This window comes from Streptomyces sp. NPDC017676 (genome assembly GCF_044329325.1).
Classification (GTDB): Bacteria; Actinomycetota; Actinomycetes; order Streptomycetales; family Streptomycetaceae; genus Streptomyces.
In genome coordinates, this window is record NZ_JBIRJA010000028.1 from 1 (window position 1) to 47,260 (window position 47,260).

45 protein-coding genes are annotated in these 47,260 nt (G+C 72.6%); 18 read left to right on the forward strand and 27 right to left on the reverse strand.

Features of this window, described 5'->3' with window-relative positions; all coding sequences use genetic code 11:
• Window positions 1-305 precede the first annotated feature (305 nt).
• The 8 genes from ACH4LD_RS39345 to ACH4LD_RS39380 form a co-directional block, all read right to left on the reverse strand.
• The gene (locus ACH4LD_RS39345; RefSeq protein ID WP_398059116.1) at window positions 306-1,553 is read right to left on the reverse strand and encodes a hypothetical protein; all 1,248 of its coding nucleotides are present in this window, start codon (window positions 1,551-1,553) and stop codon (window positions 306-308) included.
• The gene (locus tag ACH4LD_RS39350; protein ID WP_132786728.1) at window positions 1,553-2,215 is read right to left on the reverse strand and encodes an RNA polymerase sigma factor; all 663 of its coding nucleotides are present in this window, start codon (window positions 2,213-2,215) and stop codon (window positions 1,553-1,555) included. The genes ACH4LD_RS39345 and ACH4LD_RS39350 overlap by 1 nt, the downstream gene beginning before the upstream one ends.
• Window positions 2,216-2,508: 293 nt before the next feature.
• Window positions 2,509-3,387 (reverse strand): hypothetical protein, encoded by an 879-nt coding sequence (locus tag ACH4LD_RS39355; protein WP_398059117.1) that lies wholly within the window; start codon window positions 3,385-3,387, stop codon window positions 2,509-2,511.
• A gap of 179 nt (window positions 3,388-3,566) precedes the next feature.
• A complete protein-coding gene (locus ACH4LD_RS39360) occupies window positions 3,567-4,184 on the reverse strand; it encodes an RNA polymerase sigma factor (protein WP_398059118.1) in 618 nt (205 codons plus the stop codon).
• A gap of 137 nt (window positions 4,185-4,321) precedes the next feature.
• Entirely contained in the window at window positions 4,322-4,735 is a 414-nt protein-coding gene (locus tag ACH4LD_RS39365; protein ID WP_398059119.1) for a hypothetical protein, read from the reverse strand.
• A 143-nt stretch (window positions 4,736-4,878) separates the two neighbouring features.
• Entirely contained in the window at window positions 4,879-5,448 is a 570-nt protein-coding gene (locus ACH4LD_RS39370; RefSeq protein WP_398059121.1) for a hypothetical protein, read from the reverse strand.
• Window positions 5,449-5,565: 117 nt separating this feature from the next.
• A complete protein-coding gene (locus tag ACH4LD_RS39375; RefSeq protein WP_398059123.1) occupies window positions 5,566-6,297 on the reverse strand; it encodes a DUF4328 domain-containing protein in 732 nt (243 codons plus the stop codon).
• A 150-nt stretch (window positions 6,298-6,447) separates the two neighbouring features.
• On the reverse strand, window positions 6,448-8,073 hold the full coding sequence (locus ACH4LD_RS39380; protein WP_398059124.1) for a glycoside hydrolase family 20 protein: 1,626 nt from the start codon (window positions 8,071-8,073) through the stop codon (window positions 6,448-6,450).
• Window positions 8,074-8,269: 196 nt separating this feature from the next.
• Between ACH4LD_RS39380 and ACH4LD_RS39385 the strand changes: the two genes are divergently transcribed.
• The 9 genes from ACH4LD_RS39385 (at window position 8,270) to ACH4LD_RS39425 (ending at window position 16,035) form a co-directional block, all read left to right on the forward strand.
• Window positions 8,270-8,845: a 2-oxo-4-hydroxy-4-carboxy-5-ureidoimidazoline decarboxylase gene (locus ACH4LD_RS39385; RefSeq protein WP_398059126.1), complete on the forward strand. Its 576-nt coding sequence runs from the start codon at window positions 8,270-8,272 to the stop codon at window positions 8,843-8,845.
• 191 nt (window positions 8,846-9,036) lie between these two features.
• A complete protein-coding gene (sdhC, locus tag ACH4LD_RS39390) occupies window positions 9,037-9,417 on the forward strand; it encodes a succinate dehydrogenase, cytochrome b556 subunit (protein ID WP_043195476.1) in 381 nt (126 codons plus the stop codon).
• Window positions 9,418-9,422: 5 nt separating this feature from the next.
• A complete protein-coding gene (locus ACH4LD_RS39395) occupies window positions 9,423-9,905 on the forward strand; it encodes a succinate dehydrogenase hydrophobic membrane anchor subunit (protein ID WP_103816282.1) in 483 nt (160 codons plus the stop codon).
• Window positions 9,906-9,924: 19 nt separating this feature from the next.
• On the forward strand, window positions 9,925-11,679 hold the full coding sequence (gene sdhA, locus ACH4LD_RS39400) for a succinate dehydrogenase flavoprotein subunit (RefSeq protein WP_132786734.1): 1,755 nt from the start codon (window positions 9,925-9,927) through the stop codon (window positions 11,677-11,679).
• Window positions 11,679-12,458 carry a succinate dehydrogenase iron-sulfur subunit gene (locus ACH4LD_RS39405; protein ID WP_030641455.1) on the forward strand — a complete coding sequence of 260 codons (780 nt, stop codon included), beginning with the start codon at window positions 11,679-11,681 and terminating at the stop codon, window positions 12,456-12,458. Before sdhA ends, ACH4LD_RS39405 begins: the two co-directional genes overlap by 1 nt.
• A 158-nt stretch (window positions 12,459-12,616) precedes the next feature.
• Window positions 12,617-13,984, forward strand: coding sequence for an FG-GAP and VCBS repeat-containing protein (locus ACH4LD_RS39410; protein WP_398059129.1), 1,368 nt, complete (start codon window positions 12,617-12,619; stop codon window positions 13,982-13,984).
• Between the two features lie 90 nt (window positions 13,985-14,074).
• The gene (locus ACH4LD_RS39415; protein WP_103816279.1) at window positions 14,075-14,485 is read left to right on the forward strand and encodes a VOC family protein; all 411 of its coding nucleotides are present in this window, start codon (window positions 14,075-14,077) and stop codon (window positions 14,483-14,485) included.
• Between the two features lie 95 nt (window positions 14,486-14,580).
• The gene (locus tag ACH4LD_RS39420; RefSeq protein WP_398059130.1) at window positions 14,581-15,327 is read left to right on the forward strand and encodes a TetR/AcrR family transcriptional regulator; all 747 of its coding nucleotides are present in this window, start codon (window positions 14,581-14,583) and stop codon (window positions 15,325-15,327) included.
• Window positions 15,328-15,417: 90 nt separating this feature from the next.
• Complete coding sequence (locus ACH4LD_RS39425; RefSeq protein ID WP_398059131.1) at window positions 15,418-16,035, forward strand: Uma2 family endonuclease; 618 nt, start codon at window positions 15,418-15,420, stop codon at window positions 16,033-16,035.
• Here ACH4LD_RS39425 and ACH4LD_RS39430 read toward each other — a convergent pair whose 3' ends face one another.
• The 3 genes from ACH4LD_RS39430 to ACH4LD_RS39440 form a co-directional block, all read right to left on the reverse strand.
• Window positions 16,036-17,580, reverse strand: coding sequence for an ABC transporter substrate-binding protein (locus ACH4LD_RS39430; protein ID WP_398059132.1), 1,545 nt, complete (start codon window positions 17,578-17,580; stop codon window positions 16,036-16,038).
• A 250-nt stretch (window positions 17,581-17,830) separates the two neighbouring features.
• Entirely contained in the window at window positions 17,831-19,216 is a 1,386-nt protein-coding gene (locus tag ACH4LD_RS39435; RefSeq protein ID WP_398059134.1) for a metallophosphoesterase, read from the reverse strand.
• Window positions 19,217-19,232: 16 nt separating this feature from the next.
• Window positions 19,233-19,472: an SCO4848 family membrane protein gene (locus ACH4LD_RS39440; protein WP_030641438.1), complete on the reverse strand. Its 240-nt coding sequence runs from the start codon at window positions 19,470-19,472 to the stop codon at window positions 19,233-19,235.
• A 91-nt stretch (window positions 19,473-19,563) separates the two neighbouring features.
• On the opposite strand from ACH4LD_RS39440, the gene ACH4LD_RS39445 reads away from it, so the two are divergent.
• On the forward strand, window positions 19,564-20,823 hold the full coding sequence (locus ACH4LD_RS39445; protein WP_398059135.1) for a D-alanyl-D-alanine carboxypeptidase family protein: 1,260 nt from the start codon (window positions 19,564-19,566) through the stop codon (window positions 20,821-20,823).
• Here ACH4LD_RS39445 and ACH4LD_RS39450 read toward each other — a convergent pair.
• Window positions 20,771-21,682 (reverse strand): YihY/virulence factor BrkB family protein, encoded by a 912-nt coding sequence (locus ACH4LD_RS39450; protein ID WP_132786745.1) that lies wholly within the window; start codon window positions 21,680-21,682, stop codon window positions 20,771-20,773. The genes ACH4LD_RS39445 and ACH4LD_RS39450 overlap by 53 nt on opposite strands.
• 85 nt (window positions 21,683-21,767) lie before the next feature.
• Between ACH4LD_RS39450 and ACH4LD_RS39455 the strand changes: the two genes are divergently transcribed.
• Complete coding sequence (locus ACH4LD_RS39455) at window positions 21,768-22,523, forward strand: decaprenylphospho-beta-D-erythro-pentofuranosid-2-ulose 2-reductase (protein WP_398059136.1); 756 nt, start codon at window positions 21,768-21,770, stop codon at window positions 22,521-22,523.
• Here the strand turns inward: ACH4LD_RS39455 and ACH4LD_RS39460 are convergent.
• The 3 genes from ACH4LD_RS39460 to ACH4LD_RS39470 all read right to left on the reverse strand — a co-directional run bounded on the left by ACH4LD_RS39460 (window position 22,520) and on the right by ACH4LD_RS39470 (window position 25,820).
• Window positions 22,520-23,104 carry a 2'-5' RNA ligase family protein gene (locus ACH4LD_RS39460; RefSeq protein WP_398059171.1) on the reverse strand — a complete coding sequence of 195 codons (585 nt, stop codon included), beginning with the start codon at window positions 23,102-23,104 and terminating at the stop codon, window positions 22,520-22,522. The genes ACH4LD_RS39455 and ACH4LD_RS39460 overlap by 4 nt on opposite strands.
• 149 nt (window positions 23,105-23,253) lie before the next feature.
• Complete coding sequence (trpS, locus tag ACH4LD_RS39465; RefSeq protein WP_398059137.1) at window positions 23,254-24,264, reverse strand: tryptophan--tRNA ligase; 1,011 nt, start codon at window positions 24,262-24,264, stop codon at window positions 23,254-23,256.
• Between the two features lie 101 nt (window positions 24,265-24,365).
• Window positions 24,366-25,820, reverse strand: coding sequence for a glycine hydroxymethyltransferase (locus tag ACH4LD_RS39470; RefSeq protein WP_398059138.1), 1,455 nt, complete (start codon window positions 25,818-25,820; stop codon window positions 24,366-24,368).
• Window positions 25,821-26,046: 226 nt separating this feature from the next.
• Here ACH4LD_RS39470 and rocD point away from each other — a divergent pair, with 226 nt between their 5' ends.
• Window positions 26,047-27,255 carry an ornithine--oxo-acid transaminase gene (gene rocD, locus ACH4LD_RS39475; RefSeq protein ID WP_398059139.1) on the forward strand — a complete coding sequence of 403 codons (1,209 nt, stop codon included), beginning with the start codon at window positions 26,047-26,049 and terminating at the stop codon, window positions 27,253-27,255.
• A gap of 17 nt (window positions 27,256-27,272) precedes the next feature.
• Here rocD and ACH4LD_RS39480 read toward each other — a convergent pair whose 3' ends face one another.
• Window positions 27,273-27,734, reverse strand: coding sequence for a nuclear transport factor 2 family protein (locus ACH4LD_RS39480; protein ID WP_189817759.1), 462 nt, complete (start codon window positions 27,732-27,734; stop codon window positions 27,273-27,275).
• A gap of 108 nt (window positions 27,735-27,842) precedes the next feature.
• On the opposite strand from ACH4LD_RS39480, the gene ACH4LD_RS39485 reads away from it, so the two are divergent.
• Window positions 27,843-28,445: a TetR/AcrR family transcriptional regulator gene (locus ACH4LD_RS39485; protein ID WP_398059140.1), complete on the forward strand. Its 603-nt coding sequence runs from the start codon at window positions 27,843-27,845 to the stop codon at window positions 28,443-28,445.
• Here the strand turns inward: ACH4LD_RS39485 and ACH4LD_RS39490 are convergent.
• Together ACH4LD_RS39490 and ACH4LD_RS39495 are read right to left on the reverse strand one after the other, a co-directional pair.
• Complete coding sequence (locus ACH4LD_RS39490) at window positions 28,442-29,626, reverse strand: glutathionylspermidine synthase family protein (RefSeq protein WP_398059141.1); 1,185 nt, start codon at window positions 29,624-29,626, stop codon at window positions 28,442-28,444. The two genes, ACH4LD_RS39485 and ACH4LD_RS39490, sit on opposite strands and share 4 nt — an antisense overlap.
• 13 nt (window positions 29,627-29,639) lie before the next feature.
• Window positions 29,640-30,047: a hypothetical protein gene (locus ACH4LD_RS39495; protein ID WP_398059142.1), complete on the reverse strand. Its 408-nt coding sequence runs from the start codon at window positions 30,045-30,047 to the stop codon at window positions 29,640-29,642.
• 124 nt (window positions 30,048-30,171) lie between these two features.
• Here ACH4LD_RS39495 and ACH4LD_RS39500 point away from each other — a divergent pair, with 124 nt between their 5' ends.
• Window positions 30,172-30,993 carry a hypothetical protein gene (locus ACH4LD_RS39500; protein ID WP_398059172.1) on the forward strand — a complete coding sequence of 274 codons (822 nt, stop codon included), beginning with the start codon at window positions 30,172-30,174 and terminating at the stop codon, window positions 30,991-30,993.
• Window positions 30,994-31,096: 103 nt separating this feature from the next.
• Here the strand turns inward: ACH4LD_RS39500 and ACH4LD_RS39505 are convergent, their stop codons facing one another.
• On the reverse strand, window positions 31,097-32,533 hold the full coding sequence (locus ACH4LD_RS39505) for a PLP-dependent aminotransferase family protein (protein ID WP_398059143.1): 1,437 nt from the start codon (window positions 32,531-32,533) through the stop codon (window positions 31,097-31,099).
• A gap of 46 nt (window positions 32,534-32,579) precedes the next feature.
• On the opposite strand from ACH4LD_RS39505, the gene ACH4LD_RS39510 reads away from it, so the two are divergent.
• Window positions 32,580-33,080, forward strand: a complete 501-nt coding sequence (locus tag ACH4LD_RS39510) for a carboxymuconolactone decarboxylase family protein (RefSeq protein ID WP_398059144.1) — start codon at window positions 32,580-32,582, stop codon at window positions 33,078-33,080.
• Window positions 33,077-33,817 (forward strand): isocitrate lyase/phosphoenolpyruvate mutase family protein, encoded by a 741-nt coding sequence (locus ACH4LD_RS39515; protein WP_398059145.1) that lies wholly within the window; start codon window positions 33,077-33,079, stop codon window positions 33,815-33,817. Before ACH4LD_RS39510 ends, ACH4LD_RS39515 begins: the two co-directional genes overlap by 4 nt.
• Window positions 33,818-33,823: 6 nt before the next feature.
• On the opposite strand, the gene ACH4LD_RS39520 is transcribed toward ACH4LD_RS39515, so the two are convergent.
• Genes ACH4LD_RS39520 through ACH4LD_RS39540 form a run of 5 tightly spaced genes read right to left on the reverse strand, consistent with a single transcriptional unit; the run spans window position 33,824 to window position 41,016 of the window.
• A complete protein-coding gene (locus ACH4LD_RS39520; protein ID WP_398059146.1) occupies window positions 33,824-34,777 on the reverse strand; it encodes an ABC transporter substrate-binding protein in 954 nt (317 codons plus the stop codon).
• 1 nt (window position 34,778) lies between these two features.
• Window positions 34,779-36,713, reverse strand: coding sequence for an ABC transporter permease (locus ACH4LD_RS39525; RefSeq protein WP_398059148.1), 1,935 nt, complete (start codon window positions 36,711-36,713; stop codon window positions 34,779-34,781).
• Complete coding sequence (locus tag ACH4LD_RS39530; protein WP_398059149.1) at window positions 36,713-37,924, reverse strand: glycine betaine/L-proline ABC transporter ATP-binding protein; 1,212 nt, start codon at window positions 37,922-37,924, stop codon at window positions 36,713-36,715. Before ACH4LD_RS39530 ends, ACH4LD_RS39525 begins: the two co-directional genes overlap by 1 nt.
• A complete protein-coding gene (locus ACH4LD_RS39535; RefSeq protein WP_398059150.1) occupies window positions 37,921-39,450 on the reverse strand; it encodes a GMC family oxidoreductase in 1,530 nt (509 codons plus the stop codon). Before ACH4LD_RS39535 ends, ACH4LD_RS39530 begins: the two co-directional genes overlap by 4 nt.
• A gap of 45 nt (window positions 39,451-39,495) precedes the next feature.
• Entirely contained in the window at window positions 39,496-41,016 is a 1,521-nt protein-coding gene (locus ACH4LD_RS39540; protein WP_398059151.1) for an aldehyde dehydrogenase family protein, read from the reverse strand.
• Between the two features lie 190 nt (window positions 41,017-41,206).
• Here ACH4LD_RS39540 and ACH4LD_RS39545 point away from each other — a divergent pair, with 190 nt between their 5' ends.
• The gene (locus ACH4LD_RS39545) at window positions 41,207-42,052 is read left to right on the forward strand and encodes a hypothetical protein (protein WP_398059152.1); all 846 of its coding nucleotides are present in this window, start codon (window positions 41,207-41,209) and stop codon (window positions 42,050-42,052) included.
• Here the strand turns inward: ACH4LD_RS39545 and ACH4LD_RS39550 are convergent.
• A complete protein-coding gene (locus ACH4LD_RS39550; RefSeq protein ID WP_398059153.1) occupies window positions 42,038-42,955 on the reverse strand; it encodes a LysR family transcriptional regulator in 918 nt (305 codons plus the stop codon). The genes ACH4LD_RS39545 and ACH4LD_RS39550 overlap by 15 nt on opposite strands.
• Window positions 42,956-43,055: 100 nt before the next feature.
• On the opposite strand from ACH4LD_RS39550, the gene ACH4LD_RS39555 reads away from it, so the two are divergent.
• Entirely contained in the window at window positions 43,056-44,471 is a 1,416-nt protein-coding gene (locus ACH4LD_RS39555; protein WP_398059154.1) for an MFS transporter, read from the forward strand.
• A gap of 222 nt (window positions 44,472-44,693) precedes the next feature.
• Here ACH4LD_RS39555 and ACH4LD_RS39560 read toward each other — a convergent pair whose 3' ends face one another.
• Together ACH4LD_RS39560 and ACH4LD_RS39565 are read right to left on the reverse strand one after the other, a co-directional pair.
• Complete coding sequence (locus ACH4LD_RS39560; RefSeq protein ID WP_398059155.1) at window positions 44,694-45,683, reverse strand: malate dehydrogenase; 990 nt, start codon at window positions 45,681-45,683, stop codon at window positions 44,694-44,696.
• Between the two features lie 369 nt (window positions 45,684-46,052).
• Entirely contained in the window at window positions 46,053-46,550 is a 498-nt protein-coding gene (locus tag ACH4LD_RS39565; protein ID WP_398059156.1) for a DUF2690 domain-containing protein, read from the reverse strand.
• Window positions 46,551-47,260: the final 710 nt, after the last annotated feature.

Genomic DNA, 47,260 nt, shown 5'->3' on the forward strand with positions numbered 1-47,260 from the left:
AACTCTTCTCCACGAGAGCTTCACAGTTGGAGCACAAAGGTTCCGCGGCCACTGCGAGGGGGGAGGCGGGGGGGGGGGGGGGGCGGCGGGGGGGGGGGGGGGGGGGGGGGGGGGGGGCGGGGGGGCGGCCCCCCCCCCCGCGCCAGGTGCACGAGCCGCGGGTACGGGGGGAACCCCGGCTCCGTGCGACGGCCGATGACCAGTCGGCTCACTCATTACTGCGTCACGGACTCCAGAAACGTCACACCTTGCGCCGAAAAAATTTCGGTGACCGCGAAATTGCAGGTCAGACGGGGTGGGGTCGATCAGAGTGCGGTGTAGGTCGGAGTCGGTGACGGGGTCGTGGAGCCGTTCCCGGGTGTACCGCGGTGCGCGGGGGCGAAGCCCGAGGGAGCGGAGTCGGCGCCGCCGTGGTGCCGGCCACCGCCCTTGCCGCCGTCCTTGTCTGCGCCCTGGCCGCTGTCCTTGTCCGCCTGGCCTCTGCCCTTGTTTCCGCCCTGGCCTCTGCCCTTGCCGCTGCCTTCGCCGCTGCCCTTGCCGCTGCCTTCGCCGCTGCCCTTGCCGCCGCCCTTGTTTCCGCCCTTGCCGTTGCCCTTGCCGCCGCCCGGGTCTGCGGGGGCGTCGTCGCCCTTGCCGTTGCCCTTGCCCCCGCCCTTGCCGTTGTCCGAGCCCTTGCCGGTGTCCGAGCCCTTGCCGGTGGTGTTCCCGCCGCCGCTGTCACCGCCGCCCGTGCGGCCGGAGGCGGAGTCACCGGCACCCAGCAGGACCTTGCAGTACGTGGTCACGCGGCCGGGGCCGCCCGCCAGGTGTTCCAGCGCGCGCCTGCGGCCGGTGTCCAGGTCCTTGCCGTCCCGCAGCGCACGACAGGCCGCGGTGGCGCCGAGCCACCCGGTGCCGGACGTCGCGGAGGGGGCGCCGGAGCCAGGGACGGGGGTCCGGCCGTCGTCCGTCCCCGCGGCCTCGTCGTCGGTGCCGCCACGGTGCCCGGGCGTACCGCCGTCCGGTGCGCCGGTGCCGGTCCCGCCGCCCGGTGCGGACGGCGAGGTGAGCGGCTGTCCGGTGGTCGTGCCGGGAGAGACGGAGGCGGCGGGGCCGGGGTGGTCGTCGCCGAACGGAGTGGGCAGCACTCCGCTGCCGGCGGCCACGGCGACGCCGCCGAGCGTGCCCGCGGCCACCGCCGCGGCGAGGGCCAGGCGCGCCGGGCGGGCCAAGCGGGGGCGCCGGGGGCGGATTCCGGTACGGGCCGGGGCGCCGATGCGGACCAGACCGGCGTCGGCGCCTCGTGCCGGGGTGCGGGGGGCGGTGGGAGCGTGGGCGGCGGCGGTGCGCTCCGCCTCGGCGGCCTCGCGGGCCTTGCGGAACGCGGCCAGGGCGGCCTGCTCGCCGGGGAGTTCACCGGGGGCGGGGGCCGCCTCCGCGGACAGCGCGCCGAGCGCGCGGGAGAGACGTTCTGCCTGGTCACGGGCGGAGGGGTCGACGGCTTCCGGTGACTCACCGCGCAGCAGGCGTTCCGCCGTCTCACGGTTCAGCCACTTGTACTGCTCGTCGGCCATCACATGTCCTTCTGCGTCCGCGCACGCGTATGCGTCACAGTTGCGGACGTCACCGCGCCCCGGCGCGGTTCTCTTTGCGGCGGGAGCGCGTCGAGTCCGCCCGCCGATTCCGGATCGTCGCCGATCAGCTCCGCGAGGCGCTTCAGACCGCGGTGCGCGGCGGTACGGACGGCGCCCGCGCGTTTGCCGAGGGTCTCGGCGGCGGTCTTGGCGTCCAGGCCCACGACCACGCGCAGGACGACCGCCTCGGCCTGGTCCTGCGGGAGCCGGGCGATCAGGGAGAGGGTGCTGTCCGTGGCCAGGGCCTCGATGGCCTCGCCGGCCGTGTCGGACTCGGCGGCGCGGCCGGTCAGCTCGGTCTCGTCGCCGCCTATGGCGGGGCGCCGGCCCCGCATGCGTATGTGGTCCAGGGCGCGGTTGCGGGCGATCCGGGCGGCCCAGCCGCGGAACCGGTCGGCGTCGCCGCTGAAACGGTCCAGGTCACGGGCGATCTGGAGCCATGCCTCGGACGCGACGTCCTCTGCGTCCGGGTCGCCGACCAGGGTCCGGACGTATCCGAGCAGGCGCGGGTGCACCGCGCGGTACACCGTACGGAACGCGGTCTCGTCTCCGTCCTGTGCCGCACGCACCGCGGTGGTCAGCTCCGCGTCGTCCCCCAGCACCGTACTCCCTTTACGCCTGTCTTCGGTCGGCGCGAAAGGCACGTTACGGCGTGAAACCGCTGCTCGTCCATGTCTGTAGAAGATGCAACTAACTCGTGACCGGGTTCGGATGTGCGCAGCGTGAGGTCGGGGCGGGGGCGGGATGTGGCCGCGCTGTGGCGAGGTGTGACAGAAACCGCACCGACGGCGCTGAAGGGAGTACGGGCCGCGCGCGGCCCGTCCACGCGACGGCCGGGGCCTCTCCTGTGGGGGGTGGCGGCCCCGGCCGTTGCCTTGGCGGGGCCGACGGACGCCTACGGCTTTCCACCGGAGGAGTCACGACCGGCCGCCTTGCCGCCGGTGGAATTCCCTTCGGTCGAGTTCCCTCCGGTCGAGTTCCCGGCGGCAGCGTTCCCCTGGCCGCCGCCACCCTTGCTCTCCCCGTTGCCGGTGTTGCCGTTGGCGCCTACGTCGCCTTTGTTGCCGGAGGAGCCGGAGGAGCCGGCGTTGTGCGCGTTGTTGGCGTCGTCGGCGTTGTTGTCTGAGTTCTTGCCCTGCTTCCACTCCGCCGCACGGGCTGCGCAGTAGGCGGCGACCTTCTCCGGTCCCCCCGCCGCACTGACGAGCCGCTGCCAGGCCGCCGACTCCAGGGCACCGCCGCGGTCCCCGGCCCGCGTGTAGGCACGGCAGTGGGCGAGGGTGTCCCGGGCGGTGACCGGCCGGCCGGGGTGATCCGCGGACGTGGTGGCCGGGGGCCCGGCTGCCGTGGCGTCGGCCGGGACGCGCGGAGTGCCCGGCACCGGCCGCGTGGTGTGTGGCGCTCGGCTCCGGTCGTCGTCGTGCGAGCCGGACCCGGCGGAGCCGATGGCCGCGACGGCGACTCCGCCCAGCGTGAGGCTCGCCAGGGCGACCGAGAGGGTGGTCCGCAGTGAGCGGCGGGCGGGTGCCGGCCGCCCGGGCCGCCAGTCGTCCCGGGTGCGGGTCCGCGCGCCGTGCGCTCCCGCGTCGCGCGCGGCCCGGAAGGCGGCGACGGCGCTGCGCTCGGCCTCGGCGTCGACGCGGTCGGCGCGCAGCGCGGCGGCCAACCGGGTCTCCAGCCCGGAGGCGTCGGCCGGGTCCGGCGTGGCGACGGCACCGCCGGGGTGCGCACGCCGACGACCGGTCAGCCCGCCGCCGCTGTGCCGTTCACCCATGCCCGTTCCCGCCCTCACCCGGTCCACCCGGAACTCCGTACGCCGACCCACCCGCACCCACTCGCCCGAACCCCGGACGCCCGCACCTACCGACCGTCACGCCCCGCACCCGGAAGCACCAGCCACCCCGAGACCGTGAGTCCCGCCCCCACGCATACGTCCCACACCCGCCGGCGCGTTCACCCCGGCTCACCCCGCGGCGGCGGCTCCGGGTCCGTCGTGCCGTCCGCGCCGAGTTGGCGGGCCAGGCGTCGCAGGCCCCGGTACGCGGCCGTGCGGACGGCGCCGGGGCGTTTACCGAGGACCCGGGCCGCGGCCGGGCCGTCGAGGCCGACGACCACCCGCAGCAGCACCGCCTCGGCCTGGTCCCGGGGCAGCGCGCGGACCAGTTCCAGCGCGCGTGCGGTGGAGAGCGACTCCAGCGCCTGCTCGTGGGTGCTGTGCCGGCCGGGCAGCTCCAGGGCGTCCTGCTCCAGCCGCGCCGCCCGGGGCCGTACCCGCTGCCGACGCAGATGGTCCAGCGCCCGGTGCCGGGCGATGGTCGCGGTCCAGCCGCGGAAGCCCGCGCCGTCGCCCCGGAACCGGCCGAGGTCGCGGGCGATCTCCAGCCAGGCCTCGGAGGCGACGTCCTCCGCGTCCTCGCCGACCAGCCCCCGCAGATAGCCCAGCAGACCGGGCTGCACGATCCGGTAGGCCGCCGCGAACGCGGTCTCGTCGCCGTCCTGGGCCCGCGCGACGGCCGCGCCCAGTTCCCCGTCCCGCGGCTGCGGGCGGCGGGGTTCCCCTCCCTGGCCCAAGACCGTCCTCGTTCGTGCCGAGTTCCTGGCCACTGCGTGGCGCTTGCCTCACGGTGCGACACGCTCCGGCCGTGTCCCCGCCCTCCACGATCATCAGCGTCGGCCCCGACGGAAGTGTCACAGCCAGGCCGGACCGGTCAGCCGGGGGCGGTCGCGTCCCGGCACAGCAGCCGCAGTGAGCCGTGGCCGCCGTAGCAGCGGCGGGCCTCCTCGATGGGGTCCCACAGCCGGCCGTCGGGGGTGCGCACCCAGTGCTCGCCACCGGTCGCCCACCACTCGGCGCCGGTCTGCCGGACGATCACCTCGCCGGCGTAGGCGCCGAAGCCGCGCAGCACGCTCTCGACGGCCGCGTACGGTGGCCCCTCCCGCCGTATCTCCTCGATCATCCGGTCCACCCGCCACAGGCTCTGGGCCGAGTAGTCGAGCCGTACCCGCGCGCCCTCGCGCATGGTCGCCACCGCGTCCGCCGCCCACCGCACGGGCTTGGCCGCGGCGCTCGGCCGGGTCTCCTGCTGTGCTGTCCGGGACGGGGCGGCCGCATGAGCTGTCACATGAGTCGTCACTTGGGCTGTCACATAGGGAAGAGCGAGCCGGGGCCGGGTTCCGTCACCGTCGTTCGAAACGTTTCTCCCGACGTTCGGCCAACCACCGCAGGACCACCCCACGTCCGCCGCACGAGGGTCACAGACTCCCCTCACGCCCCCGGTTCCGCGACGCTGCGCGCCCGGCGGGAGACCACCGCGCGCAGCACCCGGCGGCCCTCCACGGATATCTCCAGCGCCCGGCGCAGCCCCTGGGCACCGTGTCCCGCGAGGAGTTCCAGCACGGCGGCCTGGCGGCGCAGCTCGGCGGTGACGAGCGGCGGAAGGTCCGCCGGGGCGCCCGCGCGCCCCGCGTCGAGGGGCTCCGGGGCCGGGTCGCCGTCTGCCGCGGGGTCGAGCAGGCGGTGGACGCGCAGCGAGGCGACCGAGCAGGCGTCGGCCCAGGGCCGTACGGCGCCGGCGGTGCGTTCGGCCGGGGCCGAGTCCAGCATGCGCCGGGTGAGCCGGGCGGCCTCGTCGTCGGCGGGGTCCGCGGGGGCGAGCGCGGCGCGGGCCAGGGACAGGTCGGCGGACCAGTCGGAGCCGTCGGCGAGGCGGGCCCACAGCGGGCGAAGCAGCTCGTCGTCGCCTCCGAGCAGCGGCAGACACCGATCCAAACAAGCCAATCCGCTGGCGGCCAGTCCGCGTTCGTCGGCCTGTGCGATGAGTTCGACCAGGCTCATGAATGCCTCCCTCGCCAGGGCACCGACCGGTACGGAGCCCGCACTTCCCCTTTCTGCGTGCCACGGCGCGGGAGTGTCACAGCGGAGGTGTTTCAGCCAAAGGTGACAGCGGCGGGGTCAGCCGAGGACGGGGGCCGGCAGCTCGCCCGAGAACACCTTGCGCTCCTGCATACGGGTCAGCCGGACGACCACCACGATGGCGAAGGCGGCCGCCGCGATGTCGACCCCGTCGGAGAACAGCGTCACCCGGGCGGCGTCGCGCAGTTCGGCCGCCGTCTCGGCGTTCCGGGAGGCGGTGTACGCGTACCGGCCCGCGAGGAGGCTGATGATCCACAGCGACCACCAGGCGTTGACCGGCGTGTGCCCGGGCCGCGCGCCCCAGGGAGCGCTGGCGTCCCAGCTGTCGGCGACGATCCGGCGCGGGAACCAGAGGTTCACGACCGGGCAGAACCAGCCGCCGATCGTCCAGCCGCGCTTCATCCGGTGCCGGGAGGCGTCGAACACCTCGGCGTTCACCCGGACCCGCCACAGCCAGCACAGGTAGACGACCGTCGTGGCGACCAGCGCGACCATCTGGGAGACGCCGGCCATCGCGTAGAGCGCGTCCGCGCGGTCGGCCCGGTCGACGACGCCGGCCCCGCCGACGCCGTCGGCGATGTCGCCGGTGACGTCGAGTTCCAGCAGGTCCGCGCAGCAGGCGAACAGGTCGGTGGCGATGACGAGGCCGAGCAGTACGGCGGTGGCCCGGCCGAGCGCGGCCGGCGAGCGCAGCCAGGCGCCGGGCGGGGCGGGGTACGGCGGCGCGGGATGCGGCGTCGGATACGGCGGCGTGGGCATGGACGAGGTCATGGCGGAGTTCCCCCGGGACGATGAGAGCCGGGCCGGCGCGTCGGCTCTCCCCGAGGCGACGCGCGGCCACTGGTACGGACGCGCGCGTTCCGAGGACGTGCGCGAACACCGGAACATATGGTCGGACGCCGCCGTGCGTCCACTCGGTTCTCAGCCCAGCCGGTCCGCCAGCCCGCGGAAGTCGGCCCAGGACAGCGCGGGCGTGCCCGGGTCCCACAGCTTCTGCGCGGTGGCCCGCAGGGGCATCCGGATGCCGGCGGCGACCTGTGCCTCCGTCTGCGCGTTCGGGAAGTCGGACCAGACCGCGAAGGAGCCGCCGAGGATCTGCCCGTCGTAGCGCTCCGGCACGGCGGTCGTGCCCCGCAGGACGCGCGGGTTCCACTGCTCGTAGATCCGCTGTCCGGTCGGGTAGACGAAGGTCTGCGGCTGTCCGAGCACGTAGTAGAGGAACTCGTCGTTGTAGTTGAGCACCTTCCGCCCCGCACTCAGGTACTCCACGGGCTGCCGGGCGCCGATCTCCTTGCCGGTCCAGTAGGCGACCTGGATGTCCGGGTCGGGCCGCACGGAGGTGTCGCGGTAGAAGCCGTCGTTCCAGGCGCGGACGGTCCGGTCGTGGGCGCGGACGGTGGCGGCGCGGTCATTGAGCCAGCCGGTGGCGAGGTCGGCGACGGTCGCGCCGGCGCCGAAGGCCCGCCGGGCGGCGGCGGCCAGTTGCGGGTAGGAGGCCTGCGGGTCCCTGACGGTCAGCGCCTGGTACTCGTCCCCGCCCAGGTGCCACTGGCCGCCGGTGAAGAGCCCGGCGTACTCGTCGAGCAGGTCGTCGACGATCCGCGCGGCGGCGTCCTTCGAGATGTCGACGGCGCCCCGCGTCGGCACGCCGCTCGCGTTGCGCAGCTGGAGGTCCGGGTGGGCGGCGATGACGGCGCCCAGGTGCCCCGGCGAGTCGATCTCCGGCACGACGGTGATGTGCCGGCTGTCCGCCAGCGCCACGATCTTCCTGACCTGGGCCTTGGTCAGGTGGTCCCTGGAGACGATCTCGGGGTGGCTGCTGGACTCGATCCGGAAGGCCTGGTCGTCGGAGAAGTGCAGGCCCAGCTCGTTGAACTTCAGGTCCCCCAGCTCGCGTATCCGGTCCTCGATCCAGGTCTCGCCGTACGGCTTGCGCGCGATGTCCAGCATGAACCCGCGCACCGGCTTGGCGGGCTCGTCCCGTACGACGCCCTCGGGTGCCGTACCGCCGCCGTGGACCTCCTGCTTCAGGGTGCGGGTGCCGTAGAAGACGCCGGCCTCGCCGGGCCCGCTGATGTCGACCCGTCCGCTGCGGACGGTCATGGTGTACGACTCCTCGTTCCCGCCCCCGCCGCCGAGCGCGAGCCGTACGTCGCCCGCCCGGACGTCGTCCTTCTCCCCCGCGTAGCGCAGTCCCAGCTCCCCGGCTATGAGCCGTCCCTCGTCGGCGAGCTCCGGGTCGCTCACCACCACCCGCCCGCCCGGCCGCGGTGTCCAGCCGGGCCCGCGCGCCGGGGTGTGGGAGCGCACCGCGGGTATCGTGCGCGGCGCCCGCGACAGCGGATAGGAGCGGCTCGGGCTGGGACTCGCCGACGGTGTGTCCGGATCGCCGGAGCCGGCGCCGGCCACCCGGCCGGAGGACGACTGCCGCGCGCCCGCGTCCGGCTGTCCGCCGCCCCCGTCCGAGGCGGCCCACACGCCGACGCCGGTGCCGAGCGCGATGGTCCCGACGAACGCGGCGGCCACCACCGCCCGCTTCCGTGTCACCTGCCGCGCCGGGCTCCGGCGCCTGTGCCTGTGCTGGATCACCCTGCCAACGTACGACCGATCGCCCGCTCAGCTGTCACCCAGGCGTTCCGAAACTCTCCCGTCCGGGTGAATTTCAGGCATCCCTCGGACACAGCGTGACCACTCTCGATAACCTGAGGTCACACTTTTCACAGCATCCCCTGCCACACCACCTGTGACGCGAGGACCCACGCTGCCCGCCCACCGCCTGCCGTATCTCCCCACGCCCCTCGACGCCTTCAACACCGCGCCCGCGGACGAGGCCCGCGCTCTTCTCCTGCACTGCCTGCACAGTCTGCGCTGGTCGCACCGGCTCGCCGACCACCGCCCCTACCCCGACCTGGACGCCCTGCTGGCGGCGGCGGACGAGGCGGCGTACGACCTCTCCCCCGGCGATCTGGCCGAGGCCCTGGCCGGCGAGTCCCTCCCCGAGCTTCCCGAGGACACCTACTCGGCGGCCCACATGGCCCTGAGCGCCGCGCACGCCGCCTACGAGGCCCGATTCGGACACGCGTTCGTCGTCTATCTCGGAGACGTCGCCCCGGGCGAGGTCATCGACCACATCCTCGAAGCGATCCGGTCACGATTGGCAAACGATCCCGAGGAGGAACGGGTGGTGGCGGCGGACGAGCTCCGGCGCCTCGCCCGGGGACGGCTGCTGGCCCTGCTAAGCGGCGCCGGGCTGTGTTCGATTTGTGGCTGCCGCCACATGGGCGCGACCAGCCCAAACACCCCCGCACCCGGCAAATGACACTCGAACCCGCCCCGGTGACCGCGCCCGCTAGTCCAACCGCGTGCCACTTTGATCACACCGGTAGGCCCCCCGTAAGCACCACGGCGGCACGTGGATACCATGCAGAGGGCCGGTGGACCGTACCCGGCCGGGCCCGACCGACAGTGAAGCCGGCGCGGCCCTAGTCCCCGCTCCCGGAGGGTTCTTCCGTGCCGGCTGGAACGCTGTACCGCGGCCGGGAAGGAATGTGGTCCTGGGTGGCTCACCGAGTCACCGGCGTCCTCATCTTCTTCTTCCTGTTCGTTCACGTGCTGGACACCGCTCTCGTGCGTGTCTCCCCCGAGGACTACGACAAGGTCGTAGCCACGTACAAGACGCCGATCGTCGCGCTGCTGGAGTACGGCCTCGTCGCCGCCATCCTCTTCCACGCGCTCAACGGCCTGCGCGTCATCGCCGTCGACTTCTGGTCGAAGGGCCCGCGCTACCAGAAGCAGATGTTCTGGACCGTGATGGGTGTCTGGATCGTGCTGATGCTCGGGGCGATCTACCCGGTCCTCGGTCACGCCTACCGTGTCCTGTTTGGGAGCTGACGCCGATGTCCACGACTGAAACCGCGGCCTCCGGAGTCGGCCCCGTCGAGGGCGCTCCCGTCTACACCGTCGACAACCCGGCCCCGCTGATCGAGGCGCCGCGCAAGCGCACCAAGAAGTCCCCGAAGTCGACCCGGGGCAACTTCGAGCTGGCCGCCTGGCTGTTCATGCGCCTGTCCGGCATCGTGCTGGTCGTCCTCGTCATCGGCCACCTGCTGATCCAGCTCGTGCTGGACGGCGGCGTCTCCAAGATCGGCTTCGCCTTCGTGGCCGGCCGCTGGGCGTCCCCCTTCTGGCAGGTCTGGGACCTGCTGATGCTGTGGCTGGCGATGCTGCACGGCGCCAACGGCCTGCGCACGATCATCAACGACTACGCGGAGCGCCCGAACAGCCGGCTGTGGCTGAAGGGCCTGCTCTACACCGCCACGGTGTTCACCATCCTGCTGGGCACGCTGGTGATCTTCACCTTCGACCCGAACATCCGCTAGGCACGGGGCTGCGAGAATCATGAAGATCCACAAGTACGACACCGTCATCGTCGGCGCCGGCGGCGCGGGCATGCGCGCCGCCATCGAGGCGACGAAGCGCAGCCGCACCGCGGTCCTGACGAAGCTCTACCCCACCCGCTCCCACACGGGCGCCGCGCAGGGCGGCATGGCCGCCGCGCTGGCCAACGTGGAGGAGGACAACTGGGAGTGGCACACCTTCGACACGGTCAAGGGCGGTGACTACCTGGTCGACCAGGACGCCGCCGAGATCCTGGCGAAGGAGGCCATCGACGCCGTCCTCGACCTGGAGAAGATGGGCCTGCCGTTCAACCGGACGCCGAACGGCACCATCGACCAGCGCCGCTTCGGCGGTCACAGCCGCAACCACGGCGAGGCCCCGGTCCGCCGGTCCTGCTACGCCGCGGACCGCACCGGCCACATGATCCTCCAGACGCTGTACCAGAACTGCGTCAAGGAGGGCGTGGAGTTCTTCAACGAGTTCTACGTCCTGGACCAGCTGATCACCGAGGTCGACGGCGTCAAGAAGTCGGCCGGTGTGGTGGCGTACGAGCTCGCCACCGGTGAGATCCACGTCTTCCAGGCGAAGGCCGTCATCTACGCCTCCGGCGGCACCGGCAAGTTCTTCAAGGTGACGTCGAACGCCCACACGCTGACCGGTGACGGTCAGGCGGCGGTCTACCGGCGCGGCCTCCCGCTGGAGGACATGGAGTTCTTCCAGTTCCACCCGACCGGCATCTGGCGCATGGGCATCCTGCTCACCGAGGGCGCCCGCGGTGAGGGCGGCATCCTGCGCAACAAGGACGGCGAGCGCTTCATGGAGAAGTACGCTCCCGTCATGAAGGACCTGGCGTCCCGTGACGTCGTGTCCCGCTCCATCTACACGGAGATCCGCGAGGGCCGTGGCTGTGGTCCCGAGGGCGACCACGTCTACCTGGACCTGACCCACCTGCCGCCGGAGCAGCTGGACGCCAAGCTCCCGGACATCACCGAGTTCGCGCGGACCTACCTCGGCATCGAGCCGTACACGGACCCGATCCCGATCCAGCCCACCGCCCACTACGCGATGGGCGGCATCCCGACGAACGTCATGGGCGAGGTCCTGGCGGACAACACCACGGTCGTCCCGGGTCTGTACGCGGCCGGCGAGGTCGCCTGCGTGTCGGTGCACGGCGCCAACCGGCTCGGCACCAACTCGCTGCTGGACATCAACGTCTTCGGCCGCCGCGCGGGCATCGCCGCCGCCGAGTACTCGGCGAAGGCCGACTACGTCGAGCTGCCGGACGCCCCGGAGTCCTTCGTCGTCGAGCAGATCGAGCGGCTGCGCACCTCCACCGGCAACGAGCGGGTGGCGACGATCCGCCGCGAGCTGCAGGAGACCATGGACGCGAACGTCATGGTGTTCCGCACCGAGCAGACGATCAAGACGGCGGTCGAGAAGATCGCCGAGCTGAAGGAGCGCTACAAGAACGTGGCGATCCAGGACAAGGGCAGGCGTTTCAACACGGACCTGCTGGAGGCGATCGAGCTGGGCAACCTGCTCGACCTGGCCGAGGTCATGGCGGTGTCGGCCCTCGCCCGCAAGGAGTCCCGCGGTGGTCACTACCGCGAGGACTACCCGAACCGCGACGACGTCAACTTCATGCGCCACACCATGGCGTACCGCGAGGTCGGCGCCGACGGCTCGGAAACCGTCCGTCTCGACTACAAGCCGGTCGTCCAGACCCGCTACCAGCCGATGGAGCGTAAGTACTGATGGCTACCCCTGTTCTGGACAAGGCGGACGCGGCCGGCCAGCCCGAGCCCGGTTTCGCCGACTCCCCCTACATCACGGTCACCTTCCGCATCCGCCGGTTCAACCCGGAGGTCGCGGCGGAGGCCACCTGGGAAGACTTCCAGCTGGAGATCGACCCCAAGGAGCGGGTCCTCGACGGCCTCCACAAGATCAAGTGGGACGTCGACGGCACCCTCACCTTCCGCCGCTCGTGCGCGCACGGCATCTGCGGCTCGGACGCGATGCGGATCAACGGCAAGAACCGCCTTGCCTGCAAGACGCTGATCAAGGACATCAACCCCGAGAAGCCGATCACGGTCGAGCCCATCAAGGGCCTGACGGTCCTGAAGGACCTGGTCGTGGACATGGAGCCGTTCTTCCAGGCGTACCGGGACGTCATGCCGTTCCTGGTCGTCAAGGAGACGAACGAGCCCACCCGGGAGCGCTACCAGTCCCCGGAGGACCGCGAGCGCTTCGACGACACGACGAAGTGCATCCTGTGCGCGGCCTGCACCTCCTCCTGCCCGGTGTTCTGGAACGACGGCCAGTACTTCGGTCCGGCCGCGATCGTGAACGCCCACCGCTTCATCTTCGACTCGCGTGACGAGGCCGGCGAGCAGCGGCTGGAGATCCTCAACGACCGTGACGGCGTGTGGCGTTGCCGCACGACCTTCAACTGCACGGACGCCTGCCCGCGCGGCATCGAGGTCACGAAGGCGATCCAGGAAGTGAAGCGCGCCCTGATCACGCGCCGCTACTGATCCACGGACGCGCCTGAAGCACTCGGGCCCCGCCCCCGGTTCCGCGCCGGGGGCGGGGCCCTTGCCATGGCGGCGGGGCGCCGCCCGGGCCGGAGGGTGCCGTACAACTGTCCCGCGTGGTCGTGGGTCTTGCGGGTGCACGCGATCAAGGAGACACATTGCGCACGCACAGGAAGCTCGCCGTGGCGACGGCCACGGCGCTCTCGCTCACCGGCGGACTGCTGGCCCTCACGGCAGGGACGGCGGCCGCGGTGACACCCGCCAAGTACGCCGACGACTTCAACGGCGACGGGTACCGGGACTACGCGTCCGGCTGGGGTGGCGAGGTCACGGTCACCTACGGCACGGCCGGCGGGCCGGGGTCCAAGTCGGTCACCTTCACGCAGGACAGCCCCGGCATCCCGGGCAAGGCCGGGGATGCCGGTGGGTACGCCGACACGTTCGGGGACCAGGTCGCGAACGCCGACCTCAACCGTGACGGGTACGCCGACCTCGCCGTCGCCGACAGCAGCGAGAAGGTCGGTACGAAGGCCGGGGCGGGCGCGGTCACCATCCTGTGGGGCGCCAAGGCGGGCCTCGGGGCGAAGGCCACGCGCATCCCGGCCAGGTCGACGACCGCGTTCGGCGCGGCCCTGGCCTCCGGTGACTTCAACGGCGACGGCAAGCCGGACCTGGCCGTCGCCGACGTCACGGGCACCCTCTTCGTCTACCGGGGCGGCTTCTCCCCGTCCGGTACGACGGGCAGCGTCACCAAACTGGAGGTCAGCCCCAGCGGTGCCGAGGTGCTGGAGCCGTCCGCGATCGTCGCCGGCAAGGTGACCAAGGACAAGGCCACCGACCTGTACGTGCTCGGCCAGGGCTACCGGAACGGCAAGATGACGCAGGCCGCGTGGTTCGTGCAGGGCGGCTCCACGATCAAGCGGGGGAAGTACACGACGTACAACGCCACCCAGGCGGACTACGGCGCGACCGGCGTGATCGCCGACTTCGACAAGAACGGCTACGGCGACCTGGCCGTCAGCGACACGCCGTACAACAAGGGCGCGGGCTCCGTGCTGGTGCTGCGCGGCGGCGTGAGCGGGCCGACCACCTCCTACCGGCTGTCCCAGTCCACCTCCGGCGTGGCGACCGCCGCCGGCAGGAACGACCGCTTCGGTCACGCCCTCTCCGCCGGCGACACCAACCGCGACGGCTACCCGGACCTCGCGGTGGGCGTGCCCGAGGAGGAGGTCGGCTCGGTCGGGAACGCGGGCGGCGTGCACGTCCTGCGGGGCGGCAGGAGCGGTGTGACCGGCACCGGCTCGCAGTGGTTCACCCGGGCGACCGCGGGCGTACCGGGCGGCCCGGCCGACTCCGAGGCGCTCGGCCTGTTCGTCCGGCTGCGGGACTTCGACCGGGACGGCGACGCCGACCTGCTGGTCTCCGGTGACCTCTACCGCAAGGGCCTGCTGCTGCGCGGATCCGCCAAGGGCGTCACGACCAGCGGCGCGTCGCAGTCCGACCTGGACCCCGGCTTCCCGCAGTGAGCCACTGACGGGTCCCCCTGGAAGCCCCACCGGAAGGCCGCTCCGGTGGGGCTCCTCGCTTCCCGGGAGCAAGAATCCTAATGTGACGACATGTCAGACGAAGAGTCGTACGAACTGCTCGGTTTCGACAACGTGCTGCTCCCCGTCGGCGACCTCGGCGAGGCCGTCGCCTTCTACGAGCGGGCCGGGTTCGCCGTGGGCTTCCGGTTCGACGAGGGCGGGATCGCGCAGCTGAAGGTCGGCGGGGAGACGCCCGGCATCCTGCTGCGCGCGGAGGAGGAGCTGCGGCGGCGGACCCCGCCCTGGCCTTCGCCGCGCGTCTGGCTGGAGGTGCCGGACGCGCGGGCGGCGGCGCGGGAGCTGGCCGCCGCCGGCATCGAACCCCTGGACGAGGTCTTCCCGGTGGCCACCGGCTGGACGGTGGAGATCGCCGACCCCTGGGGGAACGTCCTCGGCTTCACGGACTACACCAAGCGCCCGGCACTGGGCCGCAGAGCCTGAGGACACCGCGACCACCCCGGGCGGCGACGAGAGGCCGGAGGTGCTCCTGGCCGTCCTGCTCCGGGGCGGCCCCCGTCACTCGTTAGGCTCCTCCCGTGCCCGCGAAGAACGACGGTCCCGAGGCGGCCGGCCCCCAGAGCAGCAAGTCCGAGCAGACCCGCGCGCTGATCCTGGAGACCGCGATGCGGTTGTTCCAGGAGCGCGGGTACGACAAGACGACGATGCGGGCCATCGCCAAGGAGGCCGGGGTCTCCGTCGGCAACGCCTACTACTACTTCGAGGGCAAGGAACACCTGATCCAGGGCTTCTACGACCGGATCGCCGCCGAGCACCGGGCGGTGGTCCGGGAGGTCCTGGACCGGGAGACCGACCTGGAGGCGCGGCTCGCGGGCGTGCTGACCGCGTGGCTGGACATCGCCCGGCCGTACCACGAGTTCGCGGTGCAGTTCTTCAAGAACGCCGCCGACCCCGACAGCCCGCTCAGCCCCTTCTCGCCCGAGAGCGAGCACGCGCGCGAGCAGGCCATCAGCGTGCACCGGGAGGTGCTGGCCGGCTCGAAGTCCAAGGTGGCTCCCGAGCTGCGGGACGTGCTCCCGGAGCTGATGTGGCTGGCCCAGATGGGTCTGGTCCTGTACTGGATCTTCGACCGCACGGAGGGGCGGGAGCGTAGTTACCGGCTGGCGCGGCGGGGGGCCCGGCTGACCGCCCGCGGTGTCTCACTGGCCCGGTTCCGGGTGCTGCGGCCCCTGGTCCTGGAGGTCCACGAGCTGTTCACGGACTTCCTGCCGGGGATGACGAAGGCCCTGCCGGACCCGGGGCGGAGGGGCCGGGACGGCGAGTGATCACTTTCGGGTGAACGCGCGGGAACAGGACGCCCGGGGTCCCGGCTGCCTACGATGATGCTCTCGACACCAGCCCCTAGGAGGCACGCGATGTCCGCTGCATCCGTCGAGCAGCCCTTCGACGCCGACGAGCCGTTCTCCCTCACGGCCATCGCCGACGAGATCATGGAGCGCCATCCGGGCTACCGCGTCGAGATCATCGGAGGCCATCTCCTCGTGACCCCTTCACCGGATGCCCCCCACGCCCGCGCTCTGACCAAGCTCATGCGCCCCTTCATCGCCGCGGGCCTGGACGACGGCGAGACCGAGGTGCTCCAGAGCGTTGCGATCAAGCTCCCTACCGGCGCCGAGGACTACTGCATCCCCGACCTGGTCGTCGTGGACGCCGACATCGACGACCACTTCATCGAGAACAACGCCTACGACCCGGTCTGCTTCCGCCTCGTCCTGGAGGTCACCTCCGGCAACTGGCGGGACGACCTGAAGACCAAGGTCGGCGCGTACGCCGAGGCCAAGGTGCCCGTCTACCTCGTGGTCGACCGCAAGCACCAGCGCCTCCACGTCCTCACGGAGCCCGCCGGGAGCGAGTACGCGAACCACCGTGTCCACGCCCCCGGCGAGACGGTGACGCTGCCCGACTCGATCGGTGCCGAGGTGGCGCTCGACGTGGAGCAGATCATCAAGGCCGGGCAGAAGAAGGCCGACTGATCAGATCCAGGTCAGGCGCCACAGGCGGAACACGCCCGTGCCGTCCGACAGGTACTGGCCGCCGCCCACGTCCTCGGTGCTGACCACGTACTCCTTGCGCTGCCAGAGCGGGATCAGCGGGACGTCCTCGGCCACGTCCGTCTGGATGTCCTTGAAGTCCTTCGCGGCCCGGGTGCGGTCGGCGTACTGCCGGCTGTCCAGGATGAGGTGGTCGACCAGCTTGTTGCTGTACCCGGTGCTCATGGTGGAGCCGGTGCCGACGAGCGGGCCGCCGAAGGTGTCCGGGTCGGGATAGTCGGCGACCCAGCCGACCGCCCAGGCGTCCATCTTCCCGGCGGCCCAGCGCTTCTGGAAGTCGGTCCACTCGTAGCCCTTGACGTCCACCTTGAACAGGCCGCCCGCCTCCAGCTGCTTCTTCAGCTCCGCGGACTCCTCCGCGCCCGCGCCCCTGCCGATGCCGTAGCCGAGGGTGAAGCGGACCGGCAGGCTCACCCCGGCCTCGGTGAGCAGCCGGCGTGCCTTGTCGGTGCTCCGGGTCGGGTAGGAGTCGAAGAACGAGGTGGTGTGCCCGGTGATGCCCGTCGGGATCAGCGAGTACAGCGGGTCGACCGTGCCCTCGTACACGGTCGTGGCGAGCTGCTCACGGTTGACCAGCCAGGCCATCGCCCGGCGCACCCGCACGTCGTGCAGCGGGGAACCCGAGCGGGTGTTGAGGTACAGGTTGCGGGTCTCGGCGCTGTCGGACTCGGTGACCCGCTGCTTGGGATCGCTCGGGTTCAGCTCGGAGAGCACGCCCGGCGGCAGGGTCCGGGTGGCCACGTCGACCTCCCGGCCCTTCCAGGCCCGGTCCAGCTTCGCGGAGTCGGCGTAGTACCGCAGCTCGACCGGGCGGCCGACGCCGCTCAGATAGCCCTTGTAGTGCCCGTTCGGCGCGAGGTCGGCCTTCTGGTCCTTGGCGTACCCCGTCAGCGTGTACGGGCCGGTGCCGTCGACGGCGGTGCCCGTGCGCAGGGCGGCGGCGGGGTACTTGTCCTTGTCCACGATCGAGCCGGCGCCGGTGGCGACCTTCAGCGGGAAGGTGGCGTCCGCGGACGAGAGGTGGAAGGTGACGGTGTGCGCGTCGTCGGCGGTCACCGAGGCGAGCGTGTCGAACAGGGACGCCGGGCCGACGTCGGAGTTGATCTTCTTGACCCGGTCGAAGGAGTACTTCACGTCCTCCGCCGTCATGGCCCGCCCGCTGGGGAAGGTGATCCCGGAGCGCAGGGCGCACCGGTACGTCCTGAGGCCGCTGCCCTCGAACGCGCAGCTCTGCGCCGCGTCCGGGACCGGCTCGACCCCGCCCGGCTCGAACGTCAGCAACGACTGGAACACATTGCTGAACAGCGCCCAGGAACCGGCGTCGTAGGCGCCGGCCGGGTCGAGTGCGGTGACCGCGTCCGTCGTACCGACGGTGATGGTCTTGCTCTTGTCCTCCTGCGACGGCAGCAGCTGCCAGCCGCCGATCCCCACGACCGCCAGCACGAGCAGCGTCACGAGAATCCGCATGCGAACAGATCGCATGGTGGTGCCCTCCCCAGGCCGTCAAGGCCCTACCCCTGGCCCAGCATGAATCAGCCACTCCCCTAAGTGGCGCGGCTCACCTAATCACACCGGTTTCACCGTGGGGAAGGGCTTTCTGACCAGTTGTGAAAGAACTTACCGAGGCGTTGTTTCCGCCGGGTTTCACAACTCCTCCACAGACGTGGGAGCGGTTCCGGCCGAACCGGGGGGGGGGCGGCTCGGCGCGTTCCGCGGCTCATGCGTGCCTGGCGGCCAGCTCGATCACCGTCACGTCCGACGGCGCCCCCACGCGCGTGGGTGGTCCCCAGGCGCCCGCGCCCCTGCTGACGTACAACTGCGTGTCGCCGTAGCGGTCGAGACCGGCGACCGTCGGGTTGGCCGCGGCGGCGAGGAGGCTGCCGGGCCAGAGCTGGCCGCCGTGCGTGTGGCCGGAGAGCTGGAGGTCGACGCCGTGCCGTACGGCCTCGTGGATCTGCACCGGCTGGTGGGCGAGCAGCACGCACGCGCGTGCCGGGTCCCGGTCGCCGAGTGCCCTGGCGAAGTCCGGGCCCTGGCCCTCGCTCCCGCCCTGGACGTCGTTGACGCCGGCCAGGTCGAAGTACGGCAGCTCGGTGCGGGCGTTCTGGAGCGGGTGCAGGCCGAGCTCGCGGACCTCTTCGATCCACTGCTCGACGCCGGAGAAGTACTCGTGGTTGCCCGTGACGAAGTACGCGCCGTGGCGGGCGCTGAGCCCGGCGAGGGGGGCGGCGGCCGGGCCCAGGTCCTTGACGCTGCCGTCGACCAGGTCGCCGACGACCGCGATCAGGTCCGGCTGGGTGGCGTTGACCGTGTCGACGACCCGCTGTGCGAAGCCCCGGCCGAGGACGGGGCCGAGGTGGATGTCGCTGACGACGGCTATGCGGAAGCCGTTCGCCGCTCGCGGGAGTTTGGTCAGCGGGACGGTGACGCGTGTGACCCGGGGGCCGTTGAGGACTCCGTAGGTGCCGTGGCCGACTGTCGCCACGGCGGCGGTGGTGGCCGCGCCGGCGAGGAGGCGGGAGACGACGAGGCGCCGGGTGGGTTCCTGGGCGCGGGGTCTCTGGGCGGGTGTCTGTGCCTGTGCCGGTGCCGCGGTGACCGCCCCAGGGGGCTCCGCCCCCTGGACCCCCGGACCCTGCCCACCCACCACCCGACTCGGTCGGTCGAGAGGCGAAGCCGCGGGGTGCGGGCTCGGTGGGTCGCGAGGTGAAGGCGCGGGGTCCGGGCTCGGGTGGTCGCGAGGTGAAGGCGCGGGGCTGGGGTGGTCGAGGGGGGAGGGCGCGGTGCGTCGGGGCAGGCGGTTCGTCAGCGGGCGTACGGCTTCGGAGGCCAGGACCGCCAGCAGCAGGTACAGCGCCAGGGCCATCCACAGGAAGCCCGGCCAGGCGAGGGTGCGCTGGAGCAGGAACGGGGCGCCCGCGCGTTCGGCGACCAGGGCTCCGATCATCAGGACCGGGCCGGTGACGAACACGGCGGTGCCGGCGCGGCGGGCCGGGCCCGGACCGCGTGTGGTGTCGCGGACCAGACGCCGCCAGACGTACCAGTGCAGGACCGCGACGACGGCCAGGACGGCCAGTGCGACGAGCGCGAAGACGATGACCACCCCGGCCGTTCCCCCGCTATGAGTTCCGGCGCAGTGCGCGCAGACCGCGCAACCCGATGACCCCGATGACCGTCCCCAATACGAAGGAGACGACCGCCAGCAGCAGATGCACCCAGAAGTACGCGGTCGGGTGACCGTCGTCGAAGGCGAGCCCGCTGCTGTCCTTGACCAGGTTCTTGACGAAAGTGACCCAGATGACCCAGGACCACACCCCGAACGCGAGCAGGAACCAGGAGACCGGGCGGCTGAGCTTCATGAGTCCAGTATCGCCGTCCCGTGTCCGGTTCCGTGCCGGGGGTGGGAGGGGGCGCGGGACTTCGCGGTCGGGTCCGGGTACGTTCTCGGTCGTGCCCGCACCGAACACGACCGTCAGGCGATCCCTGCTGGTCACCTCAGCCACCCTGCTGTCCCTGTCCGTCACCGCGCCCGCCGCCCTGGCCGCGCCGACCCCCTCGACGAGCCCGACGGCCACGCCCCCGGCCCAGATGTCCACCGTGGGCGGCGCCCGGCTCGGCATGCCGGGCACGCAGGTCAACCTCGCCCCCGGTGTGCCGGTCCTGCCCAAGGACCTCACCGCCCGTTCCTGGATCGTCTCCGACGCCGAGTCCGGGGAGGTCCTCGCCGCGCACAACGCGCACTGGCGGCTGCCCCCGGCGAGCACGCTGAAGATGCTGTTCGCGGACACCGTGCTGCCCCGGTTCCCCAAGGCCACCCAGCACAAGGTGGCGGCGTCGGACCTCAAGGGCGTGGGCGTCGGCTCCAGCGTGGTCGGGATAGAGGAGGGCGCCACCTACTCCGTCCAGGACCTGTGGCTCGGGGTCTTCCTGCGCTCGGGCAACGACGCCGTGCACGTGCTGTCCCAGATGAACGGCGGCATCAAGCAGACCGTCCAGGACATGCAGGACCACGCCGAGGAACTCCAGGCCCTGGACACGAACGTGGTCTCGCCGGACGGCTACGACGCGCCGGGGCAGGTGTCGTCGGCGTACGACCTGACGCTGTTCGCCCGCTCCGGGCTGCAGAAGAAGGACTTCCGCGACTACTGCTCGACGGTGAGCGCGAAGTTCGGCTCCGCCGAGATCCGGAACACCAACCGGCTGCTGAGCGGCGACACCGACGTCCCCGTCTACCAGGGCATCGCGGGTGTGAAGAACGGCAACACCACGCACGCGGGCGCCACCTTCACCGGGGTCGCCGAACGGAACGGCAAGGTCCTGCTGGTCACGGTGATGAACCCGGAGAAGCACGAGCACAACGAGGTCTACAAGGAGACCGCGAAGCTGTTCGACTGGGGTTTCCAGGCGGTCGGCAAGGTCAACGCGGTGGGCGAGCTGGTGCCGCCGAGGAGCGCCTCCTCGGCGACCCCGCAGCCCGGCCCCGCCACGTCCGCCGCGCAGGACCCGGGGCAGGGGGCGGGGCAGGCGGCCGGGACCGGCGGGCCGGGGGCGAAGCCCGTGGCGAGCGCCACCGCCGGGTCCGGCTCCCGCGGGGCCGGGATCGCCCTGGCCGTCGCGGGCGGGCTGCTGTTGCTGCTCGGGGGCGGGGCGTTCCTGGTCAACCGCCGGTGGCCGCTGCCGGACCTGATGCGCCGTCGGGCGCGTCCCTGAGCACCGCCGTCTCCTTGCTCGGCGTCGCCGTCCAGGAGGCGCAGAACAGAACCAGTTTGGCCGTGAAGTTGATCCACAGCAGCAGGGCCACGGGTACGCCGAACGCGCCGTACATGCTCTTCGCGGCGACCCCCTGGATGTAGCCGCTGAGGAGCAGCTTGAGCAGTTCGAAGCCGATCGCGCCGAGCAGCGCGGCGACGAGCAGTCGGCGGCGCGGCGGCTCGACCCCGGGCAGCAGGGTCAGGACGTAGAGCAGGACGAGGAAGTCGGCGAGCACGGCGACGGCGAACGCGGCGATCCGCAACAGGACGCTGCCCCAACTGTGCTCGTCCAGGCCGATCTGCCGGGAGACCAGACCGACGGCGGCCGAGGCGAGGGTGGACGCGGCGAGGGTGACCAGCAGGGCGCCGCCGAAGCCGAGCAGGATGACGGCGTCCTTGGCCTTGGTGACGACCGGGTTCTCCTCGCGGTCCGGCAGCTCCCACACCGCGCGCAGGCAGTCCCGGACCTGGCCGACCCAGCCGATGCCCGTGAACAGCAGGACCGCGCCCGCGATGACGCCGACCGTGCCCGCGTTCTGCACCAGGGAGGTGAGGTCCAACTGGTCGGCCAGGCCCGGGAACTGGTCGGCGATCCGGTGCTCCACGGTCTTCTGGCTGGCCGGACTGAGCGTGGCGGCGGCGATCGCGGCGGCCACGGTCAGCAGCGGGAACAGCGCCACGAAGCTGACGAACGTCATGGCGGCGGCGAGCCGGGTCCACTTCACCCGGTCCAGCCGCTCGTAGCACCGCCACGCGTGCGTGAGCATCAGCCGGGTGACGATCGGCCCGATGCCGGGAAGCCTCTTCAGCCAGTCCATGATCCGACTGTGCCCGCTGCCCATGGGCGTCAACACCGCGTTTCTCCGGCAGAACGGTCATACATGGGCGATACGGTCGGCTGTCATGAAGGACGCCACCGATCTGCCCCAGTCCCTGCTCGTCCTCGGCGGCACGTCCGAGATCGCGCTGGCCACCGCGCGCCGGCTGATCGCCCGCCGCACCCGCACGGTGTGGCTGGCGGGCCGCCCCTCCCCGGCGCTGGAGGACGCCGCCGGGAGTCTGCGCGCGCTCGGCGCGGACGTGCACACCGTCGCCTTCGACGCGCTCGATCCCGAGTCCCACGAGGCCGTCCTCGGCAAGGTGTTCGCCGACGGGCCCGTCGACATGGTGCTGCTCGCCTTCGGCGTCCTCGGCGACCAGGCGCACGACGAACGGGACCCGGTGCGGGCCGTGCGGGTCGCCCAGACCAACTACACCGGCGCCGTCTCGGCCGGCCTGGTCGCCGGGCGTGCCCTGCAGACCCAGGGCCACGGCTCCCTCGTCGTGCTGTCCTCCGCCGCCGCCGAACGCGCCCGCCGCGCCGACTTCATCTACGGCTCCAGCAAGGCCGGCCTCGACGTCTTCGCCCAGGGCCTCGGCGACGCCCTGCACGGCACCGGCGTCCACGTCATGGTCGTACGCCCCTGGTCCGTCCGGACGGGAAGGGCGGCCGGCGGGATGCGGACACCGCTCGCCAGCACGCCGGAGGCGGTCGCCACGGCCATCGAACTGGGCCTGCGCCGCCGCTCGGAGACGGTGTGGGTCCCGGGCGCGCTCCGCCTGCTGATGACGGCCCTGCGGCACGTGCCCCGCGTGGTGTACCGCCGGCTGATGGCCTAACGGCTGGCGATCGTGCCCCGTTCCACTTCCGCGTGGCCCGGCTGGGGCGGTACCACGTGCCCCCCGAAGGTGTACTCGCGCAGCTTGCGCCAGACGCCGTCGGCGCCCTGCTCGTACAGCGCGAAGCCGGTGCACGGCCACTCGGCCTCGAACTCCGCCAGTTCCTCGAAGGCGCGGTCCATGGCCGCGTCGTCGATGCCGTGGGCCACGGTGACGTGCGGGTGGTAAGGGAACTGCAGCTCGCGCGCCACCGGCCCGGAGGCGTCCCGGATGCGCTGCTGGAGCCAGGCGCACGCGTCGGCGCCCTGGACGACCCGGACGTAGACCACCGGCGACAGGGGGCGGAAGGTGCCGGTGCCGGACAGGCGCATCGGGAACGGCCGGCCGGCGGTGGCGACCTCGGAGAGGTGGGCGTCGACCGCCGGCAGGTCGGCCTCGTCCACCTCGGTCGGCGGCAGCAGCGTGACGTGCGTGGGGATTCCGTGAGCCGCGGCGTCGCCGAAGCCCGCGCGCCGCTCCTGGAGCAGGCTGCCGTGAGGCTCCGGGACCGCGATCGACACGCCGATCGTTACGGTCCCCACGTCGTCTCCTGTCGTCGCGTCTGTCGTCTTGTCGGCCGTCTCGTCCCGGCCGTCGGCTATCGACTGTACGGCCACGGATGTCCTTCGGGCAGGCGCGGCGGAAGTGATGTGCAGCGCTCTGCCCGCGCGGACCCGTGCGGTCGTACGCCTCAGTGCTTGGCCGGGAGGAAGCCCACGCGGTCGTACGCCTGCGCGAGGGTCTCGGCGGCGACGGCACGCGCCTTCTCGGCGCCCTTGGCGAGGACCGCGTCGAGCGACTCGGAGTCGTCCAGGTACTGCTGGGTGCGCTCGCGGAACGGCGTGACGAACTCGACCATGACCTCGGCGAGGTCCGTCTTGAGCGCGCCGTACATCTTGCCCTCGTACTCCTGCTCCAGCTCCGCGACGGTCCTGCCGGTGAGCGTGGAGTAGATGGTGAGGAGGTTGGAGACGCCCGGCTTGCTCTCGACGTCGTAGCGGATCACCGTGTCCGTGTCGGTGACGGCGCTCTTGACCTTCTTGGCCGTGGTCTTCGGCTCGTCCAGGAGGTTGATGAGGCCCTTCGGCGTGGACGCCGACTTGCTCATCTTGATCGTCGGGTCCTGGAGGTCGTAGATCTTCGCCGTCTCCTTGAGGATGTACGGCTTCGGGATCGTGAAGGTGTCGCCGAAGCGGCCGTTGAAGCGCTCGGCGAGGTCGCGGGTCAGCTCGATGTGCTGGCGCTGGTCCTCACCGACGGGCACCTCGTTCGCCTGGTACAGCAGGATGTCCGCGACCTGGAGGATCGGGTACGTGAAGAGGCCGACGGAGGCGCGGTCGGAGCCCTGCTTGGCGGACTTGTCCTTGAACTGGGTCATGCGGCCGGCCTCGCCGAAGCCGGTGAGGCAGTTCATGATCCAGGCGAGCTGGGCGTGCTCGGGGACGTGGCTCTGCACGAAGAGCGTGCAGCGGTCCGGGTCCAGCCCGGCGGCCAGCAGCTGGGCGGCGGCGAGCCGGGTGTTGGCGCGCAGCTCCTTCGGGTCCTGCGGGACCGTGATCGCGTGCAGGTCGACGACCATGTAGAACGCGTCGTGGGACTCCTGGAGGGCCACCCACTGGCGGACGGCGCCGAGGTAGTTGCCGAGGTGGAACGAGCCAGCCGTGGGCTGGATGCCGGAGAGCACGCGAGGTCGGTCAGCCATGCTCTTTATTGTCGCAGAGAGTTTGAGGGGTTCGGTGCGTGGGGAACTGCGGGCCGCCTGTGGTTGCTCGCGCAGTTCCCCGCGCGCCTTTCGCGGGCGCCTCAGCCCAGGTCGACCTCCGGGTACAGCGGGAAGCCCGCCACCAGGTCCGTGGCTCGCTGGGAGATCTCCTGGGCGACCTTCTCGTCCAGGACGTGGGCCGCCTTGGACGGGGCGCCGGACTTGGTGGTGCCCGGTTCGGTGGTGCCGAGGACGCGGTCGATCAGGCCCGCCACCTCGTCCATCTCCGCCGTGCCGAGGCCGCGGGTGGTGAGTGCCGGGGTGCCGATGCGGATGCCGGAGGTGTACCAGGCGCCGTTCGGGTCGGCCGGGATGGCGTTGCGGTTGGTGACGATGCCGGAGTCGAGCAGGGCGGCCTCGGCCTGGCGGCCGGTGAGGCCGTAGGAGGTGGCGACGTCGATCAGGCAGAGGTGGTTGTCGGTGCCGCCGGTGACGAGGGTGGCGCCACGGCGCATCAGGCCCTCGGCCAGGGCCCGGGAGTTGTCCACGATGCGCTGGGCGTAGTCCTGGAAGGCGGGCTGCCGGGCCTCGGCCAGGGCGACGGCCTTGGCGGCCATGACGTGCGGCAGCGGGCCGCCGAGCACCATCGGGCAGCCGCGGTCCACCTGGTCCTTGAGGGAGTCGTCGCACAGCACCATGCCGCCGCGCGGGCCGCGCAGCGACTTGTGGGTGGTCGTGGTGACGATTTGGGCGTGCGGGACCGGGTCGAAGTCGCCGGTGAGGACCTTGCCCGCGACCAGGCCGGCGAAGTGCGCCATGTCGACCATGAGGGTGGCGCCGACCTCGTCGGCGATCTCCCGCATGATCCGGAAGTTCACCAGCCGGGGGTACGCGGAGTAGCCGGCGACGATGATCAGCGGCTTGAACTCGCGGGCCTGGGCGCGCAGGGCCTCGTAGTCGATCAGACCGGTGGCCGGGTCGGTGCCGTAGGAGCGCTGGTCGAACATCTTGCCGGAGATGTTCGGGCGGAAGCCGTGGGTGAGGTGGCCGCCGGCGTCCAGGGACATGCCGAGCATGCGCTGGTTGCCGAAGGCCTGGCGGAGCTCGGCCCAGTCGGCCTCGGTCAGGTCGTTGACCTGGCGGGCGCCGGTCTTCTCCAGGAAGGGCGCCTCGACGCGGTCGGCGAGGACGGCCCAGAAGGCGACGAGGTTGGCGTCGATGCCGGAGTGCGGCTGGACGTAGGCGTGGCGGGCGCCGAAGAGCTCGCGGGCGTGCTCGGCGGCGAGGGACTCGACGGTGTCGACGTTGCGGCAGCCGGCGTAGAACCGGCGGCCGACGGTGCCCTCGGCGTACTTGTCGCTGAACCAGTTGCCCATCGCCAGCAGGGTCGCCGGGGAGGCGTAGTTCTCCGAGGCGATCAGCTTGAGCATCTCGCGCTGGTCGGTGACCTCCTGGCCGATGGCGTCGGCGACGCGCGGCTCGACGGCGCGGATCACGTCGAGGGCGGCACGGAAGGCGGTCGACTCGGTGGAGAGGGAGGCGGAATTCTCGGGCATCGGGGGACCTCCGGACGGTGTGCGTACAGCGTTCACGTTCGGCCCAGGCGCACGGCACTCTTCCCGCTCGGGCCGCTCCCTGATGGTCCGTCCCATCCCAGCGCGCCAGTCACGGCCCGCTCGTCAGCCTACCGGGCGCGCCGCGCGCGGCAGGTCCCGCGTCCACCATGCGAGCGAGGATAAGAAGGAGGTCACCGTCGAGTCCGCGTCGTCTCCGGGAGAGGCCGTGACCGCTGAAGAAGACCTGATCGCCGGCGCCGAGGCGCACTGCGCGCCCACCTACGACCCGCTGCCGGTGGTGATCGCCACGGGTTCGGGGGCGTGGCTGACGGACGTGGCGGGGCGGCGCCATCTGGACCTGCTGGCCGGTTACTCGGCGCTGAACTTCGGGCACGGCAACCGGCGGCTGACCGAGGCGGCCCGGCGGCAGCTCGACCGGGTGACACTGACCTCCCGCGCCGTCCACCACGACCGGTTCGCCGCGTTCTGCACCGAGCTCGCCGAGCTGTGCGGGATGGAGATGGTGCTGCCCGTGAACACGGGCGCGGAGGCGGTGGAGAGCGCGGTGAAGACGGCCCGCAAGTGGGGGTACCGGGTGAAGGGGGTGCCCGGGGAGATGGCGAAGGTCGTCGTGGCGGGCGGCAACTTCCACGGTCGTACGACGACGCTCATCAGCTTCTCCACCGATCCGGAGGCCCGTGCGGACTTCGGCCCGTACACCCCGGGCTTCGAGATCGTGCCGTACGGGGACCTGACCGCGATGCGCTCGGCGCTGACGGAGAACACGGTGGCGGTGCTGCTGGAGCCGATCCAGGGCGAGTCGGGGGTGATCGTGCCGCCGGCCGGTTATCTGGCCGGGGTGCGGGAGCTGACCCGCGAGCGGAACGTCCTCTTCGTCGCCGACGAGATCCAGTCGGGCCTGGGGCGCACCGGGCGGACCTTCGCGTGCGAGCACGAGGGGGTGGTGCCGGACGTGTACGTGCTGGGCAAGGCGCTGGGCGGCGGCATCCTGCCGGTGTCGGCCGTGGTGTCGAGCGCGGCGGTGCTCGGGGTGTACCGGCCGGGCGAGCACGGGTCGACGTTCGGCGGCAATCCGCTGGCCTGCGCGGTGGCGCTGGAGGTGATCGCGATGCTGCGGACCGGTGAGTACCAGGAGCGGGCGGCGCGGCTGGGCGAGCGGCTGCACGGACGGCTGGGCGAGCTGCTCGGCACGGGCCGGGTGACGGCCGTGCGGGGACGGGGGCTGTGGGCCGGGGTGGACGTGTCGCCGGCGGTGGGCACCGGGCGGGAGGTCTCCGAGCGGCTGCTGGCCCGTGGGGTCCTGGTCAAGGACGCCCACGGGCCGACCATCCGGATCGCGCCGCCGCTGGTGATCGGCGAGGAGGACCTGGACTGGGGGCTGGAGCAGCTCCGGGCGGTGCTGGCCGGGGCCTGACCAGGGACGGGGCGCGGTCAGTGGAGGGGGAAGTCGGCGCCGTGCTCGTCGGCCGGCCGGGGTCCGAAGATGCGCCGGTCGGACTCCTCGATGGCCACGTCGTTGATGCTGGCCTCGCGGCGGAGCATCAGGCCGTGCTCGTCGAACTCCCACAGCTCGTTGCCGTAGGAGCGCCACCACTGGCCGTCGGCGTCGCGGCACTCGTACTGGAAGCGGACGGCGATGCGGTTCTCGTGGAAGCTCCACAGGCCCTTCCGCAGGGCGTAGTCCCGCTCGCGCTCCCACTTCTCGGTCAGGAAGGCGACGATCTCCTCGCGACCGGTGACGAACCGGTCCCGGTTGCGCCAGACGGAGTCCGGGGTGTAGGCGAGGGCGACCCGGTGGGGGTCGCGGGTGTTCCAGGCGTCCTCGGCCGCCTGCACCTTCCGGCGGGCGGTCTCCAGGGTGAACGGCGGGTACGGCGGGCGGTCTTCGGGCACGGCGACCTCCTCGGGTCGGGATCGAGATCGGAACGACGTGGAGAACGATCGTTCTCGACCGATGGGACTAAGGTAGAGAACGACCGTTCTCGACGTCAAGGAGACCCGATGCCCGCCGCCGTCACCGAGGAACAGAACCACCTGGACCGCGAAGCGCTCCTGGACGCGGCGGAGACGCTCTTCTACGCGCACGGCATCCAGGCGGTCGGCATGGACCGGGTCCGCGAGACCTCCGGCCTCCCCCTGAAGCGGATATACCGGCTCTTCGCGACCAAGGAGGACCTGGTCGTCGCCATGCTCAGGCGCCGCGACCGGCGCTGGCGCGCGCGTCTGGCCGCCCACGTGGAGGGCGTCCGGGACCCCCGCGCACGGGTGCTCGCCGTCTTCGACTGGCTCGCCGCGTGGTTCGCGGAACCCGGCTTCCGCGGCTGCGCCTGGATCAACGCCCACGGCGAACTCGGCTCGTCGTCCGAGCCGGTCCTGGCGGAGGTCCGCGCCCACAAGCGCGCCTTCCACGACCAGCTCGCGGCCTGGGTCCGCGCCACCGGCGCACCGGTGGCCGAACCGGTGTTCCTGCTGGCCGAGGGAGCCATCGTCACCGCGGGCATCACCGGCGACCCGGCCCCGGCGCGGCACGCCCGGGCGGCGGTGGAGACGCTGCTCGGGGGTGCCGCGGTGACCGCCGGCCAGAGGATCACGTGGGGCGGCTAGAGGATCACGTGGGGCAGGAAGCGGGCGTACTCGTCGGTGATCAGGCCGGTGGACTCGCGGATGCCGAGGCCCGCGGGTTCGTCCTGGACCACCCAGGCGCCCAGGACCACGTGGTTGCCGTCGAAGGCCGGCAGGGGCGCCAACTGCTGGTAGCAGCAGGTGTCTTCGCGGAGGACGGGCGGGGCGCCGGACTCGTGGACGGTGACGCCCTCGCCCTCACGGCCGAGGAGGGGCTTGGCCACGTAACCGGTCGTGCCGGCCAGCTCCCGGGGGCCGTCCAGGTAGGCGGGGAGGAGGTTCGGGTGGCCGGGGTACAGCTCCCAGAGGATCGCCAGGAGGGCCTTGTTGCTCAGGAGCATCTTCCAGGCCGGTTCGATCCACAGGGTGCTGCCGGTGCCGCCGCCGTTGTCCAGGGTGTCCAGGACGTGTCCGCCGAAGGCGTCGGTGGTGAGCCACTCCCAGGGGTAGAGCTTGAAGATGCCCCGGATGAAGCGGAGTCGGTTGTCGACGAAGCGGCCGGAGAGGCTGTCCCAGCCGATCTCCTCCATGGCCAGCCAGTCGGTGGTGAGGCCGGCCTGCTCGGCGGTCTCCTTCAGGTAGGCGACCGTCATCAGGTCCTCGCCGAGTTCGTCGGCCGAGGAGTGCGCGAAGTGCAGCGGGCTGCCCGGAGGCAGCAGCGCGGACTGGGCGCGCCAGGCTTCGACCAGGCGTTCGTGCAGGGAGTTCCACTGGTCCGCGCCGGGGAAACGGTCCTCCATCCAGAACCACTGCGGGGAGGCGGCCTCCACCAGCGAGGTCGGGGTGTCGGCGTTGTACTCCAGCAGCTTCGCCGGTCCCGTGCCGTCGTAGCGCAGGTCGAAACGGCCGTAGACGGACGGGAGTTCGGCTCGGCGGTGCCAGGCCTCGGTGACCGCGGCGGCCACCCGCGGGTCCGTGATGCCGAGGTCCGCGAGGCGGTTCTCGGACACGATGTGCCCGGCGGCGGCCAGGCACATGCGGTGGAGTTCCCCGACGGTCTCCTCCAGCGTCTCCACCTCGTCCAGGGTGAAGACGTAGTAGGCGCTCTCGTCCCAGTAGGGGCGCAGCGAGCCGTCGGGGTGGCGGGTGAGCGGGTAGACCAGGCCCTGCGCCTCCACGGTCTGCTGCCAGCCGGGGCGGGGGGTGGTGGTACGGCGTTCCATGTGCGTGTTCCGGTCAGCCGCCGGAGCTGCCCTTGCCGCCGCCGAAGCCGCCGCGGTGGACTCCGCCGCTTCCGCTGTGGTGGTCGTCGTCATCGTCGGACGAGCCGCTGCCCGAGCCCTTGCCGGGCTTGGTGAAGGAGCCGCCGTCGACCCAGCCGTTCTTCTCGTCGCCCTCGTAGTACCAGGCGGCGTCGGTCTTCTTCCTGACGGTCGTCTTCCTGCCCGACGTCTTCCCGGACGCGCCGGTGGTCTTGCAGTTCTTGTCCGAGACGACCTTGTACCCCTTGGCGAGGTTGTAGCTGTCCCGGTCCACGCAGCGCTTGTCCGGCTCGGACGAGCAGGCGGTGAGCGCGGTGGCCAGCAGGCCCACGCCCCCCAGGACGACCGTGCCGGAGCGGAGTGGTCGGCGTGTGCGGTCCATGGTGGTGTCTCCCCCGTCGGATTCGTGTGCCGTGTTCGGCGGCCAGCCTAGAGATCGGTGTGAGTATTCCCCCCGGCGGGTCCTTCATCTGCCGCTCCCCTAGAGTCACTTCGTGCTGTTTGGAATGGTGTGCGCCCTTGGTGCGGCGGTCTGCTTCGGTACGGCGACGGTGTTGCAGGCGGTGGCCGCGCGGGCGGCGGGCGCCGAGGGGGGTGGCGGCGGGGACGCGGCGCTGCTGCTGCGGGCGCTGCGGCAGTGGCGGTACCTCGCCGGTCTCGCGCTGGACGGGCTGGGCTTCCTGCTCCAGATCGCGGCCCTGCGCTCGGTGCCGATCTACGCGGTGGGCGCGGCGCTGGCGGCCAGCCTCGCGGTGACGGCGGTGGTGGCGGCGCGACTGCTGCGGGTCCGGCTGAGCGGGGTGGAGTGGGCCGCCGTCGGGGTGGTGTGCGCGGGGCTCGCCATGCTGGGGCTGGCCTCGGGCACCGAGGGCGACCGGGACGGGCCGGACTGGCTGCGGTACGCGATGGTCGCGGCGGCGGTGGGCGTGCTGCTCCTCGGCGGGGTCGGCGGGCGCCTGTCCGGCCGGACCCGGGCGCTGCTGCTGGGGCTCGGCGCCGGGTTCGGGTTCGGGGTGGTGGAGGTCGCGGTACGGCTGATCGACTCGCTGCGGGTGGGGGGCCTGCTGGGCAACCCCGCCGCCTATGCGCTGCTGCTCGGTGGCGGCGCCGCGTTCCTGCTGCTCACCTCGGCCCTCCAGCGGGGCTCGGTGACGACCGCGACGGCCGGGATGGTGCTCGGTGAGACGATCGGACCGGCCGCGGTGGGGGTGGTCTGGCTCGGGGACCGTACCCGGGAGGGGCTGGGGTGGCTCGCGGCGCTGGGGTTCGCGGTGGCCGTGGCGGGGGCGCTGGCGCTGGCGCGGTTCGGGGAGGCGCCGACGGACTAGGTGCGGTGCGCCTCACGGGGGCGGGGGTCCGGTCCGTCCGGCGGGTGCGGCGCGCACGTGGCTGAGCGCGCAGTTCCCCGCGCCCCTGTTTCGCCCGGCCCCCTCACGGCAGCACCCGGCACAACGCCTCCAGCGCACCCGCCCACGCGCTGTCCGGTGGTGTGCCGTAGCCGACGACCAGGGCGTCCAGGGGCTCGGTGACGGCCTGGGGGTGGCGGTGGTAGGAGAGGCCGTGCAGGGCCAGGCCCTGCCATGCCGCCGCCTGGACCACCGACGACTCCGTGCCGGGCGGCAGCCGCAGGACCGCGTGCAGGCCGGCCGCGATCCCCGTGACCTTCACCTCCGGTGCCCGCTCGGTGACGGCGGTGGCGAGGGCGTCGCGGCGGCGCCGGTAGCGCAGCCGGGAGGAGCGGACGTGGCGGTCGTACGCGCCGGAGGTGAGGAACTCCGCGAGGGTGAGCTGTTCCAGCACGCCGACGGTGTCGGCCTGGCCCTTGGCCGAGGCCGCCTCCGCCGCCAGGGCCGGCGGGAGCACCATCCAGCCCAGCCGCAGACCGGGCGCGAGCGACTTGCTGGCCGTGCCGAGGTAGACGACCCGGTCGGGGGCGAGGCCCTGCAACGCGCCGACGGGCTGGCGGTCGTAGCGGAACTCGCCGTCGTAGTCGTCCTCCAGGACCAGCCCGCCGGTGCGCCGGGCCCAGGCGACGACGGCGGCCCGCCGGTCGGGATGCAGGGCGGTGCCCATGGGGAACTGGTGCGCCGGGGTCAGCAGCACCGCGCCGGCGGTCTCCGGCACGACGGGGTCGGTGCCCTGGGCGTCGTACGGCAGCGCGGGCGTGGCCATGCCCGCGCTGTGCAGCAGGGCCCAGTGGACGTCGAGGCCGTACGACTCCACGGCCACCGTCCGCACCCCGCGGGCCCGCAGCACCTTGCCGAGGACGGTCAGGGCGTGCGAGAAGCCCGCGGTGATCAGGATCGCGTCGGGGTCGGTGCGCACGCCGCGGGCCCGGGCGAGGTAGCCGGCGAGGGCGGCGCGCAGTTCGGGGCGCCCGCGCGGGTCGCCGTAGCCGAGGGCGTGGAAGGGGGCCGTGGCCAGGGCCCGGCGGGTGGCCTTCAGCCACTCGGTGCGCGGGAAGGCGGCGAGGTCGGGGGTGCCGGGGACGAGGTCGTGGAGCGGGCGGGCGGGGGCGCGGTGCGAGGTCGCCGGGGTGGTGCCGGGGGGTGTGCCGAGGGCGGATCGGGTGCGGGTGCGGGAGGGCGCGCCGGTGCCGGGCGTACCGGGTGCCACGCGGGTGCCGGAGCCCTGGCGGGCCGTGAGCCAGCCCTCGGCGACCAGGTCGGCGTAGGCCTCGGCGACGGTGTTGCGGGCGATGCCGAGGTCGGCGGCGAGGGAGCGGGAGGACGGCAGCCGGGTGCCGGGGGCGAGCCGGCCGGAGCGGACCGCGTCCCGCAGGGCGTCGGTCAGGCCCCGGCGCAGGCCGCCCGACCCGCTCGGTTCGAGGTGCAGGTCGACGCCCAGAGTGGCCCACGATTTCGCCATGGAAATGGACCATACTCCTGGGCTGCCCGGCTCCTAGGGTCGAGGCATGACCACTGCACAGGAAACCGTCGAATACGCCGCCGAAGAAGCCCCGCGCCTGCCCTGGACCGAGCACGCCCCGGACGTCTACAAGGCCATGGTCCGTCTGGACAGCGTCGCCAAGCGGGGCCTGGACCCCAAGCTGTACGAGCTGGTGAAGATCCGCGCCTCGCAGCTCAACCACTGCGCGTTCTGCCTCGACATGCACACCAAGGACGCCCTCGCCGCCGGTGAGAGCGTCGAGCGGGTCGTGCAGCTCAGCGCCTGGCAGGAGTCCCGGCACTTCTACACCGAGAAGGAGCTGGCCGCGATCGAGCTGACCGAGGCGGTCACCGTCCTGACGGACGGCTTCGTGCCGGAGGAGGTGTACGAGCGGGCCGCGAAGCACTTCGAGGAGGCCGAGCTGACCCAGCTCGTCGCCGCGATCACGGTGATCAACGCCTGGAACCGGTTCGGCGTGACCTTCCGGATGACGCCGGGCCACTACCAGCCCGGTCAGCACGGGTGAGCCGTAGCCCGGCGCCGGACAAGGCCGAGCGGTTCCGCGCGCTCCACCAGGGGCGCGCCCCGGGGGACCCGCTGGTGCTGCCCGGGCCGTGGGACGCGGCGAGCGCGCGGGTGCTGGAGGCCGCCGGGTTCCCGGCGCTGGCCACACCGAGCGCCGGGATCGCCGCCTCCCTCGGGTACGCGGACGGGACCACGCCGGCCGACGAGATGTTCGCGGCGGTCACGCGGATCACGCGGGCCGTGGAGGTGCCGGTGTCGGCGGACGTCGAGGGAGGGTACGGGCTCGGCGCGGAGGAACTGGTCGAGCGGCTGCTGGAGGCGGGGGCGGTCGGCTGCAACCTGGAGGACTCCGACCAGGGCGGGCTCAAGGACCCGCACGAACACGCCCGGTTCCTCGCCGAGGTCCGGGAAGCGGCCGCCGGCCGGCTGTTCGTCAACGCCCGCGTGGACACCTTCGTCCGCGGCGACGGCGATCCCGGACAGGCCGTCGAGCGGGCCGCCCTGTACGTGGCGGCAGGCGCGGACTGCGTGTATCCGATCCTCGCCCCCGTGGACGTGCTGCCCCTGCTGCGGGCCGGGATCCAGGGCCCGCTGAACGTGCTGGCCGGGCTGGACGGGGACGGCCCCGCGCCCGCCGTTCTCGGCGGACTCGGGGCCACCCGGGTCACCTTCGGGCCGGCCCTCCAGCGGCGGGCCGGGGCCGCGCTGCGGGAGACCGCCGGCGGTCTGCCGGCCTGACGCCGGTCAGGACAGCCACTTCTTCCACACGGCGGGGTGGCTGTCCACCCACCTCTTCGCCGCCTCCTGCGGGTCCAGCTTCTGTTCGGCGATCATCAGCGAGACCTCGTTCTGGTCCTCCGTGGTCCACCGGAACTTCTTCAGGAAGGCCGCGGCCTTCCCGCCGGACTTCGCGAAGCCGGCGTTGAGGTACTTCTGGAGCGGGGTGTGCGGGTAGGAGCAGGCCACCTTGGCCGCGTCCGCGTCACAGCCCTCCTTGTACGGCGGCAGCTTCACCTCCGTCATCGGCACCTTCTCGAACAGCCACTGGGGCGAGTACCAGTAGGTCAGGAAGGGCTTCTTCTCCTTGGCGAACTGCTTCATCTGGGTGATCTGGGCCGCCTCGGAACCGGCGAAGACCACCTGGTAGTCCAGCTTCAGGTTCTTCACCAGCGCCTTGTCGTTGGTGACGTAGGACGGGGAGCCGTCCATGAGCTGGCCCTTGCCGCCGCTCTCCGGGGTGCGGAAGAGCGAGGCGTACTTGTTCAGGTTCCGCCAGTCGGTGATGTCGGGGTGCTCCTTGGCGAGGTACGTCGGCACGAACCAGCCGATGTGCCCGGTCACCCCGAGGTCGCCGCCGCGCGCGATCGTCTTCTTGTCCTGGACGTACCGCTTCTCCTGGTCCGGGTGGCCCCAGTCCTCCAGGAGGGCGTCGACCCGGCCCTGGCTGAGCGCGTCCCACGCGGGCACCTCGTCGACCTGGACGGTGTCCACGCGGTAGCCGAGCTTGTGCTCCAGGATGTACTGGGCGACGGCCACGTTGGACTGCGCGCCCACCCAGGACTGCACGGACAGGGTGACCGACTTCGCGCCCCCGGCGTTCGCGAAGGGCGAGGCCTGCCTGGTCATGTCGGCGGCGCCGCAGCCGGTCGCGGTCAGCAGCACCAGCGAGCCCACCAGGGCGGTCGTGCGACGTCGCATGTCAGGCTCCCTTCTTCGCGCGCCGCTCGGTCGGCTGGGTCACCCGGTCCAGCATCAGGCCCAGGCAGACGATGGCGGCGCCGGCGACCAGGCCGGTCGCCAGGTCGCCCTGGGCGAGGCCGAACGCGACGTCGTAGCCGAGGGCGCCGCCGCCGACCAGGCCGCCGATGATGACGACGGCGAGGACCAGGACCACGCCCTGGTTGACGGCGAGCAGCAGCGCGCGACGGGCCAGCGGGAGCTGGACCTGCCACAGTTGCTGGCGGCCGGTCGCGCCCAGCGAGCGCGCGGACTCCAGCGCGGCCTGGTCGACCTGGCGCAGGCCCTGCGCGGTGATCCGGACGACGGCCGGCAGGGCGTAGACGACGGCCGCGGCGACGGCGGGCGCGCGGCCGACGCCGAACAGCGCGACGACCGGGATCAGGTACACGAACTGCGGCATGGTCTGGAACACGTCCAGGACCGGGCGCAGGGCGCGTTCGAAGCGGTCGCTGCGGGCGGCGGCGATGCCGGTCGCGAAGCCCAGGACGAGGGTGACGGCGACGGCGGCCAGCACCTGGGAGAGGGTGTCGAGCGACGGCTCCCACACGCCGAGGACACCGATCGCGGCCATGGCGAGGACGGCGGTCAGCGCGGTGCGCCAGGTGCCGATCAGCCAGGCCAGGGCGGCGACGACGAGCAGCACCGACCACCAGGGCAGCCATTGGAGGCCGTCGCGGACCGGGTCCAGGACCCACGTGGTGAAGTGGCCCGCCCAGTCGGCGGTGCCGCCGACGACCGGGACGCCGGAGTACAGGTGGGCGGTCATCCAGTCGACGGCCCGGTCGACCGGCTCGGCGATGCCCAGGGTCCAGCCGGACGGCCAGTCCGGCGCGCCCAGGAGGCGGGTGACGAGGGCGACGGCCACGGTGACGGCGAGGGCGTACGGCCCGCCGATCGTGCGGGGGCGGGTCGTGCCGTCGCCGGCGGCGGCGGTCACGCGGTCCAGGACCACCGCGAGCAGCACGATCGGGATGCCGGCCGCGAGGGCCGCGCCGACGTCGACGGAGGCGAGGGCCTGGTAGACGCGGTCACCGAGGCCGCCCGCGCCGATGACGGCGGCGATCACGGCCATGGACAGCGCCATCATGATCGTCTGGTTGAGGCCGAGGAGGAGTTCCTTGCGGGCCAGCGGGACGCGGGCGGTCAGCAGCCGCTGGCGACGGGTCGCGCCGAGCGACTCCACGGCCTCCAGGACTTCGGGGTCGGCGCCGCGCAGGCCGAGCGCGGTGAGGCGGGCCATCGGCGGGGCGGCGTAGACGACGGTGGCGAGCACGGCCGCGGGGACGCCGATGCCGAAGACCAGGACGACGGGGAGGAGGTAGGCGAAGGCCGGGAGCACCTGCATGGTGTCCAGGACCGGGCGCAGGGCGCGGTCCAGGCGGTCGGAGAGGCCGGCGCCGAGGCCGAGGAACGCGCCGACGACGACGGAGGCGAGCACCGCCACGACCATCAGCGCGAGGGTCTGCATGGTCGGCACCCACATGCCGAGGGCGCCGCAGGCGAGGAAGGCGACGGCCGTCCCGGCGGCCAGGCGGACACCGGCCACGCGCCAGGCGAGCAGGGCGGCGAAGGCCGTCACGCCTGCCCAGCCGGCGGCGAGGAGGGTGAGGTAGACGGCGCGGACGGCCCAGATGACGGCGTTGCTGACGTAGCCGAAGAAGTACAGGAACAGGGGGTGGCTGTCCCGGTTGTCGATGACCCAGTCGCTGGCGGTGGTGAGGGGTTTGTCGAGGTGGACCGTCAGCGCGTGCGGCCAGGAGCCGTTGCCCCAGCGGTCGAGGAGCGGCAGGAGGACCGCGGTGAGGAGGGCGAGCAGGAGGAGCTTGCCCGCGGCCCGGCTCTTGAGGACGCGGGGTGCGGCCGTGCCGGAGGTCGGGATGCTGAGCGTTGCCATCAGACGGCCTCCGGGGTGGTGCGGGGGCCGGGTGGGGTCGCTTGCCCGCGCGGGCCGGGTGCCGCCTTCTTCGGGACGGGCGCCGCCCCGGCGGCACGAGTGCCCGCGGCTACGGCGGCCTCGTCGTCCCTCGCCGGCGTGGGTGTCGTCGTGTCCACACCCGCCACCACGCCGAGCAGTCGCTCCTGGTCGATCACGCCGAGGCAGCGGCCCTTGTCCATGACGCGGGCCGGGGTGCCCGCGCGGGCCACCGCCTCGATGGCCTCGGCCACCGTGGCCTCGGGGCGTACCGCGGGGCCGCCGGCCGTCTCCGCGGCGGAGGCCGGGCGCATCGCCGTACGCGCCGTCATCACCTGCTCGCGCGGTACGTCCCGGACGAACTCGCGGACGTAGTCGTCGGCCGGGCTGCCGACGATCTCCTCGGGGGTGCCGAGCTGGACCACCTGGCCGTCGCGCATCAGGGCGATGCGGTCGCCGAGCCTGAGGGCCTCGGTGAGGTCGTGGGTGATGAAGACCATCGTGCGGCCCTCCTCGCGGTGCAGGCGGGCCACCTCGTCCTGCATGTCGCGGCGGATGAGGGGGTCCAGCGCGCTGAACGGCTCGTCGAAGAGCAGCACCTCGGGGTCCACCGCCAGCGCCCGGGCGAGGCCCACCCGCTGGCGCTGGCCCCCGGAGAGCTGGCCGGGGCGGCGCTTCTCCATGCCTTCGAGACCGACCTTGGCGATGAACTCGGCGGCGCGTTCGCGGCGTTCGGACTTGCCGACGCCCTGGATCTCCAGGCCGTAGGCGACGTTGTCGAGGACCGTGCGGTGCGGGAGGAGGCCGAAGTGCTGGAAGACCATCGCGGCCCGGTGCCGGCGCAACTCGCGCAGGCGGGCCTTGTCCATCGCGCGGACGTCCTCGCCGTCGATGGCGATCGTGCCCGCCGTCGGCTCGATCAGGCGGGTCAGGCAGCGGACGAGGGTGGACTTGCCGGAGCCGGACAGGCCCATGACCACGAAGACCTCGCCCTTGCGGACGTCGAAGGAGACGTCTCGGACGGCGGCCGTGCAGCCGGTGCGGGAGCGGAGTTCGGCGGGGCTCAGCATGCCGAGTTCCGGGTCCGCCGGGACGCGCTCGGGCTTGGGGCCGAACACCTTCCACAATCCGGACACCGAGAAGACGGGCTCGGTCGTGGTGGGCGGCTTGCGGGTGGGGACGGTGAGACTCATCGGACACCTCCGATCAGGTCGACGGCCTTCTCCCCGACCATGAGCACCCCGATCATCGGGTTCACGGCGGTCATGGTCGGGAAGACGGACGCGTCGGCGATGCGAATGCCGTCGAGGCCCCGGATCCTCAACTCCGGATCCAATACGGCGAGTTCGTCGTCGGCGGCGCCCATCTTGCAGGTGCCGGCCGGGTGGTAGACGGTGTGCGCGACCTTGCGGGCGTACTCGCTCAGCTCGGCGTCGCCGAGGATCTCGGGGCCGGGGCAGACCTCGCGCTTGAGCCAGCCGGCCAGCGGTTCGGTCTTCGCGATCTCCCGGGCGATGCGGATGCCGTCGACGAGGGTTCGCGCGTCGTAGTCGTCCTCGTCGGTGAAGTAGCGGAAGTCGAGCGCCGGCTTGACGGCGGGGTCGGCGCTGGTCAGGTAGAGGCGGCCGCGGCTCTTCGGCTTGGGGATGTTCGGGGTCATCGAGACGCCGTACCGCGGGCGTTCGTAGCCCAGGCGCTCCGGGTTGTCCGTGAACGGGATCTGGTAGAAGTGGAACATCAGGTCCGGGCCCGCGTGTGCGGGGTCGCGGCGGACGAACAGGCCCGCGTCGGAGTCCATCGCGGAGTTCTCCGGGATCGGGCCGTGGGTCTCCCAGACGATGACCGACTCGGGGTGGTCGAGCAGGTTCTCGCCGACGCCCGGCAGGTCGTGCGCGACGGGAATGCCGAGCGCTTCGAGGTCCTTGGCGGGGCCGATGCCCGAGTGGAGCAGCAGGCGCGGGGAGTCGACGGCGCCCGCGCACAGCACGACCTCGCCCCGGGCGCGGATCAGCAGTTCCTCGCCGTCCTTGGTGCGCACGTGGACGCCCTCGGCCCGGGGGCCGTTCAGCTCCAGCTTGTACGCCCAGGTCTCCAGGAAGAGACGGAGGTTGGGGCGTTCGTCCATCACCGGGTGCAGGTACGCCACCGACGCCGAGGAGCGCTTGTTGTTCTCGGGGTGGTAGGCGAGGTCGAAGAAACCGACGCCCTCGGTGAACGGCTTGCGGTTGAAGCCCTCGACCCGGGGTACCCCGAGCGCCGACCGGGCCGCGTCGACGAAGTCGCGGGCGATGGCGTTCCGGTCCTTCTCGTCGACGGAGACGATGTTGTTCTTGAGGCGGGCGAAGTAGGCCTCCATGGGGACGGCGCCCCAGCCCTTGGCGCCGGCCTCTTCCCACTCGTCCCAGTCGGAGGGCAGGGGCTTGAACGAGATGAGGGTGTTGTGCGAGGAGCAGCCGCCGAGGACGCGGGCGCGGCTGTGCCGGATGTGGGAGTTGCCGCGGGGCTGTTCCACCGTCGGGTAGTCGTAGTCGAGTTCGCCGCCGAGCAGGCCCATCCAGCGGCGCAGGGTGAGGACGTCGTCGCGGCCGACGTCGCTCGGGCCGCCCTCGATGACGGCGACGGTGACGTCGGGGTTCTCGGTGAGGCGGGAGGCGATGACGGAGCCCGCCGTGCCGCCGCCGATGACGACGTAGTCGTAGACGTGGGGAGTGTGGGACATGGGGGTGCTGCTCCAGGTGGGGACGGACTGCCTGCGGGGCGGGGCTCAGCCGGCGAACCAGCGCACCGGCTTCGGCGCGAGGTTCTGGTAGACGTGCTTGGTCTCGCGGTACTCGGCGAGGCCGGCGGGCCCCAGCTCGCGGCCGGTGCCGCTCCTGCCGAAGCCGCCCCACTCCGCCTGCGGCAGGTAGGGGTGGAAGTCGTTGATCCAGACGGTGCCGTGGCGCAGCCGGGCGGCGACCCTGCGGGCCCGGCCGGCGTCGGAGGTCCAGACGGCGCCCGCCAGGCCGTACTCGGTGTCGTTGGCGAGGAAGACGGCCTCCTCCTCGGTGCGGAAGGTCTCGACGGTGAGGACCGGGCCGAAGACCTCCTCGCGGACGACCCTCATCTCGCGGTGACAGGCGTCGAGGACGGTCGGCTCGTAGAACCAGCCGGACTCGGGGCGCTGCGGTGACGGCTCCGGCCGCTTGCCGCCGCAGCGCAGTACGGCACCCTCTTCGAGCGCGGAGGCGACGTACGCCTCGACCTTGGCGCGCTGCTGCTCGGAGACGAGCGGGCCGCACTCGACGCCGTCGGCCGTGCCGCGGCCGAGCCTGATCCGCTGGGCCCGGCGGGCGAGTTCGGCGACGAAGCGCTCGCGGACCGACTCCTCGACGATGAGGCGGGCACCGGCCGAGCAGACCTGGCCGCTGTGGATGAAGGCCGCGTTGAGGGCCTGGTCGACGGCGGTGTCGAAGCCCTCCTCGGTGGCGCAGGCGTCGGCGAAGACCACGTTGGGGTTCTTGCCGCCGAGTTCGAGGGCCACCTTCTTGACGGTGGGCGCGGCGGCCTGGGCGACCTTGGTGCCGCTGGCCAGGCCGCCGGTGAAGGAGACCAGGTCGACGTCGGGGTGCTCGGCGAGCCGGGCGCCGACCGTGTGGCCGGGGCCGGTGACGAGGTTGGCCACGCCCGCGGGCAGGCCGGCCTCGGCCAGCAGGTCGATCAGGGCGATGGTGGTCATCGGGGTGATCTCGCTGGGCTTGATCACGAAGGTGTTGCCGGCGGCGAGCGCCGGGGCGATCTTCCAGCTCGCCTGGAGCAGCGGGTAGTTCCAGGGGGTGATCAGCGCGCAGACGCCGACCGGTTCGTGGACGACCACGCTGTGGATGTCGGGCGAGCCCGCGTCGACGACCCGGCCCGGGGCCTCGGCGGCGACCAGGTCGGCGAAGTAGCGGAAGGCGTCGGCGACGCACGTGATGTCGACGCGGCCCTCCTCGACGGTCTTGCCCGCGTCCCTGCTCTCCAGCAGGCCGAGTTCCTCCCGGTCGCGCACCAGCAGGTCGGCGACGCGGCGCAGCAGGGCGGCGCGCTCGGCGACCGGGGTGTGCGGCCAGGGGCCGTGGTCGAACGCGTGCCGGGCGGCGGCCACCGCGCGTTCGGCGTCCTTCTCGTCGCCCTCGGCGACCACGGCGAACGGCCGGGCGTCCGCGGGGTCGAGGATCTCCCGGGTCGCGCCGGAGATCGCCGCCAGCCACTCGCCGCCCGCGTGGATGGTCGCCCGGGCGTGTCGTTCCGTTCTGTCCGCCATGATCGGTGTCGCCTTCCGTTTTCGATCCGTTCCCCTGCGTGACAGGGCTGCCTCGGCTGGGGACCGTCGCCGCCTGCCCGGGGCCTTCGCGTCGCATGCGCAATCGGTGGCCGAAAGTGCGCCGCGTCACTGAAAATGCGGTCGAAAAGGGACAAAAGTAGGGTGAGGAGAGGTGTCGGGAGGTGGCGCGATGGCTCGTGGATCGCGACTCTGTGCGGGGGCAAGCATCACCGCGGCCCTGCTGGTCCCGCTCGCCCTGCCCGGTACGGCCCCCGCCGCGCCCCCCACGGCACCGGCTCCGGCCGCCACCGCACCCGCTCTCCCGGCCCTGGTCCGCTCCGACGGCACCCCGGAAATCCCCGCCGCCGACGGCCCGAGCGCCCGCGCCCTCGCGGAGGAGGCGCGGAGGAATCTGCTCAAGGCGCGCTCGGTGCACCTGAAGTTCACGGATCACCGCGCGAGCGCCGACCGGACCGCCCCGGCCTCGCTGGAGCTGACGCTCGACCGCTCCGGCAACTGCGTGGGCAAGCTGGTCATGGGCGCGGACGGCGGCAGCGTCGCGCTGGTCAAGCGGGGTGACCAGGTGTGGATGAAGCCGGACACCGCCTTCTGGAAGGCGCAACTGCCGGATCGCCGGGGCGATGCCGTGGCCGCCCGCCTGAAGAACCGCTATCTGCACGGCTCCACGAAGGACACCGTGCTCAGGGCCATGTCCGGCACCTGTGACCTGAGCGTCTTCCAGAAGGAGGCCGCCGCCGGGTCCTCCCCCCGCACCGCGCTGACCAAGGGCGCGGAGACGAAGGTCGACGGCACGAAGGTGATCCCGCTGACCGGCACCGGGCACAGCGGGAAGAAGATCACCCTCTACGTCACCTCGGCCGGCCCGCACCGCCTGGTCCGGGCCACCCAGCAGGGCCCCGGCACCGACCAGGACCTGACCTTCACGGGCTACGACGAGCCGGTCCCGTCGGCCACCCCGGCCCCGGCGCGGTCCGTGGACATCTCCGAGTTCCAGCGCGAACTAGAGCAGACCTGATCCCTGGAGCATCAGTTCCCGTACGCAGCCGCGCAACCAGGCGTGGGCCGGGTCGGCGTCGTGCCGCGGGTGCCAGGCGAAGCCGATGTCGACGGCGGGCAGCGGGAGCGGGATCTCGAAGGTGACCAGACCGAGGGCGTCGGCCAACGGACGGCCCCACTGGCTGAACAGCCCGATCAGGTCGGTCTCGCGCAGCACGAACAACGAGGCCGGGTAGGTGCCGACGCTGCCCACCACCCGGCGTTCCAGGCCGAGTGAGGCGAGAGCGTCGTCGATCGGGCCGCGCTGTCTGCCGCGCCGGGAGACGATGAGGTGCCCCGCCGCGGCGGCGAACCGCTCGGGGGTCAACTCACCTTCCAGCAACGGGTGTCCGGCCCGTACGACGCCCAGCATGCGGTCCTGGTGGATCTTCTCCACATGCACCTCGGGCGCGACGGAGTCGATCACCCCGACCTCCAGGTCGGCGGTGCCCTGCCGCAGGAACGGGGCGTCGACGTGGCTCTCGCTCAGGAAGCGCAGGCGGATGCCGGGGGCCTCGCGTGCGGCGCGGGCGAAGAGGGCCGCGCCGTACATGGCGGCGACGGCGTCATGGCCGAGGATCGTGAAGGTGCGGGTGACCTCGCGCAGGTCGGTGTCCCGGCCCGGCGTGAACAGGGCGCGGGCCCGCTCCACGACCGCGCTGACCTCGGCGCGCACGGCGAGCGCGTGCGGGGTCGGCACCATCCGGCGGCCCGCGCGGACCAGCACCGGATCACCGAGCGCCTTGCGGATGCGGCCCAGGGTGCGGCTCATCGCCGGCTCGGACAGGTGCAGCCGGCGGGCGGCGCCCTGCACGCTCTCCTCCTCCAGCAGCACGTCCAGCGCGACCAGGAGGTTCAGGTCCAGACCTGTGGATTGCGTCATGTGCAGGTATTCCTTGCGAAGGTTGCACTGGAAAGCAGGTACGGCGCGAGCCTACGGTGAGAGCGCATCCCACACCACCCACCAGCTCCCGGGAGGAGCCGTGCCCGCGCACGCCCTGAAACGCTCGACCCTGCTGACCCTGTGCGCCTGTGTGCTCGTCGCGCAGAGCATGGTCGCCGCCATCAACCTGCTGATCCCGCAACTGGGTTCGTCCGACCTGCACCCCACGCACACCGAGATCCTGTGGACGGTCGACGCCTACGTCATCGTCTTCGCGGGCCTGCTGATCCCGGCCGGCGCGCTCGGCGACCGGCACGGCCGCAAGGGCGCCCTGCTCGCCGGCCTCGCCCTGTTCGCCGCGGGTGCCGCGACCAGCGCGCTCGCCCCCGGTCCGGCTCTGCTGATCACCGGCCGGGGCATCTCGGGTGCCGGGGCCGCGCTGATCACCCCGGCGACGATGTCGGTCCTGGTGCATCTGGCCGGGCCCGAGCGGCGCGCCCAGGCGATGGCGTCCTGGACGCTGGCCATCGGGCTGGGCGGCATGGCGGGCAATCTGGGCGGCGGCCTGGTCGGGCAGTACCTGTCCTGGCGGGCGCTGTTCGCCGCGATGGTGCCGTTGGCGGCCGTCCTCGCCACCGCGGTCGCGGTCACCACCCCGCGCACGGCCCGCTCCGCTCAGGGCAGCCCGGACCCGGTCGGCACCCTGCTGCTCACCGCGGGCCTGGTCGCCGTGCTGTTCGGCATCATCGAGGGCCCCGGCAACGGCTGGGCCTCGCCGCGCATCCTGACCGCGTTCGGCCTGGGCGCCCTGCTGGTGGCCGCCTTCACGGTCCACGCCCTGCGCTCCCGCGCCCCGCTGTTCGACCCGCGCGTCTTCCGCTCCGGCGGGCTGCGCGCGACCACGCTGGGCCTGGCGACCGGATTCTTCGGCCTGTTCGCGCTGTTCTTCGTCAACTCGCAGTATCTGCAGGAGGTCAAGGGATTCGAGCCCGCCGTGACCGGGATCGCGATCGTGCCGCTCATCGTCGGCATGGCCCTGGTCCCGAAGTTCGCCGCCCGCTGGTCGGCGCGTCCACGCCCGGTCGTCGGCACCGGACTCGCCCTGATCGGTCTGGGTCTGCTCGCCGCGTCCACGGCGGACGCGCACACGCCCTACGCGCTCTACGCCTGCTGGCTGCTGGTCATCTCGGCGGGCACGGGGCTCGCCATGCCGGCCCTCACCCTGGGCGTCGTCCTGTCCCTGCCCCCGCACCAGGCGGGCCTCGGCTCCGGCCTCGGCACCTCGGCCCGCGAGATCGGCGCGGCCCTCGGCGTCGCCGTCGCCGGCACGGCCCTGGCGGGCCACACCGACTTCGCGAGCGGGATGGGCCCGGCGCTGCGGACCGTCGGAGCGGTGGTCCTGCCGGCCACGGCCCTGGTCGTCCTGGGCTACCGCCCCGCCGGCCGCCCCTCCCGGACGGCCACGGGCACGGGCACCGGCACCGGCACGCGGGCGGCTAAGGAGCCGGTGGCCTGAACACAGCGGGGGCATGCCTCGGCAAACGCAGCGAGGTCCCCTTCCGCCATCGCGGAAGGGGACCTCGTGTGTGGAGCGCCGGGCAGGCCTTGCACCTGCATCTCCCCGCAGGAAGCGGGGCGTCTTTCCTTGGACCACCAACGCATCACCTGGTGCCGGGTTTTCCGGCGGCCGGTGCGTGATCAACTATAGCGCACCGGCACCGGGTCACACCACGTCAGGTCAGATGAGGCCGAGGCCGCGGACCGCCTCGCGCTCCTCCTCCAGCTCCCTGACGGAGGCGTCGATGCGGGCGCGGGAGAACTCGTTGATGTCCAGGCCCTGGACGATCTCGTACTTGCCGTCCTTGCAGGTGACCGGGAAGGAGGAGATCAGACCCTCCGGGACGCCGTAGGAACCGTCCGACGGGATGCCCATGGAGGTCCAGTCGCCCTCGGCGGTGCCGTTGACCCAGGTGTGGACGTGGTCGATCGCGGCGTTGGCGGCGGAGGCGGCGGAGGACGCGCCACGGGCCTCGATGATCGCCGCACCGCGCTTGGCGACGGTCGGGATGAAGTCCTCGGCCAGCCACTTCTCGTCGTTCACGACCTCGGCGGCGTTCTTGCCGGCGACCGTGGCGTGGAAGATGTCCGGGTACTGGGTGGCGGAGTGGTTGCCCCAGATGGTGAGCCGCTTGATGTCGGAGACGCTGCTGCCCGTCTTCTTCGCCAGCTGGGTCAGGGCGCGGTTGTGGTCCAGGCGGGTCATCGCGGTGAAGCGCTCGGCCGGGACGTCCGGGGCGGCGGCCTGCGCGATGAGCGCGTTGGTGTTGGCCGGGTTGCCGACGACGAGGACCCGGATGTCGTCCGCCGCGTGGTCGTTGATGGCCTTGCCCTGCGGCTTGAAGATGCCGCCGTTGGCCTCCAGCAGGTCACCGCGCTCCATGCCCTTGGTGCGCGGACGGGCGCCCACCAGCAGGGCCACGTTGGCGCCGTCGAAGGCGACGTTCGGGTCGTCGGTGATGTCGATGCCCTGCAGCAGCGGGAAGGCGCAGTCGTCCAGCTCCATGGCCGTGCCCTCGGCGGCCTTGAGGGCCGGGGTGATCTCCAGGAGGCGCAAGCGGACCGGCACGTCCGCGCCGAGCAGCTGGCCCGAGGCGATGCGGAAGAGCAGGGCGTAACCGATCTGGCCGGCCGCGCCGGTGACGGTGACGTTCACGGGAGTGCGGGTCATGGCGTTCTCCGTATGACAGCTGGCGGTGGGGCGTCCCTGCCCCGGGCGGATGATCGATCTCTTGGCGTCAAGAGAGATCCAGCGGTCAGGCTATCGCGCATCCGGCAGGTGAGACGTCCGGGGCCGTGTGGCTCACCCCACAAGGGGATCAGGGGGATGTATCACCTGCCGGGGGTGGTGCCGGAGGGGTACGAAAAGGCGGCCGTCCGTCCGGGAGAGGAGGGACGGAGACGGCCGCCGGTGGGGGTGCCGGCGTACCGGACTCCCGTGGGGGGACACCGTTCGCGTGCCCAGGATCCGGCGCCGTATGCGCCGTCTCCGGAAATTCCCCCTCCGCTTCTTCCGCCCGGCGGCGCGCGACCGCCGCGGCTAGTTGGTGCAGCCGGTCTCGCCCGAGGCGAGCGTGGCGCAGGCCGTGGCCTGTGCCGGGTCGTGCACGGCGACCATCGGGGTGTAGCCGATGGTGTCCCCCACGGCGGTGATGTCGCCCGTCTGCCGGACCTTGCCCACGGTCACCCGTACGGTGTCGCCCGGCGCGCCGCTGGTGATCCGGCCCCAGGCCGTGCCGCACGCCTTGCTGTAGCGGACCTCCAGGGTGGTGGTGCCGACGGTGGCGGTCTTCGCGGTGCTCACCAGGTCACCGCTGCACCCCATGGCCTCCGCGTCCTTGCCGGTGCAGTCGGCACCGGCGCACTTCACGCCGGGGGGCGGGCTGGTCCGTGCGGGGGCGGACGGGGAGGGTGACGTGCGGGCACCGGCGTCCGGGTTCCCGTCCCCACCCCGATGGGTGAGGAAGATGACCCCGGCGATGAGCAGCCCGGCGCCGACCAGCCCCGCGAAGAACATCACCACCTGCTGCCGGTGCACGGACCACCGACCGAGCGGACCCACGGGCCGCCTGCCGGCGGCTCCGCCGGGCGCGCCCGGGGTGCGGGCCGCGGCGCCTGTGGCTCCGCCGGGGACACCCGGGATACGGGCCGTGGCGCCTGTGGCTCCGCCGGGGACGCCCGGGGTGCGAGCCGTCGCGCCGGTGGCTCCGCCGGGGACACCCGGAGTGCGGGTCGTGGCGCCGAGGGCTCCGCCGTGGGCGCCCGGGGTCTGGGCAGGGGTGGCCGGGGTTCCGGTGCCACGGCCCGGGGTGCGGGGGGCGACAGTCGGGGTTCCGACAGTGAGGCCCGGGGGCCAGACGGAGGTGCTCGGGCCTCCGCCGGCGGCGTCCGGGAACCGAGCGGACGCGCCCGGGGCGCCGGCCGGGAGGCTCGGCGTCCGGGCGGGCGTGTCCGGGCTCAGGGGCGAGGAGGACGGAGTCCGTGCCGGGCCGGGCCGGGTGTTGCCTGGGCGGACGCCGGCCTTCGACGGACCCCGGTAACCGGCCACTCCCCAGGAGTTCTTGACAGGCGGGTCGTCATCGCCGGACGCGGCACGGACGTCATCGCCGGACGCAGCACGAGCGTCACCGCCGGACACGGCACGGACGTCACCGCCGGACGCAGCACGAGCGTCACCGCCGGACACGGCACGGACGTCACCGCCGGACGCAGCACGAGCGTCACCGCCGGACACGGCACGGACGTCAC

Bases quoted from the DNA above. Each gene is read 5' to 3' on its own strand.
- sdhA (WP_132786734.1), top strand. From the start codon at position 9,925: ATGAAGATCCACAAGTACGACACCGTCATCGTCGGCGCCGGCGGCGCG.
- ACH4LD_RS39395 (WP_103816282.1), top strand. From the start codon at position 9,423: ATGTCCACGACTGAAACCGCGGCCTCCGGAGTCGGCCCCGTCGAGGGC.
- ACH4LD_RS39535 (WP_398059150.1), bottom strand. From the start codon at position 39,450: ATGTCCCACACTCCCCACGTCTACGACTACGTCGTCATCGGCGGCGGC.
- ACH4LD_RS39525 (WP_398059148.1), bottom strand. From the start codon at position 36,713: ATGGCAACGCTCAGCATCCCGACCTCCGGCACGGCCGCACCCCGCGTC.
- ACH4LD_RS39375 (WP_398059123.1), bottom strand. From the start codon at position 6,297: ATGACCTCGTCCATGCCCACGCCGCCGTATCCGACGCCGCATCCCGCG.
- ACH4LD_RS39520 (WP_398059146.1), bottom strand. From the start codon at position 34,777: ATGCGACGTCGCACGACCGCCCTGGTGGGCTCGCTGGTGCTGCTGACC.
- ACH4LD_RS39510 (WP_398059144.1), top strand. From the start codon at position 32,580: ATGACCACTGCACAGGAAACCGTCGAATACGCCGCCGAAGAAGCCCCG.
- ACH4LD_RS39540 (WP_398059151.1), bottom strand. From the start codon at position 41,016: ATGGCGGACAGAACGGAACGACACGCCCGGGCGACCATCCACGCGGGC.
- ACH4LD_RS39405 (WP_030641455.1), top strand. From the start codon at position 11,679: ATGGCTACCCCTGTTCTGGACAAGGCGGACGCGGCCGGCCAGCCCGAG.
- ACH4LD_RS39550 (WP_398059153.1), bottom strand. From the start codon at position 42,955: ATGACGCAATCCACAGGTCTGGACCTGAACCTCCTGGTCGCGCTGGAC.
- ACH4LD_RS39545 (WP_398059152.1), top strand. From the start codon at position 41,207: ATGGCTCGTGGATCGCGACTCTGTGCGGGGGCAAGCATCACCGCGGCC.
- ACH4LD_RS39500 (WP_398059172.1), top strand. From the start codon at position 30,172: ATGGTGTGCGCCCTTGGTGCGGCGGTCTGCTTCGGTACGGCGACGGTG.
- ACH4LD_RS39440 (WP_030641438.1), bottom strand. From the start codon at position 19,472: ATGAAGCTCAGCCGCCCGGTCTCCTGGTTCCTGCTCGCGTTCGGGGTG.
- ACH4LD_RS39425 (WP_398059131.1), top strand. From the start codon at position 15,418: ATGTCCGCTGCATCCGTCGAGCAGCCCTTCGACGCCGACGAGCCGTTC.
- trpS (WP_398059137.1), bottom strand. From the start codon at position 24,264: ATGGCTGACCGACCTCGCGTGCTCTCCGGCATCCAGCCCACGGCTGGC.
- ACH4LD_RS39455 (WP_398059136.1), top strand. From the start codon at position 21,768: ATGAAGGACGCCACCGATCTGCCCCAGTCCCTGCTCGTCCTCGGCGGC.
- ACH4LD_RS39355 (WP_398059117.1), bottom strand. From the start codon at position 3,387: ATGGGTGAACGGCACAGCGGCGGCGGGCTGACCGGTCGTCGGCGTGCG.
- ACH4LD_RS39345 (WP_398059116.1), bottom strand. From the start codon at position 1,553: ATGGCCGACGAGCAGTACAAGTGGCTGAACCGTGAGACGGCGGAACGC.
- ACH4LD_RS39450 (WP_132786745.1), bottom strand. From the start codon at position 21,682: ATGGACTGGCTGAAGAGGCTTCCCGGCATCGGGCCGATCGTCACCCGG.
- ACH4LD_RS39495 (WP_398059142.1), bottom strand. From the start codon at position 30,047: ATGGACCGCACACGCCGACCACTCCGCTCCGGCACGGTCGTCCTGGGG.
- ACH4LD_RS39430 (WP_398059132.1), bottom strand. From the start codon at position 17,580: ATGCGGATTCTCGTGACGCTGCTCGTGCTGGCGGTCGTGGGGATCGGC.
- ACH4LD_RS39505 (WP_398059143.1), bottom strand. From the start codon at position 32,533: ATGGCGAAATCGTGGGCCACTCTGGGCGTCGACCTGCACCTCGAACCG.
- ACH4LD_RS39485 (WP_398059140.1), top strand. From the start codon at position 27,843: ATGCCCGCCGCCGTCACCGAGGAACAGAACCACCTGGACCGCGAAGCG.
- ACH4LD_RS39530 (WP_398059149.1), bottom strand. From the start codon at position 37,924: ATGAGTCTCACCGTCCCCACCCGCAAGCCGCCCACCACGACCGAGCCC.
- ACH4LD_RS39470 (WP_398059138.1), bottom strand. From the start codon at position 25,820: ATGCCCGAGAATTCCGCCTCCCTCTCCACCGAGTCGACCGCCTTCCGT.
- ACH4LD_RS39490 (WP_398059141.1), bottom strand. From the start codon at position 29,626: ATGGAACGCCGTACCACCACCCCCCGCCCCGGCTGGCAGCAGACCGTG.
- ACH4LD_RS39415 (WP_103816279.1), top strand. From the start codon at position 14,075: ATGTCAGACGAAGAGTCGTACGAACTGCTCGGTTTCGACAACGTGCTG.
- ACH4LD_RS39560 (WP_398059155.1), bottom strand. From the start codon at position 45,683: ATGACCCGCACTCCCGTGAACGTCACCGTCACCGGCGCGGCCGGCCAG.
- ACH4LD_RS39370 (WP_398059121.1), bottom strand. From the start codon at position 5,448: ATGAGCCTGGTCGAACTCATCGCACAGGCCGACGAACGCGGACTGGCC.